General features: G+C 56.8%; 56 protein-coding genes, 2 tRNA genes and 3 pseudogenes (1 of these 61 only partly in view). 37 read left to right on the plus strand and 24 right to left on the minus strand.

Annotated features, from left to right (window positions below; translation table 11 throughout):
• A partial coding sequence (locus IV01_RS0124565; RefSeq protein ID WP_229636083.1) for a transposase occupies positions 1-781 on the minus strand: 781 nt, incomplete at its 3' end.
• A gap of 927 nt (positions 782-1,708) precedes the next feature.
• Here IV01_RS0124565 and IV01_RS21830 point away from each other — a divergent pair.
• From IV01_RS21830 to IV01_RS0124580, 14 genes and pseudogenes are all read left to right on the plus strand, one after another.
• Complete coding sequence (locus tag IV01_RS21830) at positions 1,709-2,224, plus strand: MaoC family dehydratase (protein WP_032625834.1); 516 nt, start codon at positions 1,709-1,711, stop codon at positions 2,222-2,224.
• Between the two features lie 108 nt (positions 2,225-2,332).
• Entirely contained in the window at positions 2,333-3,328 is a 996-nt protein-coding gene (dctP, locus tag IV01_RS21825) for a TRAP transporter substrate-binding protein DctP (protein WP_032625837.1), read from the plus strand.
• Complete coding sequence (locus IV01_RS21820; RefSeq protein WP_050507276.1) at positions 3,328-3,891, plus strand: TRAP transporter small permease; 564 nt, start codon at positions 3,328-3,330, stop codon at positions 3,889-3,891. The genes dctP and IV01_RS21820 overlap by 1 nt, the downstream gene beginning before the upstream one ends.
• Positions 3,892-3,900: 9 nt before the next feature.
• Complete coding sequence (locus IV01_RS21815; RefSeq protein WP_032625839.1) at positions 3,901-5,172, plus strand: TRAP transporter large permease; 1,272 nt, start codon at positions 3,901-3,903, stop codon at positions 5,170-5,172.
• A 13-nt stretch (positions 5,173-5,185) separates the two neighbouring features.
• A complete protein-coding gene (locus IV01_RS21810; protein ID WP_032625840.1) occupies positions 5,186-6,577 on the plus strand; it encodes an MmgE/PrpD family protein in 1,392 nt (463 codons plus the stop codon).
• Between the two features lie 44 nt (positions 6,578-6,621).
• Complete coding sequence (locus IV01_RS21805; protein WP_032625842.1) at positions 6,622-7,773, plus strand: acyl-CoA dehydrogenase family protein; 1,152 nt, start codon at positions 6,622-6,624, stop codon at positions 7,771-7,773.
• Complete coding sequence (locus IV01_RS21800) at positions 7,770-8,951, plus strand: CaiB/BaiF CoA transferase family protein (RefSeq protein ID WP_032625844.1); 1,182 nt, start codon at positions 7,770-7,772, stop codon at positions 8,949-8,951. The genes IV01_RS21805 and IV01_RS21800 overlap by 4 nt, the downstream gene beginning before the upstream one ends.
• The gene (locus IV01_RS21795; protein WP_032625846.1) at positions 8,952-9,722 is read left to right on the plus strand and encodes a GntR family transcriptional regulator; all 771 of its coding nucleotides are present in this window, start codon (positions 8,952-8,954) and stop codon (positions 9,720-9,722) included.
• Positions 9,715-10,914 (plus strand): MFS transporter, encoded by a 1,200-nt coding sequence (locus IV01_RS0124570; protein WP_032625849.1) that lies wholly within the window; start codon positions 9,715-9,717, stop codon positions 10,912-10,914. Before IV01_RS21795 ends, IV01_RS0124570 begins: the two co-directional genes overlap by 8 nt.
• A 54-nt stretch (positions 10,915-10,968) precedes the next feature.
• Positions 10,969-11,769 (plus strand): HpcH/HpaI aldolase/citrate lyase family protein, encoded by an 801-nt coding sequence (locus IV01_RS21790; protein WP_032625851.1) that lies wholly within the window; start codon positions 10,969-10,971, stop codon positions 11,767-11,769.
• Between the two features lie 29 nt (positions 11,770-11,798).
• Entirely contained in the window at positions 11,799-12,377 is a 579-nt protein-coding gene (locus IV01_RS25825; protein ID WP_050507277.1) for a TetR/AcrR family transcriptional regulator, read from the plus strand.
• Positions 12,378-12,454: 77 nt separating this feature from the next.
• A complete protein-coding gene (locus IV01_RS21785) occupies positions 12,455-13,696 on the plus strand; it encodes an OprD family porin (RefSeq protein WP_032625853.1) in 1,242 nt (413 codons plus the stop codon).
• A gap of 84 nt (positions 13,697-13,780) precedes the next feature.
• Positions 13,781-15,553 carry an acyl-CoA dehydrogenase C-terminal domain-containing protein gene (locus IV01_RS21780; protein WP_032625856.1) on the plus strand — a complete coding sequence of 591 codons (1,773 nt, stop codon included), beginning with the start codon at positions 13,781-13,783 and terminating at the stop codon, positions 15,551-15,553.
• A gap of 230 nt (positions 15,554-15,783) precedes the next feature.
• A pseudogene (locus tag IV01_RS0124580) lies at positions 15,784-16,717 on the plus strand (transposase); the annotation flags it as partial.
• Between the two features lie 232 nt (positions 16,718-16,949).
• On the opposite strand, the gene IV01_RS21775 reads toward IV01_RS0124580, so the two are convergent.
• Entirely contained in the window at positions 16,950-17,678 is a 729-nt protein-coding gene (locus IV01_RS21775) for an SOS response-associated peptidase family protein (protein WP_032625858.1), read from the minus strand.
• 99 nt (positions 17,679-17,777) lie between these two features.
• Between IV01_RS21775 and IV01_RS21770 the strand changes: the two genes are divergently transcribed.
• On the plus strand, positions 17,778-18,209 hold the full coding sequence (locus IV01_RS21770; protein ID WP_032625859.1) for a LexA family protein: 432 nt from the start codon (positions 17,778-17,780) through the stop codon (positions 18,207-18,209).
• Entirely contained in the window at positions 18,196-19,476 is a 1,281-nt protein-coding gene (gene umuC, locus IV01_RS21765; RefSeq protein ID WP_032625861.1) for a translesion error-prone DNA polymerase V subunit UmuC, read from the plus strand. The genes IV01_RS21770 and umuC overlap by 14 nt, the downstream gene beginning before the upstream one ends.
• A gap of 188 nt (positions 19,477-19,664) precedes the next feature.
• Here the strand turns inward: umuC and IV01_RS21760 are convergent, their stop codons facing one another.
• The 13 genes and pseudogenes from IV01_RS21760 to IV01_RS21715 all read right to left on the minus strand — a co-directional run bounded on the left by IV01_RS21760 (position 19,665) and on the right by IV01_RS21715 (position 30,444).
• Positions 19,665-20,654, minus strand: a complete 990-nt coding sequence (locus IV01_RS21760; protein WP_032625862.1) for an oligopeptide/dipeptide ABC transporter ATP-binding protein — start codon at positions 20,652-20,654, stop codon at positions 19,665-19,667.
• The gene (locus IV01_RS21755; RefSeq protein ID WP_032626061.1) at positions 20,651-21,685 is read right to left on the minus strand and encodes an ABC transporter ATP-binding protein; all 1,035 of its coding nucleotides are present in this window, start codon (positions 21,683-21,685) and stop codon (positions 20,651-20,653) included. The genes IV01_RS21760 and IV01_RS21755 overlap by 4 nt, the downstream gene beginning before the upstream one ends.
• A 2-nt stretch (positions 21,686-21,687) precedes the next feature.
• Positions 21,688-22,587 (minus strand): D,D-dipeptide ABC transporter permease, encoded by a 900-nt coding sequence (gene ddpC / locus IV01_RS21750; RefSeq protein ID WP_032625864.1) that lies wholly within the window; start codon positions 22,585-22,587, stop codon positions 21,688-21,690.
• 2 nt (positions 22,588-22,589) lie between these two features.
• Entirely contained in the window at positions 22,590-23,606 is a 1,017-nt protein-coding gene (locus IV01_RS21745) for an ABC transporter permease (RefSeq protein WP_032625865.1), read from the minus strand.
• A gap of 104 nt (positions 23,607-23,710) precedes the next feature.
• Entirely contained in the window at positions 23,711-25,267 is a 1,557-nt protein-coding gene (locus tag IV01_RS21740) for an ABC transporter substrate-binding protein (RefSeq protein ID WP_032625867.1), read from the minus strand.
• Positions 25,268-25,448: 181 nt separating this feature from the next.
• On the minus strand, positions 25,449-26,006 hold the full coding sequence (gene ddpX, locus IV01_RS21735) for a D-alanyl-D-alanine dipeptidase (protein WP_032625869.1): 558 nt from the start codon (positions 26,004-26,006) through the stop codon (positions 25,449-25,451).
• 43 nt (positions 26,007-26,049) lie between these two features.
• Positions 26,050-26,901 (minus strand): MurR/RpiR family transcriptional regulator, encoded by an 852-nt coding sequence (locus IV01_RS21730; protein WP_032625870.1) that lies wholly within the window; start codon positions 26,899-26,901, stop codon positions 26,050-26,052.
• Between the two features lie 271 nt (positions 26,902-27,172).
• On the minus strand, positions 27,173-27,439 hold the full coding sequence (locus tag IV01_RS25830; RefSeq protein WP_050507278.1) for an SNF2-related protein: 267 nt from the start codon (positions 27,437-27,439) through the stop codon (positions 27,173-27,175).
• Positions 27,440-27,457: 18 nt separating this feature from the next.
• The gene (locus tag IV01_RS0124585) at positions 27,458-28,351 is read right to left on the minus strand and encodes a hypothetical protein (RefSeq protein WP_050507279.1); all 894 of its coding nucleotides are present in this window, start codon (positions 28,349-28,351) and stop codon (positions 27,458-27,460) included.
• Between the two features lie 296 nt (positions 28,352-28,647).
• Positions 28,648-29,004 carry a single-stranded DNA-binding protein gene (locus tag IV01_RS27270; protein ID WP_418903507.1) on the minus strand — a complete coding sequence of 119 codons (357 nt, stop codon included), beginning with the start codon at positions 29,002-29,004 and terminating at the stop codon, positions 28,648-28,650.
• Positions 28,978-29,340 (minus strand): annotated as a pseudogene (locus tag IV01_RS27275) (DnaB-like helicase N-terminal domain-containing protein); the annotation flags it as partial. The gene IV01_RS27270 and the pseudogene IV01_RS27275, both read right to left, overlap by 27 nt.
• Positions 29,337-30,200: a ParA family protein gene (locus tag IV01_RS21720; protein ID WP_032625872.1), complete on the minus strand. Its 864-nt coding sequence runs from the start codon at positions 30,198-30,200 to the stop codon at positions 29,337-29,339. The pseudogene IV01_RS27275 and the gene IV01_RS21720, both read right to left, overlap by 4 nt.
• Positions 30,201-30,368: 168 nt before the next feature.
• A tRNA-Asn gene (locus IV01_RS21715) sits at positions 30,369-30,444 on the minus strand.
• Positions 30,445-30,603: 159 nt separating this feature from the next.
• On the opposite strand from IV01_RS21715, the gene IV01_RS21710 reads away from it, so the two are divergent.
• From IV01_RS21710 to IV01_RS21695, 4 genes are all read left to right on the plus strand, one after another.
• Complete coding sequence (locus IV01_RS21710) at positions 30,604-32,229, plus strand: NADP-dependent glyceraldehyde-3-phosphate dehydrogenase (RefSeq protein ID WP_032625874.1); 1,626 nt, start codon at positions 30,604-30,606, stop codon at positions 32,227-32,229.
• 200 nt (positions 32,230-32,429) lie between these two features.
• Entirely contained in the window at positions 32,430-33,083 is a 654-nt protein-coding gene (locus tag IV01_RS21705; RefSeq protein ID WP_032626066.1) for a biliverdin-producing heme oxygenase, read from the plus strand.
• Positions 33,084-33,222: 139 nt separating this feature from the next.
• Positions 33,223-34,107, plus strand: a complete 885-nt coding sequence (locus IV01_RS21700) for a DMT family transporter (protein ID WP_032625876.1) — start codon at positions 33,223-33,225, stop codon at positions 34,105-34,107.
• 133 nt (positions 34,108-34,240) lie between these two features.
• Entirely contained in the window at positions 34,241-35,674 is a 1,434-nt protein-coding gene (locus IV01_RS21695; protein ID WP_032625877.1) for an NAD-dependent succinate-semialdehyde dehydrogenase, read from the plus strand.
• A gap of 75 nt (positions 35,675-35,749) precedes the next feature.
• Here the strand turns inward: IV01_RS21695 and pbpG are convergent, their stop codons facing one another.
• The gene (gene pbpG, locus IV01_RS21690; protein WP_418903506.1) at positions 35,750-36,685 is read right to left on the minus strand and encodes a D-alanyl-D-alanine endopeptidase; all 936 of its coding nucleotides are present in this window, start codon (positions 36,683-36,685) and stop codon (positions 35,750-35,752) included.
• Positions 36,686-36,934: 249 nt separating this feature from the next.
• Here pbpG and IV01_RS21685 point away from each other — a divergent pair, with 249 nt between their 5' ends.
• The gene (locus tag IV01_RS21685) at positions 36,935-37,495 is read left to right on the plus strand and encodes a hypothetical protein (RefSeq protein ID WP_032625881.1); all 561 of its coding nucleotides are present in this window, start codon (positions 36,935-36,937) and stop codon (positions 37,493-37,495) included.
• 104 nt (positions 37,496-37,599) lie between these two features.
• Here IV01_RS21685 and IV01_RS26960 read toward each other — a convergent pair whose 3' ends face one another.
• The 4 genes from IV01_RS26960 to IV01_RS21665 form a co-directional block, all read right to left on the minus strand.
• Positions 37,600-37,794: a hypothetical protein gene (locus tag IV01_RS26960; protein ID WP_032625883.1), complete on the minus strand. Its 195-nt coding sequence runs from the start codon at positions 37,792-37,794 to the stop codon at positions 37,600-37,602.
• A 116-nt stretch (positions 37,795-37,910) separates the two neighbouring features.
• Positions 37,911-38,105: a hypothetical protein gene (locus IV01_RS21675; RefSeq protein ID WP_032625885.1), complete on the minus strand. Its 195-nt coding sequence runs from the start codon at positions 38,103-38,105 to the stop codon at positions 37,911-37,913.
• A gap of 103 nt (positions 38,106-38,208) precedes the next feature.
• Positions 38,209-38,571, minus strand: a complete 363-nt coding sequence (locus IV01_RS21670; RefSeq protein WP_032625886.1) for a hypothetical protein — start codon at positions 38,569-38,571, stop codon at positions 38,209-38,211.
• A gap of 417 nt (positions 38,572-38,988) precedes the next feature.
• Entirely contained in the window at positions 38,989-39,654 is a 666-nt protein-coding gene (locus tag IV01_RS21665) for a YceH family protein (protein ID WP_032625888.1), read from the minus strand.
• A gap of 141 nt (positions 39,655-39,795) precedes the next feature.
• On the opposite strand from IV01_RS21665, the gene IV01_RS21660 reads away from it, so the two are divergent.
• The gene (locus IV01_RS21660; protein WP_032625889.1) at positions 39,796-40,305 is read left to right on the plus strand and encodes a DUF1993 domain-containing protein; all 510 of its coding nucleotides are present in this window, start codon (positions 39,796-39,798) and stop codon (positions 40,303-40,305) included.
• 54 nt (positions 40,306-40,359) lie between these two features.
• Here IV01_RS21660 and nhaR read toward each other — a convergent pair whose 3' ends face one another.
• Positions 40,360-41,262, minus strand: a complete 903-nt coding sequence (gene nhaR / locus IV01_RS21655) for a transcriptional activator NhaR (protein WP_032625892.1) — start codon at positions 41,260-41,262, stop codon at positions 40,360-40,362.
• A 133-nt stretch (positions 41,263-41,395) separates the two neighbouring features.
• On the opposite strand from nhaR, the gene IV01_RS21650 reads away from it, so the two are divergent.
• On the plus strand, positions 41,396-41,632 hold the full coding sequence (locus IV01_RS21650) for a hypothetical protein (RefSeq protein WP_032625893.1): 237 nt from the start codon (positions 41,396-41,398) through the stop codon (positions 41,630-41,632).
• A 32-nt stretch (positions 41,633-41,664) separates the two neighbouring features.
• Positions 41,665-42,423, plus strand: coding sequence for a TerC family protein (locus tag IV01_RS21645; RefSeq protein WP_032625895.1), 759 nt, complete (start codon positions 41,665-41,667; stop codon positions 42,421-42,423).
• Positions 42,424-42,502: 79 nt separating this feature from the next.
• Here IV01_RS21645 and IV01_RS21640 read toward each other — a convergent pair whose 3' ends face one another.
• Positions 42,503-42,682, minus strand: coding sequence for a hypothetical protein (locus IV01_RS21640; protein ID WP_032625898.1), 180 nt, complete (start codon positions 42,680-42,682; stop codon positions 42,503-42,505).
• A 223-nt stretch (positions 42,683-42,905) separates the two neighbouring features.
• On the opposite strand from IV01_RS21640, the gene IV01_RS21635 reads away from it, so the two are divergent.
• Positions 42,906-43,592, plus strand: a complete 687-nt coding sequence (locus IV01_RS21635; protein WP_050507281.1) for a hypothetical protein — start codon at positions 42,906-42,908, stop codon at positions 43,590-43,592.
• A gap of 43 nt (positions 43,593-43,635) precedes the next feature.
• On the opposite strand, the gene IV01_RS21630 is transcribed toward IV01_RS21635, so the two are convergent.
• Positions 43,636-44,919 (minus strand): NAD(P)/FAD-dependent oxidoreductase, encoded by a 1,284-nt coding sequence (locus tag IV01_RS21630; protein WP_032625900.1) that lies wholly within the window; start codon positions 44,917-44,919, stop codon positions 43,636-43,638.
• 186 nt (positions 44,920-45,105) lie between these two features.
• Here IV01_RS21630 and IV01_RS21625 point away from each other — a divergent pair.
• The 10 genes and pseudogenes from IV01_RS21625 to ycaC all read left to right on the plus strand — a co-directional run bounded on the left by IV01_RS21625 (position 45,106) and on the right by ycaC (position 52,884).
• A tRNA-Val gene (locus tag IV01_RS21625) sits at positions 45,106-45,182 on the plus strand.
• Between the two features lie 247 nt (positions 45,183-45,429).
• Complete coding sequence (locus tag IV01_RS21620) at positions 45,430-46,167, plus strand: NUDIX hydrolase (protein WP_032625902.1); 738 nt, start codon at positions 45,430-45,432, stop codon at positions 46,165-46,167.
• Positions 46,168-46,340: 173 nt separating this feature from the next.
• A pseudogene (locus tag IV01_RS26820) lies at positions 46,341-46,511 on the plus strand (alkylhydroperoxidase); the annotation flags it as partial.
• 130 nt (positions 46,512-46,641) lie between these two features.
• A complete protein-coding gene (locus IV01_RS21615; RefSeq protein WP_032625903.1) occupies positions 46,642-47,154 on the plus strand; it encodes a chalcone isomerase family protein in 513 nt (170 codons plus the stop codon).
• Between the two features lie 25 nt (positions 47,155-47,179).
• Positions 47,180-47,701 carry a DUF3833 domain-containing protein gene (locus tag IV01_RS21610; RefSeq protein ID WP_032625905.1) on the plus strand — a complete coding sequence of 174 codons (522 nt, stop codon included), beginning with the start codon at positions 47,180-47,182 and terminating at the stop codon, positions 47,699-47,701.
• 291 nt (positions 47,702-47,992) lie between these two features.
• Positions 47,993-48,910 (plus strand): LysR substrate-binding domain-containing protein, encoded by a 918-nt coding sequence (locus IV01_RS21605; protein ID WP_032625907.1) that lies wholly within the window; start codon positions 47,993-47,995, stop codon positions 48,908-48,910.
• Positions 48,911-49,174: 264 nt separating this feature from the next.
• On the plus strand, positions 49,175-49,591 hold the full coding sequence (locus IV01_RS21600) for a DoxX family protein (protein ID WP_032625909.1): 417 nt from the start codon (positions 49,175-49,177) through the stop codon (positions 49,589-49,591).
• Positions 49,584-50,213 (plus strand): antibiotic biosynthesis monooxygenase, encoded by a 630-nt coding sequence (locus IV01_RS21595; RefSeq protein WP_050507282.1) that lies wholly within the window; start codon positions 49,584-49,586, stop codon positions 50,211-50,213. Before IV01_RS21600 ends, IV01_RS21595 begins: the two co-directional genes overlap by 8 nt.
• A 150-nt stretch (positions 50,214-50,363) precedes the next feature.
• A complete protein-coding gene (locus tag IV01_RS21590; RefSeq protein ID WP_032626073.1) occupies positions 50,364-52,202 on the plus strand; it encodes an amidohydrolase in 1,839 nt (612 codons plus the stop codon).
• A 52-nt stretch (positions 52,203-52,254) separates the two neighbouring features.
• The gene (gene ycaC, locus IV01_RS21585; protein WP_032625913.1) at positions 52,255-52,884 is read left to right on the plus strand and encodes an isochorismate family cysteine hydrolase YcaC; all 630 of its coding nucleotides are present in this window, start codon (positions 52,255-52,257) and stop codon (positions 52,882-52,884) included.
• Positions 52,885-53,173: 289 nt separating this feature from the next.
• On the opposite strand, the gene IV01_RS21580 is transcribed toward ycaC, so the two are convergent.
• Positions 53,174-54,394 carry a YbfB/YjiJ family MFS transporter gene (locus IV01_RS21580; protein ID WP_032626075.1) on the minus strand — a complete coding sequence of 407 codons (1,221 nt, stop codon included), beginning with the start codon at positions 54,392-54,394 and terminating at the stop codon, positions 53,174-53,176.
• A gap of 134 nt (positions 54,395-54,528) precedes the next feature.
• Between IV01_RS21580 and IV01_RS21575 the strand changes: the two genes are divergently transcribed.
• On the plus strand, positions 54,529-55,401 hold the full coding sequence (locus IV01_RS21575; protein WP_032625915.1) for a LysR family transcriptional regulator: 873 nt from the start codon (positions 54,529-54,531) through the stop codon (positions 55,399-55,401).
• Between the two features lie 231 nt (positions 55,402-55,632).
• A protein-coding gene (locus tag IV01_RS21570) for an STAS domain-containing protein (RefSeq protein ID WP_032625917.1) crosses the window boundary here: on the plus strand, positions 55,633-56,421 show its 5' portion. 63 nt of this gene lie beyond the right edge of the window; 789 of the gene's 852 nt are visible here — the first part of the coding sequence; its start codon is at positions 55,633-55,635; its stop codon lies beyond the right edge, outside the window.

Genomic DNA, 56,421 nt, shown 5'->3' on the forward strand with positions numbered 1-56,421 from the left:
CGGTATCGCCGATGAGCCGATCCGGCTTGATGTCGAACTGTTCTTCGACCCGCTCAATCATGGTCTTGGTGCTCTCGACCTCGGCAGTTCGATGCGCTGGGGTCGGCTCCACATCCATGGTCACGCCATGCTCGACATCAATCAGATAGTTCGTCGAGTAGGCGAAAAACGCCGGGCCTCCTGGCGCTGCGGTCCAACGAGAAAGTGGATCAGTTAGCGACAGGCGTTTGGGCAGTGCTTCGGCCAAAGCTTCTTCATCCAGCGCTTCAAGGTACTCACGCACGGCGCGAGTACTCAGCGACGGATCGCTCCAGTTGACCTCTTCGTTGCCGGGTACGCCTCTTTGCCGGCTGGCATCTGCCTTGATGACACTGGCGTCCACAGCAAAACCTTCGCCCTTGACCAGACCCGCGTCCATGCAGCGACGCAGCACCTCGTTGAACAGCCAGCGAAACAGCGAGCTGTCACGAAAACGGCCGTGGCGGTTCTTGGAAAACGTAGAGTGATTGGGGACTTCGTCTTCAAGACTCAAACGGCAGAACCAGCGATACGCCAGGTTCAAATGAGCCTCTTCGCACAACCAACGTTCGGAGCGAATGCCGTAGCAGTAGCCCACCACCAACAGGCGAATCATCAGTTCGGGATCAATCGATGGACGCCCGATTGGGCTATAAAAATCGGCGAGATAGTGGCGCAGATTGCTTAGATCGAGGCATCGATCAATGCTGCGCAGGAGGTGATTGGCTGGGATGTGATCTTCAATGTTGAACGAGTTAAACAGTCTCTATTGTCCGCTCGACAATTGTCCCATCATGCTGCGGATCCTCCCGCTGGCCGATGACCTGATTTTGCCGCATGCCAGGCAGGAGATTTACTTTTTCAACAGAATCGGCCGAAAGCAGCCTGTGGCAAGGCCTTCAGCCAGAGGGTAGAACCAGCGCTTCTACAAATGAGTGAAGGCTGAACATTAAGATGCCTGGATCCAACGTCTAGTCGCATTCGCACTATGGCTTACTAAACCTCGACTTTCGGATGCGGCAATATTACCGAATCTCATTTCGGATCAATGCGATTGGAGAAACGTACGGACTTTGTCTTACCTTCCGAACGTCGAGATCGGGCATGGGTGATTATAAAACGATGCATTGAGGGTGCTTCGGATCCTCTGACCCATTTTTGGATGGTTTCTCGAGAGCCCGGCACGCCTGGCTATCCGGTACAGCGAGAGCTTGTCGCGGAACTACATCCGCTAGATCTTTCCTAACATTTCCATGTTGATCACCCTGTGTGCTCCTGCTCGAAAAAGTGAGCAGAAGCTGTTGAACACCTGGGTCAGTTTTCGGCCAGCGGCAACAGGCCTGCGGGTAGCCTTCTTTAAGACCCAAGATAATAGACGCTCAAAGCGCTTCGCCCTTCTCCCCGAAACGGCGTTTCTGTCGCCTCTCTCCCGCACCGAAGCCGTATTGGCATCGAATAATAGGCAATCCGACAAACGGTCTACTACAGCCTAACCAGTTGAAAAAAACAGAATATTTATATTTCTGGCCGACGGGTTTCCGGATGCTTGCCTCAAACATTGCGACCAAGGCTCTTGGCGGAGACTATTTTTGTTATTAATGTGTTGTCCGGACAACATAACAACGTGCCGGCTCTCATCGGGCGCCGAGTACCTCAGGTCTGTTGAAAAACAAAAATAAGGAGCTCCTTCATGAGCGTTAAACAGATTGGTGAGCAGCGGTATCGCGGTCAGATCGGCCGGTATTTCGAAGACTTCGAGATCGGCGATATTTACGAGCACCGTCCGGGTCGTACCATCACAGAGACTGACAACATCCAGTTTTCACTGCTGACGATGAACCTGCATCCCATGCATTGCGATGCGGCTTACGCGGCCAAAAGCGAATTTGGCAAGCCCTTGGTCAACAGCGGCCTGACGGTGGCGATCGTCCTGGGTATGACGGTGCCTGACGTGAGTGGCAAAGCCATCGCTAACTTGGGCTGGACCGACATCAAGCTGACCGCGCCTGTATTTCCTGGCGACACCATCTACGCCGCTACCGAGGTGCTCAACAAGCGCGAATCCAAGTCACGCCCCAACCAAGGCATCATCACGGTCAAAACAATCGGCACCAAAGCCGATGGTACGCAGTTTATGAGCTTCGAGCGCAACGTGCTCATCCAGAAGCGCGAAGGCAACACGCTGGACGAAGCGGCCGGTTACTGAGTTCTAACGCCTCCACAAACTGGGGCTGCAGGGCAGCCACGATCTGTTCTGCACCTTTACGTCTGATCCAGATAATTCCTCTACAAAAATAAATACGAGGAAACACCCATGATCAAGTTGAAACGCTTAATCGTTGCAACCTTTACCTCTTGCACTCTGGCCGCTCTGACTATGCCGCTTCAGGCCGCTGAGTTGGTGCTGCCAAACGAGGTCGCTGCAAGCCACTGGAAGACTGGGTACATGAACGAGTTCGCCACCATGGTGGACAAGCGGACCAGTGGCAGCCTGGAGGTAAAGGTTTTCCCGTCATCCCAGCTGTACAACGACCAGGACGCCCTTGCAGCGCTCGGCACTGGCGCGGTGCAAATGGTCTGGCCCGTCTCCGTGCGCATCGAAACCATAGATCCGCGACTGGGTGCAATTAACCTTCCGTTTACCCTCACCGACGAGCTGATGAACAATCAGTGTTATGCCAAAGGTATTACTGAGCTGATGTCGTCTTATGTCGAACCGCGCAAGCTGAAAATTCTCGGACTGCTGAGGGCCGCAGATCTGTTTTTCATTATGAGCAAACATGATGTCAAGCAGATTGCGGACTTTAAAGGCACCAAAATTCGCGTGATTGGGGGGCGGGTATTCCTCGACACCATTCGTGGCCTGGGTGCGAGCCCGGTATCGATGGCCGCATCGGAGATGAGTACTGCGTTGGGGCAGGGTGCCATTGACGGCGTCTTCACTTCGGCGGGCGGTTGGGCCGAGATGATTGGACAGACCGGCAAACACGCTTACTACGTGCCCAATTTCTCGCTGACCACCTATGCAGTGGTTGTGGATAAAACCTGGTTTGACGAGCTGAGTAAGACCGAGCAGGACGCGATCACCAGCAGCATGGACGAAATCACTGCCAGGCAATGGAAGGAGGTGGTGGTAGAGGATCAGAAGCTGATCGACAAGATGGTTGCCGGTGGTGCGACCTTCACCCAGGCGACCGCACAGCAATCCGAAGCCTATGAGGCTCTCGCAGCGAAGAATAAGAAGATCTTCTCGAGCCTACATCCAGATGTCTTGCCGTCAATGGACGCCATCGAGAAGAGGTGCCTGTGATGTCCGTCCAGATGACTCCTGAAACTCTGCAGGAGACGCCTAAGGCGAGACGCAGTTTGTGGTTACTGTTTGAGCGCAAAGTATTGCTCAACGTGGCCACGGTGATGTTTCTCCTTTCGACCGCAATCATGCTGTTCGAGGGCGTCTCCCGTGCCGCGTTCGACAGCAGCGCGTTCTGGGCTGAAGAAAGCGTGCGTTACCTGATGGTGTGGTCGTTTTTCCTGACGCTTGGGGTTAGCGGGAACGCGGGCAATCACATCCGCACCGAACTGCTGCTGGAGCGTCTGGGGCCACTCGCGAGATCGGCGTGTCATGTGGCGTCCAGCCTAGTCGGCATAGCGTTTTGCGTCCTGCTGTTCTTCGCTTCGCTGCCGCAGGTTCATCGCTATTACACGATGGGCATGATGACCGAGTCAAACCTAGATTTGCCGTTGTGGTTTCTGTTCCTGGTCATGCCGATAGGCGCACTGCTATTTCTCGTCTACTACCTGCGTTGCCTGGTCATTGCCCTAAAAGGCAAGGATCCGTATGGCACCGGTCAAATCACCGGCTCACAGCTCTAGGAGGCTACCATGCTGATGCTTATCGCTCTGCTGGTGATGTTGGCGTTTCTTGCCATCGGTACTCACGTTGCGGTTGCCCTAGGGCTGGTCACCACGGGTTTGATCCTGTTCGTGGCCGGGGTGCCAACCACTGTAATTGCCCAGACCGCTTTTAAGTCGGTCAATAGCTATCCATTGATGGCCATTCCGATGTTCGTTTTGGCTGGCAACCTGATGATGCGCGGCAACATCGCCGAGTTGCTGATCCAACTGGTCGGCAGTGTTGTGCAAGCTGTGCGTGGTGGGCTGGCATTGACCGCGATGATCGCAAGCGTGTTTTTCGCCGCCGTTTCTGGCTCAAGTGTGGGTTCTGCAGCTGCCATCGGCGCGTCCACCGTGGGTGTGCTGACGAAGGAGAATTACCCTCCGCGGTTTTCCGCTGCCATTGTTGCCGTCGGCGGCACCCTAGGGCTGATGATCCCACCATCGCTAGGTTTCATCCTGATCGGTTCCATCGTCGGTTTGCCGGTAGACAAACTGTTTATCGCAGGCGTGTTGCCGGGCTTGATGGAGGCTTGCCTGCTGATGGCGGCCGTGGTTTTTTTCTCTCGTCGCAATAACTATGGCGCAAAGGTCAAGGGTGCCGACTGGGCAGGTTTCGGCCGTCGTCTGCCGGGTGCTGGCGCAGCGCTAATGATGCCGGTGCTTATTATCGGCAGCATCTACACCGGCTATTTGACGCCCACGGAGGTATCGGCTTTCGCTGCCGCTTACGCAGCCATTCTTTGCCTTTGGGTTTACCGCAGCGTGACCTTGGGCGGAGTTTGGGATGTGGCCCGTGATTCGCTGCTCCAAACAACCATGATTTTCGCTGTGGTTATGGGCGGCAGTCTGGTGGGCTTCGCCCTTGCCCGCATGGGTGTATCAGCCAGCCTGGTTTCGACTGTCAGCGCCATGGAACTCAGTGCATGGCAGTTCCTGATTCTGGCCAACATCGTACTGCTGATACTCGGTATGTTTCTCGATGGTATCGCGTTGATCGTGCTCACCGCACCGTTGCTTTTCCCTATCGCGACTCACCTGGGAATCAACCCCGTTCATTTCGCCGTAATCATGGTCGCCAACGTTGAAATTGCGACGTTGACGCCACCTATCGGGCTCAACCTGTTCGTCATGGCCGGTATTTCCAAACAGCCGGTGCATGAAGTAGCGCGTGGAGTACTGCCTTTTTATGGCGTGCGCATGCTCGGCTTGGCCTTGATCACGTTCGTCCCCGCAATTTCTCTGTCACTTGTCAGCTGAGAGGAAAACAACAATGTATGCCTCTACCCATAAACCGATCGCCGAATCCCTCGCCGCTTTTGCTGAACAGATTGGTTTTGATTCGATACCCGAGCCGGTTCGCATGCGCGCCAAGCTGCTGATCCTAGATGCCGTGGGCATCGCACTGGCGTCGACTCGCTACGAATTTGCCCATCGCACGCTTTCTGCAGCGCGTGAACTGGGTGAAGGTACAAGCGATGTCATTGGCTTCAGCGCCAAGCTCTCCCTGCGCGATGCCATTCTGCTCAACGGAGTGCTGGTCCACGGCCTGGATTTTGACGATACCCACGGTCGCGGCGTTATCCATGCGACCGCCAGTTGTTTCCCGGCAGCATTGGGGATCGCCTCAAAGTACGACGCGAGCGGTCGTGATTTCCTGACAGCCTATGTGCTGGGAATGGAAGTCGCGACGCGCCTGGCGTCGGTGGCCAAGGGTGGCTTCCATCAGGTCGGCTTTCACCCCACGGGGCTGATTGGTGCGTTTGGTTGCGCACTGATCGCCGGCAAGTTGCAGGGCCAGACCGCCGAGCAATTAGCGATGACTCAGGGTGTCGCGCTAAGCACGGCATCCGGCAGCCTAGAGTTTCTCGAAGACGGTGCTTGGACCAAGCGCATGCATCCGGGTTGGGCAGGTGTTGCCGGGCTCACTGCAGCGACATTGGCACGCCATGGTTTCATTGGACCGAAGGCCGTTTATGAGGGGCGGTTTGGTCTGTTCAAGAGCCACCTGGGTGAGCGCGAAACGGAGTGTGACTATGCCTTGGCTACCGAAAATCTGGGCAGTGCGTGGGAAGTCGGGGAGGTATCCGTTAAGCCGGTACCGGCGTGCCACTTCACTCATGCGGTCGCCGACTCGGCGGTAGTTCTTCACGAGCAGGGCATTCGTATCGAAGACATCGCTCGTATCACCGCTCTGGTGCCTAAAGAAACCATCGGCATCGTCTGCGAGCCCGAAGCCAGCAAGCGCAAGCCGTCCAACAGTTACGAGGCGCAGTTCAGCGTTCCGTACGCCGTCGCCAGCGGCCTGCTTCGTGGGCGCTTTGGCCTGGCCGATCTCGAACCAGAAGCCTATTCAGATCCGGCGGCCCTCGCGCTGATGGAGAAGATTGACTATCAGGAGGACCCTCAGTCGGGGTTCCCACGTCACTACTCCGGTGAGGTGGTTGTCAGGCTGCATGACGGACGCCAATTGCGTCACCGCGAGCCAATCAACCGTGGTGCAGCGGACCGACCTCTCTCAGCCGACGACATCATCGCCAAGTATCACGAAAACGCTCAAACCGCCGTTGCTCCACAAGCCGTCCAGCGGATCCTCGACGCCGTACTGAACCTCGATGCTGGAAGCACCCGAGAGCTTTCCCGCGTACTTACGGCATGTGCCTGAATCTTTAAGAACGAACATGACAAGAACAATCTGGAGAGACAAAGATGAGTGAATACGACGAACAGGAAAGCATGATTCTGGATGCCCTGGATCGCTTTCTTGAAACCGAAGCCAAGCCGTTTGTGCACGAGTTGGAAAAGAACGACACCTACCCTGAAGAAATGGTCGAGAAAATGAAGGCCATGGGGCTGTTCGGCTGCATCATCGATCCGGAGTACGGCGGGTTGGGTCTGTCTACTTCCACTTATGCGAAGATCGTCGAGCGTATTTCTTGCACATGGATGTCGCTGTCCGGAATCATCAATTCACACCTAATCATGGCGTCAGCTATCCAGCGTCATGGCACGCAGGAACAAAAGCAGAAGTTCTTACCACGCATGGCCACCGGTGAGCTGCGCGGTGCCGTAGGTTTCACTGAGCCCGATACCGGCACCGATTTGCAGGCGATCCGAACCACCGCCCGCCGCGAAGGCGATCACTACGTGGTCAACGGTGCCAAAACCTGGATCACCAACAGCCTGCACGGTAGCCTTCTTGCGTTGTTGGTGAAAACCGACCCGACCGCCGAACCTCGCCACAAAGGCATGAGTTGGTTGATTGCCGAGAAAGGCCCGGGCTTCAAGGTTGCACGCAAACTGGAGAAGCTTGGCTATCGCGGAATCGACACCTGCGAGCTGGTGTTCGAAGACTACAAGGTACCGGTTGACTGCCTGATTGGCGGTGTCGAGGGCGTGGGCCTCAAGCAGGTGCTTTCCGGTCTGGAGCTGGGACGTATCAACGTCGCTGCCCGCGGCGTTGGCGTGGCCCGTGCAGCACTGAACGAAGCCGTCAATTACTCCCAAGTACGCAAGACCTTTGGCAAGCCTATCTGCGAGCACCAGGCGATACAACTCAAGCTCGGCGAGATGGCGACACGTGTTGAGGCCGCGCGCCTGCTCACCGAGTCCGCCGCCAAGGCGTACGATAAAGGTGAGCGCTGCGACATGGAGGCGGGCATGGCCAAGTTCTACGCCTCGGAGGCAGCCCTTTCAAATGCCACCGACTGCATGCGCATCCATGGCGGCTACGGCTATTCCAAGGAGTACAACGTAGAGCGTCTGTTCCGCGATGCGCCACTGTTGACCATAGGTGAAGGCACCAACGAGATGCAGCGCATTATCATCGCCAAGCAACTGGTACAGAGGAATCCGGCATGACCCTCCCTCTTGAAGGCGTGCGCATCGTCGCCGTCGAGCAGTATGGCGCGGGGCCATTCGGTACCCAGCATCTGGCTGACCTTGGCGCTGAGGTAATCAAGATCGAAAACCCTAATGAAGGCGGTGAAATCGGTCGTCATGTGGGTCCCTATTTCTTTGAGGAAGGCGATAGTCATTTCTATCAGTCCTTCAACCGAAACAAGAAAAGTGTGGTGCTCAACCTCAAGAATCCTGAAGAAAAGGCGCAACTGATTGAGCTGCTGAAGAGCGCTGATGCGCTCTACGACAACCTGCGCGGCGATCTCCCGGAAAAACTTGGCTTGACCTACGAAGCGCTCAAGGAGCACAACCCGGCCCTGGTCTGCTGTCACTTGTCGGCATACGGTCGCGAGGGCGCTCGCAAGGCTTGGCCGGGCTACGACTACCTGATGCAGGCCGAGGCCGGATACTGCTCGCTGACGGGCGAGCCGGGCGGTCCTCCGGCGCGTTTCGGCCTGTCCATCATCGACATGATGACTGGCACCACCGCCGCTCTGGCACTGGTCTCGGCATTGGTCGGCGCTCGCGCGTCGGGGGTTGGTCGTGATATCGACGTCAGCCTTTACGATGTGGCGATGCACAACGTTAACTACCTGGGCACCTGGTATCTCAACGAAGGTGTGAAAACCGAGCGCACGCCCCGTTCCGCGCATCCGTCTCTGACCCCGAGCCAGCTCTACAAGACGCAGGATGGCTGGATGTTCATCATGTGCAACAAGGAAAAGTTCTGGGCTGTGCTGGCCGGGTTGATCGGCAAGCCAGAATGGGCCCGCAACGATCTCTACGGCAGCTTCAAGGCGCGCCTGGAAAACCGTGACCAGCTCACTGAAGACCTCGATGCGGTGCTGATGCAACAACCCACTGCATATTGGTTGAAACAATTTGGCGGCCAGGTGCCGGCGGCGCCCGTCAACGACATTGGTCAAGCACTCGATAACCCGTTTGCCAAGGAGCAGGGGCTGATCTTTGAGGTTGAACACCCGGTTCGAGGTAAGATCAAGACCCTTGCCTGCCCGATTCGTTGCCCGGGCGAACAACTACCCAATCAGCCTGCCCCCCGTCTTGGCGCACACCAGTCAATACTGGCCGCGCTGACGCGTGGATCAGATGCTGTGAAAAACCCTGCTGGAGTCAGCTGAATGACCAACGAATTGCCTTCCCTACTGTCTGGCGGACAGCCTCGCTATCTGGTTCTTGCGCAGGCGCTGATCGATGCGATCAAGTCTGGGCGGTATCCAGTCGGTAGCCTGCTGCCAACTGAACATGAGCTGTGCAAGCAGTTCAATGTCAGTCGGCACACGGTCCGGGAAGCGATTCGCCGACTCAACGAGTTGGGTCTGATCAGCAAACAGCATGGTATCGGCACGCGGGTCAAGGCAGTCCATCCCGCGTCACGCTACGTGCAGGCCAGTGAAGGGATCTCCGACTTACACCAATACGTGCGCGACGTACGCATGGAACTGGGCAGTTCACAGGAAATCAGCGCCGATGAGGAGTTGATCGAGCTGCTTGAATGCAAACCAGGTCAAGCCTGGGTGTGCGCCGTAGGCCTGCGTCATCGCGAGGGTGACAGCGCACCACTGGCGCGTACTCAGGTCTATGTGCCAAGTGCTTACCGCGCCGCTCTGGATGCGTTCGGCGATGGACGCACGCCGATCTATGAGCTGCTGCAACGACGCTTCGGCCTGCAGATGACCGAAGTACGTCAGACCCTCAGCGCGGTGAATCTTGGTGAGGACGACGCACGTGCCTTGCAAGTAGAGCCGGGGTCGCCGGGACTGCACATCGTTCGCAAGTATTACGGCAGTAACGATGAGCTGCTGGAGGTTGCGGTCAACATCCACCCGGGTGAGCGCTTCAGCTACTCGATCACCCAAAGACTGGTCTGGCAGGGCGCTAACGGTGAATAACAGCTACTCGACTCTGGCGGTCACCCTGGCCATTCAGGCCCTGGTGTCCATGGCGACTTTCACCGTACCCGTGTTGGCGCCTGTCGCTCTGCGTGAGCTCGGTGGCAGCGTCAGCCTGGTGGGTTTGTTCGTTGCATTGATTTACCTGGGAGCAATGATTTCCAGCCTGCTCAGCGGTAGCTGGATTTTGCGTTTCGGTGCGATCCGCGTCAGTCAGGTCTGTCTGTTGTCATGTGCTGCTGGCCTGGCTATGGCTGCCGGTGGTCATAGCTGGTGCCTGCTGCTCAGTGCCTTGGCCCTTGGCGCGGGTTACGGCCCGGTAACGCCGGCGAGCTCGCATATCCTGGCGCGCACGACGCCGACGCATTTGATGGGGTTGATGTTTTCTCTCAAGCAGACGGGCGTGCCAATAGGTGGTGTGCTCGCCGGTATGCTGATTCCTAGTCTGGTCGCTGTCATCGGTTGGCGCGGGGCGTTGCTGCTGACCGCGCTTGGTTGCGTGGTCATGGCGTCTATCGCCCAAGTAGCAAGGCGCAAACTAGATGATGATCGCGACCCGTCGACCCGCCGCTCAGGCAGGAGCTTGCTTGAGCCGCTGGGAATGATTTTTGCCATGCCTCGCATGCGCAACCTAGCGTTGTGCTCGATCTTCTTCGGTGCCATGCAGTTATGCCTGACCACCTATCTGGTGAGTTATCTGACCCACGATTACGGCCTGGCACTGGTCACTGCCGGGGTCATCCTCGCCCTAACCCAAGGTGCAGGCGTCGCCGGGCGCCTGCTCTGGGGCTGGGTCGCCGACCGCTGGTTGGAGCCCAATCGGCTTCTGCCATTACTGGCGCTGCTGATGGCGATCGCTTCGCTGCTCACTGCCGCCTTCACCCAGTACTGGCCGCTTCCGCTGGTGGCTGCGGTGAGTATGTTGTTCGGTGCCAGCGCTATTGGCTGGAATGGCGTTTATCTGGCCGAAGTAGCTCGTCTCGCGCCGGTCGGCACCGCCGGTCAATACACAGGGGGGACGTTATTCTTTACCTATTTCGGGGTGGTGGCCGGGCCCCCCCTGTTTGCCGGGCTGACACAGCTTGGCGATTCCCTTGCCACGGGTTACGCGTGGTTCGGCGGCTTGATGCTGCTGATCGCGCTTGCACTGGTGCGCTTGAACATTAGTAGCATGTGCGCGGACTCCAGCTAACGCGCCTTCGTTTCACCCCTCACTTTTCTATCCAACCCAACGTGGAGAAATGCCATGGCAGCCCGCTCGTACCTGTTCGTCCCGGGGGATCGTCCGGAGCGTTTTGATAAAGCCTGCGCCGCTGGCGCTGATGTCGTCATTCTCGATCTTGAAGATGCCGTGACCCCTGAGCACAAGGACCAGGCCCGCGAAGCCATTCGCGACTGGCTGAAGACTGGCGGCAAGGCCTGGGTGCGTTTCAATGCAAGCGACACTCGATGGCACGCAGATGATTGCAGCCTGATCGATGTCCCGGGTTTGCTCGGGGTGTCTCTACCCAAGGCGGAAAGCGCCGCACAGATCAGCGTTCTGGCACAGCGGATGGCCGAGTCTTTGCGCATTCTCCCGATCGTCGAAACCGCCCGCGGTATTTTTAATGCCGAAGAAATCGCCAGCGCACCCAAGGTCCAGTGCCTGGCCTTCGGCTCGGTGGATTTTCAGGTCGACACCGGAATTCTCGGTGATGGAGAGGAGCTGCTGTTCGCCCGTTCGCGTCTGGTGCTTGCCTCGGCGCTCGCCCGTATCGGCGCGCCGGTAGATGGCGTGACGACCAACCTGGACGACCTCGATCTGCTGGCCAGCGATGTATACCGCGCCCGCCAACAGGGTTTCGCCGGTAAGTTGTGCGTGCACCCCAAGCAGGTTGCACCGATCAATAACGGGTTTCTTCCAGCCGAGCACGAAGTGCAGTGGGCGCAGGCAGTAATGGACGCGGTGGCGAAGGATCAGGGCGTAGGGGCGATCAGCCTAAATGGCAAACTGATCGATTTGCCTGTGATCCTGCGTGCGCAACGCATTTTGGAAAACATCGCCTGAGGACAAACGAACAGATCCAGGAGCGGACCATGACAGCAGTAATCAAACGCGTACCGGGTGAGCCATGCGGGCGTCAGCGCGTACTCGACAGTGCACGCCAGCTATTTGCCGAGCGCGGTTTTCACGCTGTCAGTCTGCGTGAGCTGGGTCAGGTGGTTGGCATGCATGCAGGTTCGTTGTACGCGCACATCGAGAGCAAGGAAGCCCTATTGCAGGAGCTGATCGAAGACGGCTACGAGCGGCTGATGGACAGCAGCCTGGCGCGTCTGAAGAAGGCACCGTCGAGTAAAGCGCTCAGCATGTTCCTGCACAATCACCTGGACTTTCAGATAGTCAATCCGCACTGGTATGCGCTTGCCTTGATCGAATCCCGACATTTGGGCGACGAGGCACAAGAAGAGTTACGCAGCCTCAAAACGGACTATGCGGTGCTGCTTGAACGGCTCCTGCAGAAGCGAATGGGCCAACGCGCCGATGCCTGGAGGATTTCGACGATGGCGCGACAGGCATTGCGCTTACTCGACGGTCCGCCACAGGGCGATGGTGTCGCGCTGGATGACTGCGTTGAGGACGTGGAGCACCTGATCCTCAATCGCCTGAATCGTTAGTCGTGAGCTATTGGCTTCTGTACCGAGGCGGGCATTGGCTTCACAAGGCAACACCACAATAAGAAATGGGAAAAAAAATGCACAAACACCCTAGAACCAAAACGATATCCCTGGCTGTCCTGGCCGCGGGTTCGAGCTTGCCACTTTGGGCACAGGCGGATTTCATCAAGGACAGCAAAGCCAGCCTTACTATTAATAACTACTATTTCAACAGCGACTATCGCCAGCCCGGTGCCACTCAGTCCAAGCGGGAGGAGTGGGCTCAGGGCTTTATGCTCAACTACGAGTCGGGCTTCACCAACGGTGCTGTGGGTTTTGGTCTGGATGCCATCGGCATGCTCGGCATCAAACTCGATTCAAGCCGGGACCATATCAACACTGGACTGCTATCGGCGGATAACGATGGCAATCCGCAGGACAACTACAGCGAACTCGGTTTGACGGCAAAGGCGCGGGTGTCAAAAAGCACCCTGCGCGTTGGGACGCTGCTCCCGAAGATGCCAACAGTCTTGTCCAATGAATCGCGACTGATGCCGCAGACCTTTCGAGGTGCGCATCTGGTGTCGCAGGAGTTTGCAGGTTTGACCCTTGATGGCGGACGCCTCACTCAAAACAGCCTGCGTAACGACAGCAGCAGCGAAGACATGATTGCCAACGGTCGCGCCATTACCGGAGGGCAGTTTACCGACAAGTTCAACTTTGGAGGCGCGCGCTACCAGTGGAACAGGAACCTGATGACCTCGTACAACTACGGTCATCTGGACAACAACTATAAGCAGCACATCGTCAATCTGGTGCACTCTTTGCCTATTGGCCACGGCTCACTGAAAAGTGACCTGCGCTACGCGCGCTCCACCAATGACGGCAACACCAACGTTGATAACACCGCGTTGGGTGCCATGTTCACCTACAGCGTGATCGGCCACGGGATTAGCCTGGCGTACCAGAAAATGAAGGGCGACACAGGTTTCCCTTACATCAATGGCACGGATGAGTTCCTGGTCAACTACGCCATGCTGTCGCCTGACTACGCCAACCCCGACGAAAAATCCTGGCAGGCCCGTTACAACTACGACTTCGCGGCTCTGGGTATTCCCGGTCTGACATTCATGACCCGTTACGTCGCTGGAGACGGCTTCGAACGCGGCGACCGTGGAGCCAAAGAATGGGAGCGCAACAGTGAAGTCGCTTATGCCTTCCAGCAAGGATCGCTGAAGAATTTATCTGTCAAATGGCGCAACGGTACTTACCGCAGCGCCGGTAGCAGTGACATAGACCAGAACCGTTTGATCCTCAGCTACACATTGCCGCTGTTGTAAGCGTCGCGATGAGGGCCGAACCCAAAGCTCGGGTTCGGCTCTCTGTCTTCCACTCGCTGTGCGAGACCCATACGAGTAGCAACTATGCCTGTATACAATGCCCCTCTCCGCGATTTTCGCTTTGTCCTGCACGAAGTGTTCGCCGGTCCGACCATGTGGGCACGCACGCCGGCCCTGGCCGACGTGATCGATGCTGATACGGCCGATGCCATCCTAGAAGAAGCCGCTAAGGTGATCGGGAGCCTTATTGCCCCGATCAACCGCAGTGGCGATGAGGAGGGTGCGCAGTGGCTCGACGGTGATGTGTTTACGCCAGCGGGGTTTGGCGATGCTTACGCTACCTATACAGAGGGCGGCTGGGTCGGGCTGTCCGGCAATCCCGCCTACGGCGGCATGGGCATGCCCAAGATGCTCTGCGTTGCCTTCGAGGAAATGCTGTACGCTGCCGGGTCCAGTTTTGCCCTATATTCGGCACTGAGCTCCGGAGCGTGCCTGGCGATCGATGCTCACGCTAGCGAAGCTCTCAAGCGCACTTATCTACCGCCGATGTACGAAGGCCGATGGGCCGGCTCCATGTGTCTGACCGAGGCCCACGCGGGCACTGATCTGGGGCTGATTCGTACACGCGCCCAGCCAGATGCCGGCGGCAGCTACGCCATCACTGGCAGCAAAGTCTTCATCACTGGGGGCGAACATGATCTGACCGAGAACATCATCCATCTGGTGCTAGCCAGGCTCCCGGATGCTCCAGCTGGAGTAAGCGGGATCTCGCTGTTTCTGGTGCCAAAAATCAACGTCGAAGCTGACGCCAGCCTCGGCACACGAAACGCCGTAAGCTGTGGCTCGATCGAACACAAGATGGGTATCAAGGCTTCTGCCACCTGTGTGATGAATTTCGAAGGTGCTACAGGTTTCTTGATCGGTGAGCCCAACAAGGGCCTTTCCGCTATGTTCACCATGATGAACTATGAGCGCCTATCCATCGGAATCCAGGGTCTGGGTTGCAGCGAAGCCTCCTACCAAACCGCACGCGGTTATGCCGCCGAGCGTCTGCAAAGCCGCGCAGCTACTGGGCCGCAGGAGAAGGACAAAGTCGCGGACCCCATTCTTGTACACGCCGATGTGCGACGAATGCTGTTAACCATCAAAGCCTTGACCGAAGGTGGCCGCGCGTTCGCATCCTATGTCGGCCTGCAACTGGATCTTAGCAAATTCAGTCCTGACGCCAGCGAGCGACAGAGTGCGGAAATCCTGGCGGCCTTGTTGACGCCGGTGACCAAGGCATTTTTCACTGACACAGGCCTTGAAAGCTGCGTGCATGGGCAGCAGGTATTGGGCGGCCATGGTTATATACGTGAATGGGGTCAGGAGCAGCTCGTGCGCGACGTTCGTATCGCACAGATTTACGAAGGCACGAACGGCATTCAGGCACTCGACCTGCTTGGTCGTAAGATCATCGCCAACGGCGGTCTGGCGCTGCGTCAGTTCACCGGCGAAATCCGGCGGTTTGCCGATCAGCATGAAAACCCGCACGCCACGGTTCTGCTCGATGCGGTAGAGCGCCTGGAACGCATCAGCAGTTGGGTGCAGGAACGCGCCGCCAAAAATGCTCACGAAATAGGTGCTGCCTCGGTGGAATACCTACACCTGTTTGGCTACACCGCTTATGCTTGGATGTGGGCGCGGATGGCCGCAGTGGCTCAAGCACGATATGTAGAGGATGAGGCGTTCTACGGCGGCAAACTGGCGACGGCGCAATTTTTCTTTGATCGCTTGCTCCCCCGCACGTTGAGCCTGGAGGCTAGCATCTGCGCCGGAAGCGATTCTTTATATGGCATACGCGACGATCAATTCTAACCACTTTAGCGCTGTTAGCGTGGCTGCAAAAACCTTCTACCCATCTGCGCGACGGCCCGGAGTCGTCGCGCTCGTTGATGAGTCTCAAGCCACCTTGCCGGCACTAACTTCACGCGCCTCGACGAGCTTTACAACTTTGTCGGCGCACGGATTGCGCACGATGTGAGACTGGATCGGCTAAAGCCCATACATAGAGCTAGGGTTGGGTGTTTGAGATGTTGATAGGCTGCTTAAGCCTCGAAGACGAAGTCCCCAAACACTCTACGTTTTCCAAGAACCGCCACGGTCGTTTTCGCGACAGCTCGCTTCTCCGCTGGCTGTTCAACAAGGTGCTGCGTCGCTGCATGGACGCAGGTCTGGTCAAGGGCGAAGGGTTTGCGGTCGACGCCAGCGTCATCAAGGCAGATGCCAGTCGGCAACGTGGCGTACCTGGCGATGATGAAATCAACTGGCGCGATCCGTCGCTCAGTACTCGCGCCGTGCGTGAGTACCTTGAAGCGCTGGATGCAGAGGCGTTGGCCGAAGCACTGCCCAAGCGCCTGTCACTGACTGATCCACTTTCTCGTTGGACAGCAGCACCAGGAGGCCCGGCGTTTTTCGCTTACTCGACGAACTACCTGATTGATGTCGAACATGGTGTGATCATGGATGTGGGGCCGACCCCAGCGCATCGAACCGCCGAGGTCGCGAGCGCCAAGACCATGGTCGAGCGGGTCGAAGAACAGTTCGACATCCAGCCTGATCGGCTCATCGGCGATACCGCTTATGGAACCGCATCTGCGTAGCGAATGGCGGGCCTTCAAGAACCAACGCTCACATATCACGAAAGCCGACACCATCATCTTCCGATCCCGACTGCGCTACTTGCTCAATGAAAGAGCAATGCTGCCCAATACCTCGTTCCGGAAAATCGCCCGTAGCATCCATGAGAGCGCGCGCGAAGTTGCGCGGCGCATCGCCAAGACACCTCAATACCAGTGTTCTCGCAATGAGCGCAAGAAGGTCGAAATGTTGTTCGCTCATCTCAAGCGAATCCTGAAACTGGATCGGTTGCGACTACGAGGAATGACCGGTGCGAACGACGAATTCACCTTGGCGGCTGCGGTACAGAATCTAAGAAGACTGGCGAAACTGACCTCTCAAGGGCCACCGACTACGGGCTAGTTGCGCCTGGGATCAGCAAAAACCTTCAAATCAACCTACTAACCAAGCTGCAACGATCAACGCAGAACCGGAAAGCCACGCAACGTGGTGAATAGGTTCTGAAGAGATGATCAACTTCAAAATCTTCCAGTTTGAAAATCCGACTTTTTCAACAGAATCGGCCGAAAGCGGGCAGCGAAACGAATTCTGGGTTCGGGCATTCACGGGTGGCGCTGGTATGAGAGGATTTGGGTTACATCGGAGCCTTAAGCTGGAACAGGTCAGCCGGGTCCTGGTCGACTGGCTCGATGATCTCAGCCCCCTGATTCCTCACATTCCCCACCGCCTTTCCCACCCGATACCACTCAAAATCCTCCACCGGCCTGCAGCACTCCTTGGCGATTTCCTCGGCGCGTTTCGCGCTCGTAGCGGGATCAAGCCATTCGTTGGCCAACTCCGGCGTCAACACCAACGGCCGCCGATCGTGAATATCCACCATCCCCTGATCACTCGCCGCCGTGATGATCACAAACCCATCATCCTCGCGGGGCTCCAGTCCTGGCGTCACCTGAGCCAACGCGCCATAAAACATCGGCGCCTGGCTTTTCAGCCTGATGTAATACGGCTGCTTCTTCTTCGGATCAGCCGGATCCTTGACCCACTCGAACCACCCATTAGCGGGCGCAATCGCGCGGCCATTGGGCCACAGCTGCTTGAAAAACTTCCCCGTCGTCACCGTCTCGACCCGAGCATTGATCGGATCCGGTCGTTTGCCTTTCGCCCAGAACGGCGACCATCCCCAGCGCACCTTATCCACGCTCAGGCCCTGTTCAGTGCTACGGATTATCTGGACGCGAGTGGAGGGCGCGACGTTGTAGCGCTGGATCGGCCAGAGGTCGTATCCGTTGATCACCAGCTGCTTTGGGGCCAGTTCCCGCAGGTAGTGGTCCATGGATTCGTAGATCGAATAGCGTCCACACATGCTGTCACCCGTCGAAATTTCCTACAGAGGAGATTGACCGAAACCGGCCTTCGTCGTTAACTGTATATACATACAGCAATCAATCGCAAGGTTCGCATCATGAGTGTCACTATCCCTGGCCCGTTGTCGGCAGGGGGCGAAAAGCTCCCACTTTATTCCTTCCAGGTACCGGCCGGTTTCCCGTCCCCGGCGGCGGACCACATCGAAAAGCACATCTCCCTGGATGAGCTGTTCGACATCCGCGCGCCGCACGTGTACCTGGTGAAGATCGAAGGCGACAGCATGGTAGGGGCCGGGATCTACTCGGGTGACCTGGTGGTTGTGGACCGCAGCCTGTACGCCGAGCACGGCGATATTGTCATCGCGGCGCTCAATTCCGAGCCGGTCTGCAAGCGCCTGCACATGCGCAACAACGTGTTCATCCTGCAATCCGAAAACCCGAAATACCCGCCGCGTTATGTGATGGAGGGTGACGACCTGGTGATCTGGGGCGTGGTGAAATACAGCGTGCGCGATCATGGCAAAGCCTGATCCGGTCTTCGCCCTGGTCGACTGCAACAGCTTCTACGCCAGCTGCGAACGGGTGTTCCGCCCCGACCTGGCCAAGACGCCGATTGTGGTGCTGAGCAATAACGATGGCTGCGTGATTGCCCGCAGCTACGATGCCAAGCCTTTCGTGAAAATGGGCGCGCCGTACTTCCAGATCAAAGACGCGCTGCGCCAGAACGGCGTGGTGGCGTTCAGCGGCAACTATGCGCTGTACGGCGACATGAGCGAACGGGTGATGACCATCATCGAATCCATGGTGCCCGCCGTGGAGATCTACAGCATCGACGAAGCCTTCGCCGACCTGACCGGTATTCCCAGCGACCTCACCGCCTTCGGCCGCACCATCCGCGCCGCCGTCCATAAATGCACCGGCATCCCCGTCGGCGTCGGTATCGCTCACACCAAAACCCTAGCGAAACTCGCCAACCACACCGCCAAACGCCTACAGGCTGAGACGGGCGGCGTGGTGGACATCTGCGACCCGTTCAAACGCGACTGGGTGCTGCGCAACACCGAGGTCGGCGAAGTCTGGGGCGTCGGCCGCCGCATGAAAGCCCACCTCAATGCGATGAACATCACCACCGCCATGGACCTGGCCAAAGCCGATCCCACCATGCTCGGGCAGAAATTCAGCGTCGTCATCGAAAAGACCGCCCGCGAACTGGCCGGCACTTCCTGCCTGGAACTGGGCGAAGCCGAACCGCCCAAGCAAGAGATCTGCAGCAGCCGCATGTTCGGCAAACGCCTGACCACCATCGAACCCATCAAAGAAGCAGTGGCCACCTACGTGCAGCGCGCCGCCGAAAAACTCCGCGCCCAGAACTCATTGTGCAAAAAGATCCGCGTCAGCATCCGCACCGGCATGTTCAACCCCGAAGAAGCCAAATACGCCAACGGCGCCCTGGTCGAACTGCCATACCCCACCAATGACGTGCGCCTGATGACCAAGGCCGCGACCGAAGCGGTCAATCGGCTGTTTCGGCCAGGCTTCAAATACAGCAAGGCTGAGGTGTTGTTGCTGGATCTGCGGCAGCCAGGGGAGTTTACGGATGATTTGTTTGCCGAGGGGCAACCGGTCGCGGCGGAGAAGGTGATGGGGGTGTTGGATGAGATTAATGAGAGGTGGGGTAGGGGGACGTTGCGGAGTGGGAGTGTGCCCGCCGACCCGGGATGGGCGATGCGGCGGGAGATGATGAGTGGGAGTTTTACGACGAAGGTAAATGAGCTTTGGACGGTTCGCTGTAAGTAGCGGAGGCATTGGCAGGTGACTGCTATCGACCCAAAGCGGACGGTCGCGACTCACAGCTACGGGGCTTTAAATGCCTGCCTACGGATAAGCTTCGAAGCTTCACCCGCTGCGTCGACTAGACGCGACGGTTAGCGTGAAGATCGAGAGCAACCACAGTCGGCCCATCTCAATCATGATGCCGACAAGGGTTATGCGACTGACTCCAAATGGCATCTGACCCGCTCACCGCCACCGGCTGTTTTGGTCGGTAACAAGGCCTGGGGCCGTTCACAGCCCGAGGTCGCCTTCGGGCAACGATCACGGAAAAAACAGCCTGCTGGCAGGTTACGATTGCCGGGCAACTCAGTAGGCGCCGAGGCATGAGCATCATCTACGCTGACATCCAGTCGGGGAACGGCTTCGAGCAGCAATTGGGTATAGGGATGGCGCGGATGCTCCAGCACCTGCGACGCCAAACCCAGCTCCACAATCTGCCCCAGATACATGACGGCCACTCGGTCAGCCATGTGGCGCACGACGGACACGTTGTGGGAAATGAGGATGTAGGTAAGCTCCCTAGTTCGTTGCAACTCGCTCAACAGATTGAGAATTTGCGCCTGCACGGAGATATCCAAGGCAGAGGTCGGCTCATCAAGGACAATAATGTCCGGGTTTGACGACAGAGCACGAGCAATCGCGATCCGTTGGCGTTGTCCGCCCGAAAACTGGTGAGGATAGCGGTCAAGGTACTCGGTACGAATGCCCACCTGAGCCGCTATTTTCGCGGCGATGTCGCGCATATCCCGGCGGGGGGCAGAGTGCTGAACGAAGAGCGGTTCAGTGATGATCTTCCAGATTGGCAGACGTGGGTCCAAGGAGGACTGAGGGTCCTGAAACACGATCTGGACATTGCTACTGCGCTCATTGTCTGTGTTGTAGACCCAATCCAGCTTCCCGGAAGTGGGTTTGATCAAGCCCATCAATAATTGCGCCAGGGTGCTCTTTCCGCACCCTGACTCTCCTACGATCCCCAGGGTTTCACCGGCATGCACATCGAGATCAATACCATTGAGCGCATGTGCCACCGCTTTGGGTCTACCCAGCCAGTCAGTGCCCATCGGATAGTGAACCCTGACATCTTGCAACCCCAGGATGGCGGGGCTGGTGGCAAGGTAAGGTTGCGCGGTTATGTGGTTCATGACTGCAACTCCCAGGATGAAGTACGAGACGGCTCGGCCAGCCAGCAAGCGCTTTTGCGGCCTGTCTCGGCGTCGATGGTCAACATCGGCGGCCGCTCGGCACATTGCGCCATTGCATAGCCACAGCGATCACGAAAAGTGCAGCCATCAGGCAATGCGGAAAGATTGGGGACCTGACCGGGGATGGTCATCAAGTCCTGACCAGGTTCGACCTGCTCTGGCAGGCCACTGAGCAAGCCCTTTGTGTAGGGGTGACGTGGGTCAGCCATCACCTGAGCTGTAATGCCTTGCTCAACCACCGCACCGGTATACATCACGTAAACCCGGTCACAAAACTGCGACACCAAGGCCATGTCATGGGTAATGAGCAGAATCGCCGTGCCCCGTTGGCGAGCCTTTTCGCGTAGCAGCAACAGCACTTGACGTTGCACTGTTACGTCTAAGGCCGTGGTGGGCTCGTCGGCGATCAACAACTGCGGATCGCAGGAGAACGCCAGGGCGATCATGACCCGCTGACGCATTCCGCCTGACAGTTCGAAGGGATAGCTGTTCATGACCTGCTCGGGGTCAGCAATGTGCATGTCCCGCAGCAGGGCAATGGCTTTCGCTCGGGCATCAGACTTGCTCAGCTTCTGGTGATGAATGATCACATCCAGCATCTGGCGACCAATACGCCGGGTTGGGTTGAGCGCAGTCATTGGTTCCTGAAAAATCATCGCGACGTCTTTACCGCGAACCTTGAGCAGATCCTTTTCTTCAGCGGCCAACATGTCACGTCCCATAATATGCAGCGCCCCGCTTTTGACCTCGTAGGCGCGTTCAGGCAGCAGACGCATGCTGAGCATCGCCGTCACCGATTTGCCCGAGCCGGACTCACCGATTACGCCGACAATTTCGCCAGATTTGACGTCAATCGACACGCCATTGAGTGCTTTTACGGTGCTGCGGTAGGCCGGGAATTCAATCCGCAGATTATCGATGGACAGCACGGAATCACTGGAGAATGTCGCTGGTTGCGCTTGAGTCTTCATGCTCATTTCCCCTGCTGACGAGGGTCGAGAAGGTCGCGTACGCCATCGCCCAATAGATTGAAGCCCGTTGCGGTAATAAGGATGGCAACGCCTGGGAAGGTGGAATACCACCACTGGTCAAGAATGTAGTTGCGTCCGGTCGCGACCATGGCACCCCATTCAGCGGTCGGTTGTTGAGCGCCCAGACCGATGAAACCCAATGCGGAGGCCATCAATATCGCGCTGCCAATATCCAGGCTCAATTGCACCAGCAGGGGAGGCATGGCATTGCGAGCTACATGCCAGATCACCATATGCCAGCGTCCCGCGCCGAAGGTCTCAGCGGCTTTTACATAGCCCATCTGCCTGATGCTCAGGGCTTGGCCGCGAGCAAGCCGGACATAGAACGGAATTCGTACCAGGGTAATGGCCAGCATCGCATTGAACAGGCTGGGGCCTAATGCGGCAGCCAGAGCCATGATCAGCACCAGTGAAGGTACCGACAGCATGATGTCCATCAGGCGCATGGTCAGGCTATCAAAGCGTCCCCCAATGATCCCGGACATACAGCCGAGCAAGCCACCGGCCAAGCACGACGTAAAGGCCACGAACAGGCCTACGCCCACCGACTGCTGACTGCCATACAAGACACGGCTGAACAGGTCACGACCGACTTCATCGGTGCCGAACCAATACTCTGCCGATGGCGCCGCCAGCCGCTGAGTCAGGTTCAATGCGTTGGGGTCATGCGGCGCCAACCAGGGTGCAAAAATCATCACCAGCAATACCACCAGCGTGATCAGCAGGCCTGCCATGGTCAGAGGGCTGCGCCGTAGTTGGTGGCCCAGATAAGCGAGCTTGTCCTGCCAGCCGTTCACTCTCGGCAACGGCGTAACCGCAGGCGCAATAATGGAATCAGACATTTTCAGTTGACCTCGCCAATGCGTGGGTCGATCAAGCGATACAGCAGATCGATAGTCATATTGAGCAGCACGTAAATGAACGACACCAGAATGGCGAAGCCCATGACGGCCGGGAAATCCAGCGATTGGATCGATTTCACGACGTAGGCGCCCATGCCCGGCCAGGCGAACACGGTTTCAGTCAAAACGGCGCCATACAGCAGGTCACCCAGTGTCAGGCCCAGCACGGTGATTGAAGGAATCAGTGCATTAGGCAGCGCATGGCGAAGAATCACGGTCCACTTCGACAAGCCGTAGGCGCGTGCTGTGCGTATGTAGTCCTCGCCAAGCTGATCAAGCATCGCCGAGCGGATCTGCCGGGCTATTACCCCCAGATTGACGAAACCCAGGGTTATTGCAGGGAGGATCAAATGCTTGAGCGCGTTGAAAAAAAGCTCCGAGTCACCGGCAATCAACGAATCAATCAGGTAGAAGCCTGTGAACTTCTGGGGTGGGGTCAAGCCTTCATCGAGTCGTCCGCTTCCGGGTAGCCAGTTCAAATGGCCGTAGAAAACCACGATCAAACCCAGACCCAGCCAGAATGCAGGCGTGGAGATGCCGGTGACGGCTAGGGTTCGCGCGATCTGGTCGATTAGACGGTTGTGATAGACCGCCGACAATACGCCCAGTGGTACGCCCACCAGGATCGACAACGTGAGTGCCGCGAAAGCCAGCTCCAGGGTTGCCGGGAAGAACGCCTGCAAGTCTTCAAGTACTGGTCGGCTGGTTCTGATCGACGTTCCCAGGTCGCCATGAATCAAGTCGAGCATGTAACGCCCGTATTGCTGATACAGCGGCAGGTCCAGACCCAATTGATGTCGAATATTATCGACAATCGCATCAGTGGCCCGATCACCCGCTATCAGGCGCGCCGGATCGCCAGGGATCAGATGTGAAATCGAAAAGGTGATCAGCGAAACCCCGAATACCACCAAGAGGAGGCCTCCGAGGCGTTTTCGCAGTATGTTCAGGAAGGCCATATGGCACCTCGGTCACTCTATAAATGGGCAGAGCAAAGCTTCTTGCGGGCATGGCGTTGCAGCGGCCCCGCGGGTGCTGCGGGGCCGCTGAGACTGGCTGTGCCTTACTTGGTGATCGTGCCGATATTGAATACTTGTTCAAGCATCGGGTTGAACACATAACCTTTCACCTTATCGCTCATCGGTAAGGTATAGGCCTTCTGATAGAGGTAGGCGTAGACGCTGTCATTCAGCACAATCTTCTGCGCCTGTTGGTACAGTTCGACACGCTTGGCCATATCGTTGGTGGTAGCCGATTCACGAATCAGCTTGTCGACTGCCGGGTTTTCATACATGGACCGGTTGCCCGCCAGGCCCTTGAGCTTGGAGTCAAAAAAGAAGTTCATGAACATGTAGGGGTCGGCAAAGTCCGGGCTCCATGAGCCGATGGCGACGTCGAAGTCACCTGTACCCAAGCGTTCGCGCATACTGGCGTTGGCCAGCTTTTCCATCTTCAGATTGACGCCAATGGATTGCAGCCCGGCTTGCAAGGTCAACCCGATGGGTTCCCAATTCGGGTCTTTGTCGGAATACATGAATGTCAGGTTGCTGACTTTCGGCGAGACCTTGGCCAGATCGGTTTTGGCTTTGGCCAGATCCTGCTTTAGAACGGGGAGCTTTTCATCATGAGCCCACATGCCTTGAGGAATAGGGCCATTCAACGGTTTTGCCTTGCCGCCCAGGATGCCCTGGATGATGCCGTTGTAATCAAGCGACTCGATAATTGCGCGACGGGCATCCGGGTTGCTCATCGGTGCTTTCTGAGTGTTCAGATAGAGCATCGTGACTCGCAGCGATGGGTAATCACCTACAACAATTCCGGACTTTTTAGCCAAGGCCTTGAGTTGGTCTTCAGGCATGTCTTCGATGATGTCCAGGTCGCCGTGTTCCAGTTGCAGGCGGCGTACCGAGGCCTCACCAATGATCTTCACGACCACCTTGTTAAGGGTTGGCTTTGGCCCTGCGTAGTAGCTGTTCTGCTCCATGGTCAACGTCTGGCCTTTCTGCCAGTTGACCAGTTTGAAAGCACCCGAACCGGCAGTGTGCGTCGACAGATAAGTCTCGGCACCTTCAGGTTTTTTGGCGATGGCCGGGTTCACGATAGCGGCACCATTGTGCGCGAGCGTCGACAGAAATGGCGCGTATGGCGCTTTCAGGGTGAAGCGCACGGTCATTGGATCAACAGTGCTGACCTGCATATCCTCGGGGAATGCACCGGAAGGCCCTTGTTTGAGTTTCATCACTCGATCAAAGGAGAACTTGACGGCTTCGGCGTTCACCTCGGTTCCGTCATCGAACTTATTGCCTGCCTTGAGCTTGAAGTCCCAGATCAAATTATCGGGGGACGTCGACCAGCCAGTGGCGAGTTCGCCTTGGACTTCGGTGCTGCCTTTCCCGTCCTCGACTTTGTAGGTCACCAGGCGCTGATAGGCAGGGTAGGTTATTGCCCAGTCGTTGTTGTCGATGGTCACTGCCGGGTCAAGGGTTTGGGGATCGGAAGGTTTGCCGATCATCAAGGTATCCTGAGGCACGGCGGCACTTGCCGATTGCCAGGTGCCCAGGCCCATCGCAGTGAAGAAAACAGCCATCGCCAGATGACGAGGTTCAACGATTGATTTCATGCCGGTTCCTTTATCGTTCGATGTTTGGAATTTCTTCAGGTTTATTATTGGTGCTTTACCGGGCAGTTAAACTGGACGCATCAGGGCATCCACGTAGCGCCATTCGCATAACCCCACGAGCTGGCAGCCTGTTCTAAGCCGGGATTCATTAATGTCCCGGTCGGGTGTCACGGTCATTGAGTCAATGTGCGGGGGCGACTGACTGATCATCAATCAGTGGGTATGCTTCAGCATCAGGCAGCTCGTAATGCCACCACTCGCTGTCTATGTAGGTAAATCCCGAGGCAAGCATGATGCCTAACAACATGAGCCGGTTCTGTTGCACGTGAGGGGGTAGATCTATGTGGAACTGGTGAGATTTTTCTCTCATGTCATCAAAACCTGTTCCCATATCCAAAGCGTTACCTTTGGCGTCGATCAGCGTGAGATCGACTGCCACGCCGCGACTATGATGCGAACCCAGGGCAGGGTCACGAACATATTCCGCGTTGGGTAACGCGGCCCACAAAAGATATTGGGCATAGGGCGGCCGGTATGCGTCGAGAATCCGAAGGGTCAAGCCCGCCTGCTGTGCCAGTTGACTGGCCTTGCGCAAGCAGACTTCCGCGTCCGGATGCAACAGGCACCTTGGGTCTTGGTAGATCTGTTTGCCGGCCAGGTTATCTGCGCCGGCGTACACCAGATCGATCTCGACTCTCAATGCTTTAGCATCGATTTCGATGAGTGGGGTGTTATTCACTTCAAAGCTCCAACACTGGCGTTAAATTGTGCGCTGCTGTTTATTAATCAAACTGGCCAAACAACTTCTGTAGCTCGCGATTTCTGGTCAGCCGCTCATCAAGGCCGTCTCCGAGTTTTTCAGCTACAGAGGAAACGATAAGGTTAAGAAGGCAAGAAAGCGGTGCCAGCGAGTCCCAGAACTGTCCCACGTCCGAATCCAGTTGAAGCAGATCATGCGGATAGTCACGTGCCCATGGGCATTGAAAATCGGTAATGAATGCCAACGGCAATTTTTGTTGATTAGCCACATCGCAGAAGGTCCGAGCCACAGCTGAATACATGCGGAAGTCTGCAATGACAGCGTAGGGATTTGCGAACTGGGAGTTCAATGACTCTGCGTAGGTGCCTGACAAACCGTCAACGTAATAGACCTTGGGCCTGATGTATTCCAAGTGGCTGAAGAAGGCGTTCATAATGCCGCGAGTTGACTGAATCCCTACAATAAAAACAGCATCTGCGGCGCAAAGTCTTTCGATGATCCGAGAGAACGTAGCGCCACGAGCCAGCGCATAAACTCGCTGGATGGCTTCAACTTCTCGTTTCATTGACCTCTCAAGCGTGTCGCCATGGATCTTTTCCTCGCGGAACGCTCCCAATCTGTCCGTGATCACCCAGGCGCTGCCGTCATCGTCACGCAAGCTTTTTTTCACATCATCGATATTGCGATAGCCCAGCGAACGCAGGAAACGCCCGACTGAGATTCCGGTTGTTTCAGTCTGCTGCGCGATACTATCCGCTGTCTCGAATGGCAGTTTCTGCGGGTTAGCCAGCAGGTAACCGGCAATCCGTTTGCCTGTCGGAGTGAGGTCGGCAAACCTCTGGTCCAGCATTTCCAGGAAGCCTATTTTGTCCATAAGAGATCCGTAGCAGTATCAGAAAACGGAATCATGAATGTTATCCTGGCGTCATTTTCCGCTGTGTTGTTACCAACATAACACGGCACAAATCTTATGTACTATCGTTTTTTTACGCCTTCAATCTCTCTTTTTTTGTTCTGCCTCACGCCAGTGCATGGGTGTTTGAAATGTTCATATAGGGTGCGAAAAGCAAACGTCTGCTTTTGGCCGAAAGCTGTCGTAGGTGGTGCACCCTTATGGCGAGGGACTTTTGTGTACCTACCCCGGATCAGCTGACTAGACGATGCAGTGCAGTTTCGCGGTTGAGCACCGGGGTTCCGGTGAGCAGGTAGCGGTAGGGCACTTGGGCGGCGATGTCGAAGGCGTTGCGGGTCCAGAGGGCGGTGGGTTCTTTGAGGCGGTGGGCTTCGTCGATCACCAGTACGGCGAAGCGGCTGGCGGTCTGCAGGAAGTCGCCCAGTCTTTCGTAGTTGACCAGCACCCACTGTGCGTCGGCTTCAAAATGTTGGCGGCAGATCCTGGCGTCTGGATCCACGGCGCGGATCTCGCGCTCTCAGTTGATGATCAGGCTCACCAGGCAGACGATCATGATCGGTTTGCCCGCAACCTGGACTTTTGCGGCGACGATTGCCTCGCGGGTTTTGCCCAGGCCCATGTCGTCAGCCAGCAGTGCGCTGTTGCGTCGCAGTAGGTGGCGGACACCTGCGGGCAGGTAGTCGTAGAGTGAATAGCCTTGCAGCGCTTCGTTGATGGCTTCATCGGTCCAGGCGGTGCGCTCAATGCCTGCGATGCAGGCCAGGAAGATGTCTTTGCAATCTTTGTCTTCTGTTCGTTCTGGACCAGGCTCCGGAAAGTCACCGCTGATGCAGATGCCATCGGAGGTGCTAACAGGTGTGACAGAGCCATCGCTGTGCAGCTCCTGCAGCGTGGCGAGAATTTCGAATTGCTCGTCGGCCAGGCCGAGCTCTTCAACCAGGTTGAGTTTGGTCAGCTCGGCGGTGCCGGGTAGCTGCCAGGCGCGCATCTGCGACAGGTAACGGCCCTGCATGCGCTTGTAGACGGCCACAACGCCAGGATGATAATCGCCGCTGGCGAGCACGCCGCCACCGGCGAGTGGTGCCAGGCGAATACGCATGCCCCAGATGAAGGCATCACGCGTGCAGTGACTTCGGGCCTGATCCAGTTTGGCGAGGAAGCTGCTCAAGGTCTCGTTGAGCTTCATCGGAGCCAGTTCAATGAGGTGTCGAAACAACGCCGCAGGGTCTTCATGGATCCGCGCTTTGGGGATGCGCCAGGCTCGATGCTGTGGATGATCTGTGCGGCGGATGAAGTAACCTTGACGATCCAGCAGCAGGCGATTGCTGCCCTCGATGAAGGTCAGGAGCAGACCGTAGTCGTAGCCGTCGAACACGGCTCGTCTGAGCAGCGGAGGGCGCTTCTGCTTCATGATCGAGATTTTTGGTTTCGCGGCAGGTTGAGAGGCGTCTCAAGCGCTGCGGCCTGTGGTTGCTGTTCAAGAATAGTCTCACGGGCTTCGCGATTTTTTGGTCCTGCGCCGGGTAATTGGTGGCTCATTGCCACGGTGATTCCAGTGGAATCACCGTGGCCAGTTGCTAGTATGATGCCAGTGGCATCACCTTTCTGAAGCTCATTCTCACGGTGCTTGAACGGTTACCGCAGTCCCCCGAGGTGAAGCTTCCAGCCTGCAGAAGCTCCACGTGGAGGGCGATTTTTGTGCCAGCTTTAAGGCTCGGGATCTGAGCCGGCATGGTCTGGTGCCGCCAGCACGATGCTGTCGATGCGATGCGGCAGGATCCCGATGCGGCTGGCCTGGACTTTCATGGCGCTGTTTTCGTCGCCGTCGTCGTCCTCCCATTTGTCCATCTGCATCCGTCCCTGCACCAGCACTCGAACGCCCTTGGCATACAGTCGGGAGTAACGCTCGGCGTCTTTGTGCCAGAGTTCGACGTTGGCCCAGAAGCCTCCGCGGTCTTCGTACTTGCCGTCACCGCGGGGGATGGAGTTATCGAAGTAGACGTTCAGTCGCAGCAGTCGTCGCGGTTCTTCGTTGCCGCTGGCTTCGTGGCCGAGCAGGATCAGCTGACGCAGGTGCGCCCGTTCGCGGACGATGTCGGCGTAGGCGCTGATGTTGGCCACCGAGGGCGTGTTCTTGGCTAGATCGGCCAGATAGCCTAAGCCTCCGGCCTGTGAAATCTCAGGGATGGAGTTGGCCAGGGTCACCACGTCGAACGGTTGGTCGACAATCGCCAGGCTTTGAATGGCCTGGAAGATCACCCGATGGTCACGCCGGAAGAAGTCCTGCGCAGACAGCGTGTCGGCCAGCAGATCCCAGGTGCTGTTATCCAGCATCAACCCGCCGAGTACGCCTTGTTCCGCTTCGATGGAATGCGGAGGTACCAGATCGAGCAGGTTCATGAGGCCAACTCCTCATCCACTGGGGTGCCCAGGGTGTCGTGGGCCAGCTTGTTGAAGAGCGCACGCCATTCCGGGAACAGCTCCGAGGCCAAATCTTTCATCACGGCAAAGGCGGCGGGTGAACGGCGGTTATGGGGCTGGCGGTATTCGAGGCGATGGGCCGGCACACCTTCGGTGGCGGCTCGCCGAAAGCTCACGGCGGCCGGGATGGTGGTCTGCAGCAGGTTAATCTGCGGATGGTCGGCCAGGGTTTCTACCAGCGACTGGTAGATCAGGTTGGCGTCGTTGGTGGCGTCGAGCTTGTTGATCACGATGTTCAGCGGCGGCGTGTACACGCCCAACGAAGCCAACGGCGCCAGGTCTTTCAGCAATTGCTGGGTACCGCGGTAAAACTCCCGGGCGGCGAGCATGTCCGGGGTGATGGGGGAAATCGCCAGATCCGAACAGAGCAGCGCGGTCTCAAGCGTCACCGAGCGCGCGCCTTGGGTATCAATCAGCACCAGGTCATAATCCTGGGCAAATTCCGACATCAAATTTTTCAGGCGCAGACGTCCATCAGCTGCGTAGAGCAGCATGTTGCTCAACTGGTTGTGGGGATCGTTGGAAAGGATCAGCGACAGATTGGGGATGCAAGTGCGGGAAACGACCAGATCAGGGATGGTTTCGTTCTGGGAAATCAGCTGGTAGGTGCCGCCAGGAGCTTCGCTGTCCAGACGATAGAACGAGGACAACGAGGGTTGCGTATCGAGGTCGATGAGCAGGGTACGGAGATTGGCGTCGGCGCAGAAAGCGCCCAGGTTTGCGGTTACCGTGGTCTTGCCAGGGCCGCCTTTGGTCGAGAGGACCGATGCGATTTTCATGGTGCTTGCCTCTAAATCGATTGATTAGAGACAGCGCTTTGACTCGCATACTGAAGTGTTACAGAAGGTAAGCTGTAGTGGAGTGAGCGGATTTGGGTGATTTTCAGCGTTGCTGAGAACCTTTCGACAAAACCCGCTCAAACCCTTGAATCTACAGCTTCCTGAAGGTGGCTCCACGACCTGGACTCGAACCAGGGACCCAGTGATTAACAGTCACTTGCTCTACCAACTGAGCTATCGCGGAATGAGCGCTATGTTACTGATTAAATTAGAGTAGTCAAGCATTGGGCTGAAATATTTTTACGATTCCCCCGGTATCGCGCCGGGTCGTTTCCACTACAGCGGGCCATGGCGTAATGTGTCTGGCGTATCTTTTGTTGACTACCCAAGAGAGGTGAACCCAGTGAGTGTCAGCAACCGCTTTGAAACACTGTTCCCTTCCTTCGAGCAGATTCCGGAACAGTATCGTCCAGGTGAAGCTATCGAGCAGCGCGAGTATCTGGTTGGCGGTACTTTGCAGCTGTGGCATGGGCCGTTGGCGCCGGTGCGCAGTCCAGTCTGCCTCACAGCACCGGAAGGCATCCGTTCCGTGATACTCGGTGGCACGCCGTTGATGGATGCGCCGACTGCGATGACTGCGCTTGATGCCGCAGTGACGGCTTATGACCGGGGGCAGGGCGCATGGCCGACCATGCGGGTTGTCGAGCGGATTCAGCATGTCGAAAGTTTTCTCAAGCGCATGCGCGAACAGCGGGACGCAGTGGTCAAGCTGTTGATGTGGGAAATCGGCAAGAATCTCAAGGATTCAGAAAAGGAGTTTGACCGCACCTGCGATTACATCGTCGACACGATCAACGCCCTCAAGGAACTGGACCGCCGCTCCAGCCGTTTTGAGCTGGAGCAGGACACGCTGGGGCAGATTCGGCGCGTGCCACTGGGCGTGACTTTGTGCATGGGGCCTTATAACTATCCACTTAATGAAACCTTCACCACGCTGATCCCGGCGTTGATCATGGGCAATACCGTGGTGTTCAAACCTGCCAAATTTGGTGTGCTGCTGATCCGGCCTTTGCTGGAGGCCTTCCGTGACAGCTTCCCGGCAGGCGTGATCAACGTGATCTACGGCAGTGGTCGGGAAACGGTGAGTGCTTTGATGGCGAGCGGCAGGATTGATGTGTTCGCCTTCATCGGGACTAACAAAGCAGCCAGTGACCTGAAGAAACTGCATCCGAAGCCGCACCGCCTTAGGGCCGCCTTGGGGCTGGATGCAAAAAATCCCGGCATCGTGCTGCCTGACGTTGATCTGGACAATGCTGTGAATGAAGCGGTGACGGGTTCTCTGTCCTTCAATGGTCAGCGTTGCACCGCGCTCAAGATTCTGTTTGTGCATGAAAGTGTGGTTGACAGCTTCCTGGACAAATTCAAGGAAAAACTGGGTCAACTGAAACCCGGTATGCCCTGGGAAGCTGGCGTGTCATTGACGCCATTGCCGGAGCCAGGCAAAGCGCAATATCTCAAAGGGTTGGTTGAAGATGCCGTCGATAAGGGTGCCAGCGTCGTCAATGAAGGCGGGGCAGAAATCATTGAGACATTCTTTTACCCAGCGTTGCTCTACCCTGTGAACTCAACGATGCGTGTCTATCACGAAGAGCAATTCGGGCCTGTGATACCGGTAGTCGCTTACAGCGATCTTGAGACGGTGATCGATTACGTCCTGGATTCGGATTTCGGGCAGCAATTGAGCATCTTTGGCAATGACTCCCGCGAAGTCGGACGTCTGGTCGACGCCTTCGCCAATCAGGTGGGGCGCATCAATATCAATGCCCAGTGCCAACGTGGGCCGGACCAGTTTCCGTTCAACGGGCGCAAAAACTCCGCCGAGGGGACGCTTTCTGTTCACGATGCTTTGCGCGTGTTCTCGATCCGGACATTAGTCGCGACCAAGTTTCAGGAAGCGAATAAAACCCTGGTCAGCGATATTATTCGTAACCGCGAGTCTGGTTTCCTGACTACCGATTACATTTTCTGATCTATCCCGGGACACAAGGAAGTTGCCCTGGCACACTGCCCCCGGGGTAACTTCAGCACGCAGGTATTCCGCCGCATCATGCAGTTCCTGTAAGGTGTCGGTCTCTCAAAGTCAACCAATGCCCATGATCGAGCCCACCCGATCACGCACTGAATTCCTCATGCCCCTGGACTCGGGTGCTCAGTAAAGGGACACATACCTTGCTTGATGAAAAGTCTCCACCGCAGCAGGAAAAAACTGCGCCTGGTCATGTCTCGTTAGTACTTCAGGAACTGCGACAAGCCACTGCCGAGAATCACAGAGGACTTGAACGACGACTGCCATTTACCTCGCCAGAACTTGATCTGAGCGTGTACACGCGGCTTATCAAGGCGTACTACGGTTTTTATATTCCGCTGGAAAAGGTTCTGGATCGGTTCGAGGGGGGGCACGTGACAAGCAGCGATCGCTACAAAGCGTCGGCACTTGAGGATGATTTGCTCGCGTTAGGCATGACTACTGACGAGATCCAGATGCTTGCCCAGTGCCCGGACTTGCCGGATATCCAGACCCATGCACAGTTGATGGGTGTCTTATATGTAATTGAAGGTGCCACACTAGGCGGGCAAGTTCTGCGCCGGATTGCCCGCGATAAGCTCGCTATTGATGAAGCGACGGGGGGCAAGTTCCTGGATGTATATGGCAGCGCCACCGGGCGGATGTGGAAAGCGTATCTGGCACAGTTGGCACAAGTCGTTGCGCCCGCCGAAAGACATCAGGTGGTCTCGTCCGCGCTTGGCATTTTCGTCTGTTTCGAGCGGTGGTTGGAGCATTCCGGTGTTTTGCTGCTGAAGGCCGACTGCCCGGTCATTTAATTGCGCCAACGCGCTGGCTTTGTTTGGAATACAGCCGGAGCTTCTATATTCTGGGTTCATCCACCAGTCAGGGACGTCGGGCACGCTGCCGTTCGGCATCTTAACCTGTGCCTGTTTTCTGCCTCGCCAAGGAAACTCGATGAGCACCGCCAGCACGCCATTGTCAGGCGTTAACCAGCCATTGAAGGGCATCGCGCTCATTGTGCTGGCGACGTTTCTGTTCTCAAGTCACGACACTATCTCCAAGTATCTTTCCGGTTTTTACCCCATTTTCATGGTGGTATGGGTGCGCTATGTGGTGCATACGCTGCTAATGGCGGGGATTTTCATGCCGTCAGCAGGCCTGCGTGTATTGCGCACCAAGCGGTTGAAGTTGCAGATATTGAGGGCGCTGTGTCTGTTGGGTACCAGCCTGTTCTTCACTACTGGCCTGATGTATATCCCGCTGGCGGAGGCTACGGCAGTCAATTTTCTTGCCCCCTTGCTCATCACTGCGATGTCGGTGCCGTTACTGGGGGAACACGTCACTCGTAAGCAATGGGCTGCTGTGCTGGTGGGATTCGTGGGGGTATTGATCATCGTGCACCCTGGCGGCGAACTGTTTACGCCCGCGAGTCTGCTGCCCCTGTGTTCTGCCATGCTGTTTGCTTCTTATCAACTGCTCACCCGGATGGTCAGTGCCCATGACAGCCCGACCACGAGCAACTTTTTCGCGGGCTTGTTCAATACCCTGGTCATGACCGCATTATTGCCGTTTTTCTGGACCATGCCTGAGCTCAAGCATCTTCCGTTCATGCTCGCGCTGGGCACCTGCGGTATGGTCGCGCACTTGCTGCTGACTCAGGCATTTCGCTTCGCGGCCCCGGCGATGCTGGCGCCGTTCAGTTATTGTCAGATCGTGTTTGCAGGGCTGTTGGGTTACCTGGTATTCGGACATGCGCCTTCGCTGACCGCCCAGTTTGGCATCGTGGTGATATGCCTCAGCGGCCTTGCCGCCGCATGGCAGCAGCGCACCAGGGCCTGATATATCGTCGCGAACCATCGATCTCTAAGGTTGGAGCGATATAGCGCCTTGATATATACCCCAGCGCCCCCATTGAACTCGTGCACCTTTGAAAGAACATTATTTGTCCTTGCGAATGCAATTGGAGATCGCTATGTATCCTGAAGTACAGCTGTTCATCGACGGTCAGTGGCGCGCTGGTCGCGATGGTCGCACCATCGCTGTGATCGACCCCGCTACCGGCGAGAAACTGGGCACTGTTGCCCATGCAAGCATTGCCGATCTTGACGAAGCCCTTGCGGCTGCCGAGCGCGGCTTTGCCGTCTGGCGCAAGACTTCAGCCTATGACCGCTACAAGACCATGCAAAAAGCGGCTCAATTGCTGCGCGAGCGAGCCGATTCCATTGCCCGGATCATGACTCAGGAGCAGGGCAAGCCGCTGGCAGAGGCACGCATGGAAGTGCTCTCCGGCGCGGATGTGATTGACTGGCTTGCCGAAGAGGGGCGTCGCAGCTACGGCCGTCTTGTGCCTTCACGCGGCAGCGATATTGAGCAAAAGGTGATCAAAGAACCTGTAGGCCCCGTTGCCGCCTTCACCCCTTGGAACTTCCCGATCAACCAGGTTGTGCGCAAGCTTTCCTCGGCGCTGGCGGCCGGTTGCTCGATCATCATCAAGGCACCGGAAGAAACCCCGGCTTCGCCGGCAGAGCTGATCCGCGCGTTTGCCGATGCAGGCGTACCGGCAGGGGTGATCGGCCTGGTTTATGGCGACCCTGCAGAGGTCTCTTCGTATCTGATTCCTCATCCGGTCATTCGTAAAGTGACCTTCACCGGCTCGACGCCAGTGGGTAAGCAGCTCGCTGCGCTGGCCGGTCAGCACATGAAGCGCGCAACTATGGAGTTGGGCGGCCATGCCCCTGCGCTGGTCTTCGACGACGCTGACATTGATCTCGCTGCACGGGTATTGGCGACGGCCAAGTTCCGCAACGCGGGACAGGTTTGCGTGTCGCCGACCCGAATCCTGGTGCAACGCGGAGTGTTTGATGCGTTCCTCGACAAGTTCGTCGGTCTGACTCGGGAAATCAAGGTCGGCAGCGGCCTGGATGCCAGCACCACCATGGGCCCGGTCGCGAATGATCGTCGGATCCCGGCGCTGACAGCGTTGGTGGATGACGCCCGCGCGGCCGGCGCGACCGTTAATGCGGGGGGCAAGGCAATCGACGGTCCAGGCTATTTCTTCGAGCCTACCGTACTCAGTGGGTTGACTCGGGAAATGCGCATCATGAACGAAGAACCCTTCGGTCCTGTCGCGCTGTTGGTGCCTTTCGATACGCTGGAAGAGGCGATTGCTGAATCCAACCGTGTGCCGTTCGGTCTGGCATCCTACGCGTTTACCACTTCGATGAAGACAGCCCACGCTTTGGGCACCTATATCGAGGCTGGGATGTTGTCGATCAACCATCAAGGCATCGGCTTGCCTGAGGTTCCATTTGGCGGCATCAAGGATTCCGGCTACGGCTCCGAAGGTGGTATCGAAGCCATCGAGGCGTACCTGAATACCAAACTGGTGACCCAGTTCAATCGCTGATCGATGCATAGCAAAAGGCCGCTGATCCTTAGGGACAGCGGCCTTTTTTGCTTTCTAAAGATCAGACTTGGCCTATTACTCTTTGGCTTGCAATCCGTTCTGTTTCATCACCAGATTCTTTTCCTTCTTGTACTGCAAGGCGACCGCCGGAGCCGGGCTGCTCTTGCCGGTCTCTACCCATTGACGCAGACGGCTGGCGTCGGCGAAGTGAGTGTATTTGCCGAATGCATCGAGGATCACCACCGACACCGGCCGGTTTGCCATGCTGGTGAGCAGCACCAGGCAATGCCCGGCCTGATTGGTGAAGCCGGTTTTTGTCAGTTTGATATCCCAGTTGTCCTTGCGCACCAAGTGGTCGGTGTTGCTAAAGCCCAGACTGTAAGTGGGCTTGCGGAAGGTTACGGTTTTTTCGGCGGTGGTACTTAGCTCGCTGAGCATTGGATACTTGCGGGCCGCCAGCACCAGCTTTGTCAGGTCGCGAGCGGTTGAAACGTTATAGATGGATAGTCCGGTAGGCTCGACATAGACCGTATGTTTCATACCGAGCGCCTTGGCCTTGGCGTTCATTGCCAGGATGAACGCAGCGTAACCACCTGGATAGCTGTGCGCGAGGCTTGCTGCCGCACGGTTCTCCGAGGACATCAAAGTAATCAGCAGCATCTCCCGGCGCGGTAGTTCGCTGCCGAGCTTCACGCGGGAAAACACACCTTTCATTTCCGGCGTCTGGGAAATATTGACCGGAATGACTTCGTCCATGGACTGTTTGGCGTCAAGTACCACCATGCCGGTCATTAGCTTGGTCACCGATGCAATCGGCACCACCACATCCGGGTTGCTGGAATACAGCACTTTGTCGGTCTGCAGGTCGACAACCATGGCGCTGCCGGAAGCCAGATGGAGTTGCGAGGGATCACGGTTCAGCGCAGGCGTTTCGTTTGCGAGGGTACTGGTGGAGAGTGCCGGGCCCGTAAGTACAAATAAAAGGCCCAAAAATGGAAGACGAATGTTCAAGAGCAACGCTCACTAATAAATGGAATGCGTGTTAGCGCACGGGGACATAAGCACCGCTGCATTTTATGAGTAGCATTGAACACTGTCGATGGTTGTTGTGAGCCTTCGCCATAATAAAAATTAAATAAACATCTTGCCTGGGCGTGGCCAATCCTCATTGCCAGCAAGAATAGTCATGGTATCCAGCGGGCGCAGCGATTAGCATCCTTGGCATTGATGCCAGCCGCCACAGACTGAAGGAGACACGCAATGCCCAAGGGGTTTGTCAGCAAGGATTACGTTGTACTAGTGATAGTTGCCGGTGCAGTAGCCGTTCTGTTGATGGGGGCGGGTTTTTTCTCCAAACCTGCGGATTGGGCAGGTTGGGTGCAGGCAACCGGACTGATCGTTGGCATGATGGTGGCAGTGGCTGTTCCCGGCATTCAACGCAGTCAGGAGGCCGCCACCGGGCATAAGGTAATGCGTGAACGGGAAGTCGGTTATGCTCGGCGGATGCAGTACTTGTGCGGTGAACTGGGGGAGTTGCTGGGCAAGATCAGCCTGAGCCTGAATCATTTGCGCGCCACTGATAGGCACCGTTTGCAGAATACCTTGCAGGATTACCTGCATCGTCTGTTCGAATCGCACCGTCAGGACCTGAACGAGGACCGGATTGTCATTGCTTATGAGTTGCGTCAGGTCGCCAATGATCTGATTGATGAGTTGGAAAGCGGTCGAACGGATCGGGTGGTTTTCATGAGCCTGGAGAAGCGTCTGCAAAGGCTGACCCATCGTTGCCAGGTCAATGCTGCCATGGCAGAAAAGCTCTGATTGTTGATCGCGCCAGCACGCCTTAAGCAAAAAAAAGCCCGCATCTGGGGCGGATGCGGGCAAGGGAGTGTGCGGAGCAACGCACGAGTGCAGTGATGCGGAATTCAGTTGAAGCGAAGGCTGTCAGCTCGCGCCTGTTCCAGTTGCTGCGAAGTCGTCTGAGCCGCAGTCAGTGAAGCGAATGGCCCGCTGACCGGTTCACCGTCATTCACAAGGTACCAGCAGGCCAAAAGGCCGCGCTCTCTGAGCGATTGGGGGACAGCGCTGCCAACAACCGACATAATCTTGAGTGAGTTCATGAGTACCTCCAGCAATCTATGGCGCTACTTTAGGGCGTCATTGAGTGGAGCAAAAATCACTGCTCTCGATAGTGGACATTGATGATCACGAGTGCCCGTCGAGAACCGGGCAGGAATCAGTCGACGACTTGATCCAGTATGGCAACCACTTCCTGCTCTGACATCACACCTTTCTCAACAAGGCTTTGCGCCATAAGTGCAACAAACTTGGCGGTGCGATGACCTTCCAGACTCTTGAGTTCAGTCAAGGCACTGTAAACCTTGCTAGAGGTGCAAAGTCCGACGACGCGGTGGGGATGCTGTGTCGGCATGGGGCTTCCTTGTTTTTAGGGCGGACGATGAACTCACTATAGCCGTGCAGGGCTTTCTAATGGGCCAAAAAAAACCCGCCGGGTGAGGGCGGGGCCATTAGCATTACCAGCGACCGCGCTCGTAGTAACCGGGCGGTGGGCCGTAATAGCCACGAGGCGGGCCGTAATAGCGCGGACGATAAATCGGCGGCGGAGCTATCACCTGATAGGCAGGTTGGTAATAGACGGGTTGAGGTGGGGCCTGAACATAAACCGGCTGTTGAACATAGACTGGGGGCTGTTCAACGTAGACGGTGCGGTCACGTCCGGATGAAACAGCTGAGCCAACTACGCCACCAACAATTGCACCCACAACCGCGGGGCCAACCCAGCCGCCACCGCCACCGCCGCCACCGTGAGCGTTCGCCTGGCCTGCCAGCGCCAGCGCACCTAATAACAAGGCAATTCTGGGGATTTGACGAATCATGACTATTCCTCGGCTTTCAACCCGTTGTCGCGAGCCTGCATCACTCTCAAGCACTGCCACGGGATAACTTATATGACCACGCTTTGCGGAGAAACTGCGAAGCCGTTAAGTAAATTTTGTGTAAGGTATCGGCGCCGTCCCATTGCACCGCAGTTACAGCAACCGGCGCATATTAGGCCTGTTGCAGCGGTTTGTTCTAATACCGTTCCTTAGAAAAATCAGCCAGTGGGTAATTCTATGTTTGCCTGCATTATTGATACTTCGCAGGAGCGGCTTAAGCCGGTTCCACAGATTTAATTGGTTCTGTGGGAGCGAGCTTGCTCGCAAAGAGGCAATGCAGGCCAGAACATGATTTGCGAGCCAGACATCGCCTTCGCAAGCAAGCTTGCTCAGAACTGGAACATGCTGATTCTGGCCTTACTCCAGCCTGGACAAGCGTTCCTCCAGAGCCGCAATCCGGGCTTCCAGTTCATCCAGGCGCTCGGCCGAGGGCGAGTGACTTGTAGAGGGGCGATCCGTTGTGGTTTGCCGGGTCGCGAGGATGTGCTCCAGATCTTGAGAGCTGCCCAAGGCGTGCATGTAGCGATCCTCGCGCTGCCCCGACTGACGCGGCAACAAAGTCGCAAAACCTCGGGCGATCAGCCGGTCCAGCTGGTGAACCACTTGCTCGGCATCTTCAAAGTCGTGCATGCGATTGCTGCGTGTCAGTAGCTCATTGACCGTCTGAGGGCCACGTAGCAGTAGTAAGCCGGTGAGGATGACCTGGGCGGGCACCAGTTCCAGATTTTTGTCGACACGATGTTCCCAGCGATCGGCGCGGCTACCCATCACCAGCTTTGCCAGGCCGCGGCCTTCGAGGCCCCGCAGGCTCTGACCGACCGCTCCTGGATTAAGATTCATCACCGGATCACGGCTGGTTTTCTGATTACAGGCTGTGACCAGAGCGTTCAGCGTCAGCGGATAGGTTTCCGGACTGGTTGCCTGCTTTTCGATGAGGCATCCAAGGATGCGGACTTCGGTGCTGCTGAGGTTCAGCCCGGAAGTTTCGTCAGCAAGCGTCGTCGAGGACGGGTCAGTGGTCATGGCGCTTTCCGTAGGCGATGGCGGGCAGTCAGCCTAGGGCGTGCTGGCAAATAATTCCAGCAGCAAATGACTTCGTGAAACAGGCGCAACCTTGAGGCTTGCCCATGGCTATAATCAGCCACTTTTCAAAAAGGACCTGTCATGACTATCTCCATGTATGCCGCATCTGTTCCGGTTTTCCAGCAAATGCTCAACGCTTTGAGCGCTATCCTGACCAAAGCCGAAGCCCACGCTACGCATAAAAACATCCAGCCAGAAGCGCTGCTACAGGCCCGACTGTTTCCGGACATGCTGAACTTTACCCGCCAGGTACAGATTGCGGTGAATTTTGCCAAAGGTGCATCAGCGCGTCTGGCTCAGGTAGAAATGCCGAAATACGATGACACCGAGACCACCTTCGCTGAGTTGCAGGCGTTATTGGCCAAGACACTGGAATTCATTGGCAGCATCAAGCCGGAGCAGATCGACGGCAGCGAAGCGCTTGAAATCATCCTGCGCCCAGGTACACCGAAAGAAAAACGCTTTACCGGTCAAAGCTACCTGCTGACTTACAGCCTTCCGCAGTTTTTCTTCCACGTGACCACAGCTTATGACCTGCTGCGTCACAACGGCGTGGAAGTCGGCAAACGCGATTTCATGGGTACCGTTTAAATCGCAACCCTTTACCGCTGAGCCCTTTAGTTCTGGATTTGTCTGGATGGGGTCTCAGGGTGAGTCAGTAAAGAGCTTGCGTCGGGCACCTTCGGTGATGGCGACTATGCCGGGGTGCTTGATCTTGCGCTCGACGGAGATGGCGTAAAACGACTCGGTCACGGCGTCTGTCTGGCCGAGAAGCACGACACCATATTGCGCCTGGACCTCGTCGGCGATCACGCTGGGCGCGACGAAAATCCCGCTCCCTGACTTGCCAAATGCTTTCATCAAGGCGCTGTCATCGAACTCGCCTATGATACGGGGCTGCACTTTCAGCTCGGCAAACCAGCGCATCAATCGGCTACGAACTACTGTCTCTTGCCCTGGAATCAGCAAGGGTGCCCCTTGCATGCCAAACGGAAAATTTTGCCCGTAGCGTTCGAAGAGCTCTGCTGTAGCAAAAAAACTGATCCCGCATTCCCCCAGCTTTTGGCTGTAGCCCTTGATGTCCAGGTGTGAAGGCATAGGGCTATCGGAAATCACCAGATCCAGGCGTTGAATGGCCAGGTCAGCCAGCAATCGTTCCAGTTTGTCTTCTCGACAGGTAATCCGCACCGGCTCGCTCAATTCCATAGTGGGCGCTATGAGCCTGTACACAATGGATTTAGGCACTACATCAGCCACTCCCACCCGAAACAGGATTTGCTGCTCATCGGGCTGCGCGCGGATGACGGCCTCCAGCTCATTTCCGATCTGAAACATTTGTTCGGCGTAGGGTAGGGCAAGGCGTCCGGCTTCGGTCAGCTCGAGTTGTCTGCCGACCCGCTGGAACAGATCGACTCCAAGTGACTGCTCAAGCAGACTGATCTGGCCGCTAATGGTTTGGGCGGTGAGGTTCAACTGATCGCAGGCGCGCACAATGCTGCCGGTTTTGGCGACGACCCAGAAGTAATGAAGCTGACGATAGTTGAGCATGACGGGTCCCGATTCGGTATTGCCGAAGTATATCGTTAATAAATACGAATTTTCCTGATTATCACATCTCTCTAAGATGCTGGCCTATCGCCGGAGCATCCTTAGCCTCCGGCTTCATGTACTGAGGCACTTTATGATTAAACCCATCTTCGCTGCGCTGATTGCGTTGCCGCTTCTGGCTCTGTCCGGCTGTGACCAGATTGAAACCTCTTCAAAGCAACTATTGAGCACTGCTGCGGATTCTGCGAAAAAGGCCATCGACGACACGCATAAAGCTGCAACCGATGCGCTGGATGATGCAAGGCAGGATCTTTCGATGGCTCAGCCTGAGTCTGAAAAGAAAGCAGACAAAGCCAGCCAAGAAATTTAACGTCATCTCAATACTGAATCAGGGCATCGCACATGGAATATCTGTTAGAACTCGCTACAAGTCCTGCCGCCTGGGTTGCTTTGGCAACGCTGGTCGTCATGGAAGTGGTATTAGGCATCGATAACCTGATCTTCATCTCGATCCTGACCAATAAATTACCAGCACATCAGCAGCAAAAGGCTCGCCGTCTGGGTATCGGTATGGCGTTGTTCCTGCGTCTGGGCTTGTTGAGTACTGTCGCGTGGATCGTGCAGTTGACTGAGCCGGTGATTGATATTCTGGGTCAGGTGTTTTCCTGGAAGGACATGATCCTGATTGCCGGTGGTCTGTTCCTGGTCTGGAAAGCAACCACAGAGATACACCACAGCGTTGATGTGAAAACCGAGGCCGAGAAGAAAATCGAATCGACAGTAACGCTCAGCATGGCTGCAGCGATTGGTCAGATTCTGGTACTCGACCTGGTGTTCTCGATCGACAGTATCATTACGGCAGTCGGCATGACTGAACACTTGCCGATCATGATCATCGCTGTGGTCTCGGCTGTTGTGGTGATGCTGGTTGCTGCCGAACCTCTGGCGAAGTTCATCAATGACAATCCGTCAGTAGTGATGCTGGCGCTGGGCTTTTTGATCATGATCGGCATGACGCTGATTGCCGAAGGCTTCGGTGCCCATGTGCCTAAAGGCTACATCTACGCAGCCATGGCGTTCTCGGCCTTGATCGAGGTGCTGAACCTTTGGTCACGCAAAGCGAGGCTCAAACGAGAAGCAAGTCAGGCATCTGATGCCTGACAGCAAGGCTGAAGACTAAGTCGCAAGAATAAAAGGTCGGCGCGGTTAATACCGCCCGACCTTTTTTATTGAGCCCTGGTCAATGGGCCGGTATGTGCTGCCGGCTTTTGGATGGCTTCTCGGCTTTGCCGGCTGAAGGTTTTACCTGACGGTAAGGGTGATGATGACGACGAGAAATTCGCATCACGCCCCAGAGCATCGCGCTGGCCACGGCCAGCCATGCGGCGATCAGCATCACGATTGTCATTTCCAGGCTCATACGTCCTCCGCGGACCATGCTTTCTTTATGCAGTCCTATGAATCGACAGTCTAGCCCTGCGGATGTTTCCGTAAGTTGACCAGTGGTCACCCACTCAGGACTGATTAGATCTATTAGCTGCTCATGACTGGGTGTTGAGGCTATACCCGGCTCCCGCCGCGACCTATGATCAACCCTCAAGCCGGGCCGCAGGTTGTCTGGCGTTTTGCGGAAGTGAGTGAACATGTCACCGGTTTTTTTTCGATCCTGTGCCGCAGGAGTCAGGCCACTGCGGCTCGTGCTGGCTTTCGCCTTGGTGCTGACGGGGTGCGCCTCGACCGTTACACCTGAAATCAAACGTTTGCCGGATCGCGTAGAGCTCAATAACGTACCGTTTTTTCGGGGCAATGCTTATCAAAGTGGCCCCGGCGCGTTGGCCAGTATGTTGTCGTATCAACGGGTGCAAATAACCCCTGGCTTGCTGGATAAACCGCTGCAACTGCCGGGTGGCGAGTCCAGGCTTGAACAAAGCCTGCCGCAAGTGGCGCGTCAATACGGGTTCATGGTTTATCCGCTGGACAAGGGCCTGCCTTCATTGCTCACCCAGGTCTCCGCTGGTTATCCAGTGATGTTGCGTTTTGCTGAAGGCACGGTTTTCACTGAACCGCGTTATGCAGTACTGGTGGGTTATAACCGTAATAAGCAGACCGTTCTGCTGCATTCGGGGATGAACCGCCATTTACTGATGAGCTTCAGCAGCTTCAGTTCGGCATGGGAAAGCGCCGGTAGCTGGGCTGTTTTGATCCAGAGCCCACGTCAGTTGCCGGCCAATCTGGACGAGCAGCGCTGGATCAAGGCGGCCAATGATTTGGCGCAAGCGGGGCAGGAACAGGCTGCGGGCGAGGCGTTGAAGACCTTGAAGGCACGCTGAAATGAATACGGCGCCCATGAGCGCCGTTTCATAACACGACTTTCTAGAAACCCAGCTTGTCCCTGAGGCTGTAGTACCAGGCGCCTAACGCCGTCAGCGGCGTACGCAAAAGTTGGCCGCCGGGGAAAGGGTAATGGGGCAGCCCGGCGAATGCATCAAATCGCTCGGCTTGTCCGCGCAATGCTTCGGCGAGCACCTTGCCTGCCAAGTGGGTATAAGTCACACCATGCCCGCTGCATCCCTGGGAGTAATAGATGTTATCGCCTAGGCGCCCGACCTGAGGCAGGCGCGACAGAGTGAGCAGAAAATTCCCCGTCCAGGCATAGTCGATCTTCACATCCTTGAGCTGCGGGAAGGCTTTCAGCATGTTGGGCCGGATAATTGCCTCGATATTGGCAGGGTCTCGCGCTCCGTACACCACGCCGCCGCCGAAGATCAGGCGCTTGTCAGCGGACAGACGATAGTAATCCAGCAAATAATTGCAGTCCTCGACGCAGTAATCCTGAGGCAGCAGGCTGTGAGCCAGCTCGTCGCTCAAGGGTTCGGTGGTGATGACTTGAGTACCGCAAGGCATCGACTTGGCCGCCAACTCCGGCACCAGATTGCCCAGGTAAGCGTTACCGGCAACGATCACAAAGCGCGCCCGGACCTTACCGTGTTCAGTATGCACCACGGGGTTGGCGCCACGCTCTATCCGCACGGCTGCTGATTGTTCGTAGATGATGCCGCCCAGAGACTCAACCGCAGCGGCTTCGCCCAGTGCCAGGTTCAACGGATGAATATGTCCACCCGTCATATCTAGCATTCCGCCGATATAATTCTCACACGCAACGACTTCGCGGATCCGACGCTGATCCATCAACTCAAGTTGAGTATGGCCGTAGCGCTCCCACAAGCGCTGCTGGGCTTCCAGATGACCCATCTGTTTACTGGTCAGCGCGGCGAACACGCCGCCATCCTTCAAGTCGCACTGGATCTGGTATTTGGCCACTCGCTCGCGAATGATCCCCGCGCCTTCAAACGCCATCTGCCCTAGAAGCTGGGCTTGTTGTGGGCCGACAGTGCGCTCGATGACGTCGATGTCGCGGCTGTAACTATTAACGATCTGCCCGCCATTACGTCCGGACGCACCGAAGCCGACCTTGGCAGCTTCCAGTACCGTTACGCGAAAACCGTGCTCGAGCAAAAATAGGGCGCTGGACAGCCCCGTATAACCTGCGCCGATCACACAAACGTCAGTTTCCACATCGTCTAGCAGCTGAGCACGTGGCGGGGCGGCGTTAGCCGAAGCTGCGTAGTAAGACTGCGGATAAGGAGTGTTCGCCATCCTTCAACCTCCGTTTAATATATTTTACGAATGGTCAGATCCTACCGGAGATCAAAAATCTCCACCAGCCGGGCACGAAACAAAGCGGCAAATCGCCACAAACGAAAAATTTCGCATATTCATAGAGTTAGCGCGAAAAAAGGTGTTGACACACATTTGAATATCCGTAGAATGCCGACCCACAGCAGGCGCGTAGCTCAGTTGGTTAGAGCACCACCTTGACATGGTGGGGGTCGCTGGTTCGAGTCCAGTCGCGCCTACCAAACTAAATCCGGTCCTGCTGCCGGTACTAGAAGGGCCAACCGAAAGGTTGGCCCTTTTTTGTTGCGCGGAGGAAAAGACGATATACACAACTTTCGCGAAATCTTGGCTTGGAACACCGGATCAGTCTCTATTCCTCGATTAGTAGCGAGAAGCGCTCCATGACGATTAGATCGAAAGTTGACCAGGTTTCGAAGCGGCGCCCACCGCACTACAATCTCGACATTTCGATCAGTCCAAAGGTGCACCGTGCATTTCAAACGGGACAGATTCAACGGCATCATTATCGATCCCGCTTCGCTGCCGGACGGCCCGCAGGCTGTGCGTAGCGCGGTGGATGCGCTAGTCGTCCGCATCCAGCATAAGCGTCTGGCTCTGGCCTGGATCACACTGCCGATCAGCAATGCTCAAAGTATTCCAGTCTTCACTGCCGCAGGTTTTTCCTTTCATAGCTGTCTGGCCGAGCAACTGACTCTGGTGCGCCGCCCATCCGAGCAGGCGTTCGTCCCATTCGTACCCACACATACAGTCGGGGCGGGGGCGATTGTGATTAACGACGCAGGGGAGTTGCTCGTCATAAGGGAGAGAGGCACCACCGGGTTCAAGCTCCCAAGGGGGCATGTAGATCCTGCTGAGCGAATTCAGGATTCGATCGAGCGCGAGGTGCTTGAGGAAACCGGGATTGAGTCGAGGTGCGAATCCATCGTGGCGTTCACCACCAGGCACCCGTATCAATTTGGCAAATCTAATATTCACTTCATCTGCCGAATGACGGCCCTGACCCAGCGTATCAACGTACTGGACACCGACGAGATCGAAGAGGCGAAATGGGTTGCACTGCAAACCTATCTGGCAGACCCCGGTAATAGCCTGTGGAACCGACAGTTGGTCAGCAATGTGGCGTTTAGCCAAGGGCTCGTTTGCACTGAGTATTCCGCCAACATCGGGCCTCACAGAAAGCAGGAGATTTTCACGGCGGTTGGCTGATCAGACTCTCTTCTGAATACCGTCATCCGCCTTACTTGCTCCGACAGATGGACAGGTGAGTTCGGCCGCAGGTCTGGAAGGTCTGGTTGCCGACCATCAGTCTCGATGGAGGGACCCCGGAGCAGATCGCGGTGCTGTAGGAGAGTCATCCTTAGGCCAGGGTCTCCGGCTATGACCTGACCCTGGCCCCGGCCTCATTCACAGCCGAGCACATTCAGCCTTTGCGGGCTCAAGGTCTGGATGACGCTCAAATATTGGACCTGACCCATGCGATTTCGATTTTTGCCTGGGCTAATCGCTTGATGCTGAATCTGGGTGAACCTGTCTTCAAGGCGAACCTGTAATTGCCCCGCGTATTAGATCAGTCGTTTGAATAAAATCGACCATTTGTTGTACAAGGTCGTCATCTGCGTATAACTTTATCTGAGGGTTCGACAGTAAACCTGTCGGCATTTAGCGTGAAGGAATTACGCGATGCGGCATTTGTGGTTGATGGTTCTGTTATTGGTGAGCGGTCCGGCTCTGGCTCGCTGGCAAGAGGTACTGCCTGGCGCCCACTTGCTCGGCGGCGGAGATCTACGGGTCTTCGGCTTTCGGGTCTACACAGCCCGTCTGTGGAGCACGGACACGCCGTTGAGCGGGGATATACCGTTCGCTCTGGAGCTGACCTACCATCGCGATATCACCCGCGAGGAGTTGGTCGAGGCCAGTATCGACGAGATAAAACGCACTTCGCCGCGCCCCGTTAGCGAAGAACAGCTCGTCAAATGGCAAGCGCAGATGGCTCAGGCATTCGTCGATGTGCGGGCCGGTTCGAAAATCACCGGTGTCTATCTTCCGGGCCGCGAAGCGCGATTTTATGTGGGTGAAAAGCTACAGCATGTTGTACAGGATCCACAATTCGCTAAAGCCTTCTTTGATATCTGGTTGAGCCCGAAAACCCGTAATCCCGAGCTGCGCGAGCAATTGCTGGGCAGTGTGAAATGAATAGCTTCAGTGGGGGACTCAATACATGTTCAAAACGATTCTGATAGCGGCCTGCATCGGGCTGGCGGGTTGCAGTGGGGTACAGGTCAGTCAGTACAGCCAGGAAACGCCGAAGCTGGATTTACGCGAATACTTCAATGGCCGGGTGCTGGCCGACGGTATATTTCAAAAGCGTTCGGGCGAAGTGACCAAACGCATGCATGTGGTCATCGATGGCAAAAGCCAAGGCGATGCGCTGATCCTGCAGGAGGCGTTCACCTACAGTGACGGCAAAAAGGAAAGCCGTGTCTGGACCTTGCTCCCCGACGGACCGGGGCGCTGGAAAGGCACCGCTGCCGACGTTGACGGTGAAGCATTCGGCGAGGTTTCAGGAAATGCCTTCCATTGGCGTTATGTGCTTAACCTCAAAGTGGATGACTCGACCTACAAAGTCTCTTTTGACGACTGGATGTATCTGCTTGACGACAAGACCCTGGCGAACCGCTCATACATGAGCAAGCTGGGTGTGGAGTTGGGGCAGGTCACGCTGTTTTTCCGTAAGCAGTGATTGTCAGCCGATTTGTTCGCCAACGGGACTGGCGCGAGGCCGTGGGACCGGCTTTAGCCGGCAAGCCTGCATTTCAGGCGCCTTACTTCTGAGGCTATTCCGGCCTCTTCCCGGCTGAAGCCGGTCCCACGACAAGCCTACGCCTTCTCCAGAGGCGCATGCCTCCACGCAGAATCACTACCCCAAGTATGTAAAAGCACAAACATACAAGTCACTACGCCGATAACAGTGCCTACTTGACCCGCAGACGAGCCTCGCGGCGTTTTCAGTCCTCAGTCTCTGGAATCTTAGATGAATCGTAATGACTTGCGCCGTGTCGACTTGAACCTGTTGGTCATCTTTGAGGCGTTGATGTTTGAACGCAACCTGACCCGGGTCGCGGAAAAACTGTTCATGGGGCAGCCTGCGGTGAGTGCGGCGCTGGCGCGACTCAGGGACCTGTTCGACGATCCGCTGCTGTTACGCAACGGGCGTGGAATGGAGCCGACGGCACGGGCGCTGGACATCCTCAAGGAGATTCAGCCAGCACTGGACACTATTTCCGGTGCCGTCAGCCGGGCGAAAGATTTCGACCCCTCCACCAGTTGCGACGTCTTTCGCATCGGGCTGTCCGACGATGCCGAATTTGGCCTGTTGCCACCTTTGCTCCATCAGTTGCGTGAAGAAGCCCCTGGCATCATCGTTGTCGTCAGGCGTGCCAATTATCTGTTGATGCCAGCGCTGCTGGCCTCCGGGGAAATTTCCGTGGGTGTCAGCTACACCACTGAGTTACCCGCCAACGCGAAGCGCAAGAAGCTCCGGGATATTGATTGCAAGGTGCTGCGTGGCGACTCGCGCCCGGGAGCATTGACCCTCGATGAATACTGCGAGCGACCCCATGCGATGGTGTCTTTTTCAGGCGATCTGAGTGGCAACATCGACATGGATCTGGCCAAGGTCGGCCGCAGCCGCAAGGTGGTTCTGGGCGTCCCTCAGTTCAATGGTTTGCGTGCCTTGCTGGCGGGCACCGAATTGATTGCCACAGTGCCCGATTATGCCGCGTGTGCCCTGGTGGAAGGCTGTGCGTTACGTGCCGACGACCCACCGTTCCCGATTGTCGCCGCAGAGCTGTCAATGGTCTGGAGCGGTGTGCATGACAACGATCCTGCCGAGCGCTGGCTGCGTTCGCGGATTATCCAGCATATGTCCAAGACGCCTGACGTCGGCTGATCAATACCCGCACACATCCCCTGTAGAAGCACACGGAAGACCAGTGGGAGCGAGCAAGCTCGCTCCCACAGAGTTATGCATACTGCCATCTCCCGCACGCAGCGCCGCATAGATTCCCTCAAACCCAGGTTTGCGCACACGTAGCCCTAAGAAAGCACAAGCATTCAATTATCATTTCGCACTCACCGCGCATTATCGAATCCAGAGTTGGCCCTTACAGGCAAGTCCCTGTTCTGGTCATTCCTATGATTGCGGGTGTGCCAAATGAATCGTTCAACGCTGGAAAACAATGCACTTGACCTCGGCCTGCTGTTCCTCAGGCTCAGCGGCGCCGCCTTTCTCCTGGTCGTCCACGGCCTCCCCAAACTGCTGGATTTCCAGCATCAACTGACGCTTATCGAAGACCCTTTCCACATGGGGGCGCAGTTGACCCTGATCCTCGCAATATTTGCCGAAGTTATCTGCCCGCTGCTGATAGCGGCGGGGATGTTCGTGCGTCTTTGCTGCGTGCCCATCGTGTTTCTGTTGCTGGTCGCGCTGGTGGTAGTCCATCCGCAATGGAGCCTGGAAGAAGGCCAGTTCGGCTGGTTGCTGCTGATCATTTTTACCACTGTGCTGATTGCCGGGCCGGGACGGCTTGCCCTAAGCGCACGATTCAACGGAGCGGTACGGTATGCCTGACACAAATTCCCGATTGTCCGAAGCAGCAGTGATCAGTCAGCCAGCCTTCAGCGAGGTTGTCACTCTGGTGATCAAGCACCGGATCCGCGCTGGTCTGGAGACTGACTACGAGGCCTGGTTGCGCCGCATTGTTTCTATTGCTGGCAGCCATCCCGGGCATTTGGGTGTGGACGTGATCCGTAGCAAATCCGGTGGTCTGCATCTGTTCACCTGTGTATTGCGCTTCCATTCCACTGAAGCGATGCAGAGCTGGCTGGACTCGGACCAGCGTCGCGATCTGGTGGAGGAGGCCAGGCCGATGCTGGCGGACGGCGATCAGACCGAGGTCAACCCCCATAACGAATTCTGGTTTACACCGACCTCGGAAGCCTCCGCGTCTCCGCCGCCGCGCTGGAAGCAGGCCTGCGTGACGTTCCTGGTCATCTGCCCGCTGACCTTGCTGATTCCGGTGTTGTGGAGGCCGGTGTTTGCGTTGAGCCCACTGCTGGCCAACTACGTGGTCAGCACCGCGCTGGTCACGGTCACCATCGTTCTGTTGGTGTGTTACGTGATGATGCCTGCCGCGACCCGTCTGTTCGCGCCATGGCTGAACGCAGCGCAGAACCATGATCCCGTGGAGTGAGCCATGAGTGATGACGATCAGAACACCGATCAGCAACGACGCCGTTTTCTTGCCAAGGGAACGCTGCTCAGTGCCGCGGCGGCGATCCTTCCTTCTTTTCCCTTCGCTGGCTATGCCGGTGCCTCTCAATACTCTGTCGAAGGAACTACGATGAATGTCGAACTGATTCTTTACAACGGCCAGCTTCACACTGTCGATCGTGAAAAGCCCCAGGCCAGTGCCGTGGCTATCAGTGGCGGGCGGTTTGTTGCCGTGGGTACCGATGCTGAGGTCATGGCGCTGCGCGGCAGTGCTACCCAGGTCATCGACCTGAAAAAGCGTACGGTAATCCCTGGCCTCAACGACTCTCACTTGCATCTGATTCGTGGCGGGCTCAATTACAACCTTGAATTGCGCTGGGAAGGCGTGCCGTCATTGGCGGACGCGCTGCGTATGCTCAAGGAACAAGCCGACCGCACGCCGACGCCACAGTGGGTGCGCGTGGTCGGGGGCTGGAACGAGTTCCAGTTCGCCGAAAAGCGCATGCCAACCCTTGAAGAGCTCAACCAGGCCGCGCCAGATACTCCGGTGTTCGTTTTGCACTTGTATGACCGCGCCTTGCTCAACCGCGCCGCCTTGCGTGTCGCCGGTTACACGCGCAACACGCCGAACCCGCCGGGTGGCGAAATCGTCCGTGATTCCAACGGCGACCCAACCGGCATGCTGGTGGCTAAACCCAATGCGATGATTCTCTACTCGACCCTGGCCAAGGGGCCGAAGCTGCCACTTGAGTACCAAGTCAACTCCACGCGCCAGTTCATGCGTGAACTGAACCGACTGGGCGTTACCAGTGCCATCGACGCCGGCGGCGGCTTCCAGAACTACCCGGACGACTACGCGGTGATCGAACAACTGGCCCGCGAAAAGCAACTCACCGTTCGGATTGCCTACAACCTGTTCACCCAGAAACCCAAGGAAGAACTGGAGGACTTCAAGAACTGGACGAACACCGTCAAGTTGCATCAGGGCGATGACTTTCTGCGCCACAACGGCGCCGGGGAAATGCTGGCGTTTTCCGCAGCCGACTTTGAAGACTTCCTGGAGCCACGTCCGGACCTGCCTGCGGGCATGGAACAGGATCTGGAACCGGTGGTGCGTCATCTCGTGGAGCATCGCTGGCCATTCCGTCTACATGCGACTTATGACGAGTCGATCACGCGGATGCTGGATGTATTCGAGAAGGTCAATCGCGAGATTCCGTTCAACGGTTTGCCATGGTTCTTCGATCACTGCGAAACCATCACCCCCAAAAACATCGAGCGAGTCCGGGCCCTTGGTGGCGGTATCGCGATTCAGGACCGGATGGCGTTTCAGGGCGAATACTTCGTCGAGCGTTACGGCGCCAAAGCGGCCGAATATACGCCGCCGATCAAACGTATGTTGGCCGAAGGTGTGCCGGTAGGCGCAGGCACTGACGCGACTCGCGTGTCCAGTTACAACCCCTGGACCTCGCTGTACTGGATGGTCAGCGGCCGTACCGTCGGCGGTCTGGAGCTCTATCCGGAAGGCTTGTCCCGTAACGTGGCGCTGGAGCTGTTTACCCACGGCAGCGCCTGGTTCTCATCGGAGCAGGGCAAGAAAGGCATGATCAAGGTTGGCCAGCTTGCCGATCTGGTGGCGCTCTCGGCGGATTACTTCAGTGTTGACGAAGAGTCCATCAAGTGGATCGAGTCAGTCCTCACCGTCGTGGACGGCAAGGTGGTTTACGGCAGCGGCGACTTTGAAACCCTCGCCCCACCTCAGGTACCGGTTCTGCCGGACTGGTCGCCGGTGGTGAAGGTGCCGGGTCACTGGCGTCCGAACTCGCCGTTGGTTGCCCAGGTTCACCAGTGCGCCGGGCCTTGCACGGTTCACTCCCACAGCCATGAGCGGGCCCGGCTTTCCAATGTGCCAGTCAGCGACTTCCAGGGCTTCTGGGGCGCGTTTGGCTGTTCGTGTTTCGCATTCTGATGATTTGCCATGCGGCAATGTTGACATTCTGAAAACCTGAAGGAGTTATCCCATGAGTACTGCTACCCCTTGGAAACGCTTGAACAAAGATGACGCGGTTGTACTGCTGGTGGATCACCAGACAGGTCTGATCTCGCTGGTACAGGATTTCCAGCCGAACGAGTTCAAGAACAACGTTTTGGCCTTGGCTGATCTGGCCAAGTTCTTCAAGCTGCCAACTATTCTGACCACCAGCTTTGAAAACGGTCCGAACGGCCCGATGGTTCCCGAGCTCAAGGAAATGTTCCCGGACGCGCCGTACATCCCGCGCCCAGGCCAGATCAATGCCTGGGATAACGAAGACTTCGTCAAGGCCGTCAAAGCAACCGGCCGCAAGCAACTGATCATCGCTGGCGTTGTGACCGATGTCTGCGTGACATTCCCGACGCTGTCGGCACTGGCTGAAGGCTTCGAAGTGTTCGTGGTGACGGATGCTTCCGGCACCTTCAACGAAACCGTGCAACAGGCCGCATGGGCTCGCATGAGCGCCGCCGGTGCGCAACTGGTCAACTGGTTCGCTGTTGCCTGCGAGCTGCAAGTTGACTGGCGCAATGACATGGAAGGCCTCGCGAACCTGCTGTCGCCGCGCATTCCTAACTACCGCAATCTGATGACCAGCTACTCGGCACTGACTGCCAAGTAAGTTCTACCGCAAGTAAAAACGGCGCTCCACTTAGGTGGGGCGCCGTTTTTTTTGCCTGTGATTAGCGCTAAGACGGTATGCCTGTAAAACCGAGGTGCTTGCATCGCGGGCAAGCACCGCTCCCACACGTTATGTGATCTGTAGGAGCGAGCTAGCTCGCGATGAGCGATAAAGCGGTGGGTCTGACTAACCGCATATGATGCTTCGCGGGCAAGCCTTGCTCCAACAGGGGCGTGCGGCGGGGAACCGAGATCCTTCACAGGATGCACCTGCCAGCCGAAAACCATTCCTACGGATTCACCCGGTGATTATGGGCAACCAACCCCGCGACAAAGTCAGCCAACAGGGCAACCGCAATAGCGGCTGCGGCAATGACAAACAACATCACGTGATGGCCCCCGCTGGCGTTGAATATTGTCGAGTAGGCATAACCGCCCAGGGCCTGGAAAGTCGCGAAGGACACTGTCGCTCGGCTCCACGCCACTTGTTGCTGGTGATGGCTGGGCACCAGTTCGTGGATGCGCGCCAGGGCCAACGGCACGATGCCCGGTGGAAAAGAACCGATGATGATTGCCAGTACCGCCAGCAGCGCAAAGTTGCTGGTGCTGCACAGTACCGCAACCGCTACGGCCTGGACCGCCAGCACCAGGCGAATAGAGGTGCGGGCACCCATTCGGTCAGCCAGAAGGCCGTATATTACTGGGCCGAATATGGCGCCGACGCCATACATGATCCAGATCACAGCACCGACGTGGGTGCTCAGGCCCAGGCCACGGGTGACGTAGTCCACCAGAAAGACCATCGCTGGTACCAGTCCTACCGCCATCAGCGCATATTGGCCGAACAGTAGGTAAACCCCTGAATTGAGCGGCGCAGCCTGTTCAGGTTGATCGACGGCCGGTGCAGTAACAGCGGCGCTAGCGCTTGCCGATGGCCAGCCGAACCAGCTGATCAGGGTGAGTAGCAGCGAGACGATGCCCAGACCTATCCATGCATCTTGCAGTCCCAGAGACAGCAGGAACGGCACCAGGGTCCCGGATCCGGCAATGCCCACGCCAACGCCAAGAAAGATCGCACCACTGGCCAGCCCTTTGCGAGCTGCTGGCACATGGGGTATGACGGTCGAAGCCACCAGCACCATGATCGCGCCCCCGGCAATCCCCGACAGCAAACGCCAACTGAAGAACCAGCTGATGGACAACGGATAGGCACAAGCGAAGAACGATGCCGTCGCTACCAACATCATCAAGCGCAGGGTGTGACCGTTGGACAGCCGGGTCGCGATAGGCCGGCCTGCCAGGGCGCCGATCAGATAGCCAATCAAGTTGGCCGCGCTCAGATAAATCACATCCGAGGCCGAAAACCAGTGGGCCTGAATCAACGAAGGGATCAGGGGTGTATAGGCAAAGCGCGCGAGGCCGATGCTCACCAGGCTGGCGCATAGGCCTGCCAGAATGTGCAGCCAGACCCCTGAGCGCTGGGTAGAAACCGTGTCGGTTGTCGTGAGCATGATGGAATCCCCGGACATAATCGAATAAGCACCACAAAGTGCTTGGCTGAATCCATGGTAACGAGGATGATCGATGCAATCCTGCAGATATTTCTCACTGCTCATATGCAAAAATGCATCACCTTGGAGGCCCTGTGAATTGGGATGACACGCGGATATTTCTGGCCGTCTGCCGCAAGGCCACCTTGCGTGGCGCTGCGCGGGTGTTGAATGTCGATCAGGCGACTGTGGGGCGCCGGATCGCTGCTCTGGAAAAAGCCCTGGGTACCACGCTGTTTTTGCGAACCTCCGAGGGCTATGTTTTGACGGTGGCAGGGGAGGCCGCGCTCAAGTCTGCCGAGAAAATGGAACGCTCGGCGCTGGAGCTACAACGCCAGATACAAGGTCTCGATGACCGGCTGACCGGCGAAGTGCGCATCACCACCACCGACACCCTGGCGACCGACTTCCTGATCCCGGCCATTGCCAGCCTGCATCTAGAGCATCCCGATGTGAAAGTCCGGCTCGATACCTCCATCCAGATGTTGAGCCTGTCCAAGCGCGAAGCCGATATCGCCGTGAGAAACGTCAAGCCGGAGAATCCTGATCTGATCACCCGCTGTATCGCCCGCTGGCCGGTCGGGTTGTTCGCATCAGCGGACTACGCCCAGCGCAGAGGCGAGCCGGTGCCCGGATCGGGTTTCGCCGGGCATGACCTGATCATGTACCAGCCTTATCTGGAGAATGGCCGAGAAGCGACTATCGTTTCCGAATCGATCACCCACGGCCGGCTGGTGGCAACGATGAACACCGGCTTGATGATGCGTCGATCCATTGCTGCTGGCATCGGTATCGGGGAAGTGCCGGTATGCCTCGGCGAGGCTGACGGTTTGACGCGGCTATGGCCTGACCGGGAACGGCAGGGCACCTACGACATCTGGCTAGTTACCCATGAGGATCTGCGCCATACGGCACGTGTCAGGGCAGTGATTGAAAAAATTGTTGAAATGTTCGCCGTCGTGAGCTAAGGCAGGTTATCGTATGGATAGAGTCGCATCCGTTTGAATGGTTATAGCCCTCTAATGGTGCTCTATAACCCTTGACTGCCAGCCTTCGGCACTTTGCTGGCAGTGGCTGCTTGCATTTCGATTTAAAGCGTAGAGAATCGCGCCATAGCTACGCTCGTCCCCCCCCGTGTATGTCGATATTGCGCCCCTGATTGATCAGCGGCGCCGAAATTGTTCAGGAGTTAAAACAACATGGCAGCAGTGCAGCAAAAAACCGTGGACGCAATGAAATCGTCCCAGCAGGAACTGACTACCGCCTGGCTTTCGGCGCTGGAGGCCAGCGGCGCCACTCGCAATATCAAAGAAGACGACCTCAAACAGCAGGCAGCCGACTTCCTGCGTCTGGTGATTGCTGTGGCTGAAAAAGGCCGTCATCAGTCCCTGGCAGGCAGCGATTGGGACGAAATTCGCCAGTTTCTCGAAAAGCTTTCCCAAAGCCGTGCATTGATCGGTCAGGACTCCCAGCAGACCGCCAGCTTCGTGTTCTCGCTCAAAGGCCCGGTGTTCCGCTTGCTGCAACGCGAATATGAAGCTGAACCGGCTGTGTACGCCGAACAACTGCTGGAGCTTTCGGAACTGCTCGACGCTCTGGCGATGCACACCATCCGGACCTTCCAGAAGTCTCGCGAAAGCGTGATCAAGCGCCAGCAGGAAGAATTGCTGGAACTGTCCACGCCCGTGGTCAAACTCTGGGACGGCGTGCTGGCCCTGCCTATGATCGGCACGCTGGATTCCCAGCGTACCCAAGTGGTGATGGAGTCTCTGTTACAGCGCATCGTCGACACGGGGTCGGAGATCGCGATCATCGATATCACCGGCGTTCCGACTGTAGACACCCTGGTTGCTCAGCACTTGCTCAAGACGGTGACCGCCATCCGCCTGATGGGTGCCGACTGCATCATCAGTGGTGTGCGTCCGCAAATCGCCCAAACCATCGTGCACCTGGGGCTCGACCTGCAGGGTGTGGTCACCAAGGCTAAT

The organism is Pseudomonas syringae (assembly GCF_000737245.1).
In the GTDB taxonomy this organism is placed as follows: Bacteria; Pseudomonadota; Gammaproteobacteria; order Pseudomonadales; family Pseudomonadaceae; genus Aquipseudomonas; species Aquipseudomonas syringae_J.

Excerpts from the sequence above, each read along its gene's own strand:
- IV01_RS21830 (WP_032625834.1), top strand. The coding sequence starts at position 1,709 with ATGAGCGTTAAACAGATTGGTGAGCAGCGGTATCGCGGTCAGATCGGC.
- dctP (WP_032625837.1), top strand. The coding sequence starts at position 2,333 with ATGATCAAGTTGAAACGCTTAATCGTTGCAACCTTTACCTCTTGCACT.
- IV01_RS21820 (WP_050507276.1), top strand. The coding sequence starts at position 3,328 with ATGTCCGTCCAGATGACTCCTGAAACTCTGCAGGAGACGCCTAAGGCG.
- IV01_RS21815 (WP_032625839.1), top strand. The coding sequence starts at position 3,901 with ATGCTGATGCTTATCGCTCTGCTGGTGATGTTGGCGTTTCTTGCCATC.
- IV01_RS21810 (WP_032625840.1), top strand. The coding sequence starts at position 5,186 with ATGTATGCCTCTACCCATAAACCGATCGCCGAATCCCTCGCCGCTTTT.
- IV01_RS21805 (WP_032625842.1), top strand. The coding sequence starts at position 6,622 with ATGAGTGAATACGACGAACAGGAAAGCATGATTCTGGATGCCCTGGAT.
- IV01_RS21800 (WP_032625844.1), top strand. The coding sequence starts at position 7,770 with ATGACCCTCCCTCTTGAAGGCGTGCGCATCGTCGCCGTCGAGCAGTAT.
- IV01_RS21795 (WP_032625846.1), top strand. The coding sequence starts at position 8,952 with ATGACCAACGAATTGCCTTCCCTACTGTCTGGCGGACAGCCTCGCTAT.
- IV01_RS21790 (WP_032625851.1), top strand. The coding sequence starts at position 10,969 with ATGGCAGCCCGCTCGTACCTGTTCGTCCCGGGGGATCGTCCGGAGCGT.
- IV01_RS25825 (WP_050507277.1), top strand. The coding sequence starts at position 11,799 with ATGACAGCAGTAATCAAACGCGTACCGGGTGAGCCATGCGGGCGTCAG.
- IV01_RS21785 (WP_032625853.1), top strand. The coding sequence starts at position 12,455 with ATGCACAAACACCCTAGAACCAAAACGATATCCCTGGCTGTCCTGGCC.
- IV01_RS21780 (WP_032625856.1), top strand. The coding sequence starts at position 13,781 with ATGCCTGTATACAATGCCCCTCTCCGCGATTTTCGCTTTGTCCTGCAC.
- IV01_RS21775 (WP_032625858.1), bottom strand. The coding sequence starts at position 17,678 with ATGTGTGGACGCTATTCGATCTACGAATCCATGGACCACTACCTGCGG.
- IV01_RS21770 (WP_032625859.1), top strand. The coding sequence starts at position 17,778 with ATGAGTGTCACTATCCCTGGCCCGTTGTCGGCAGGGGGCGAAAAGCTC.
- umuC (WP_032625861.1), top strand. The coding sequence starts at position 18,196 with ATGGCAAAGCCTGATCCGGTCTTCGCCCTGGTCGACTGCAACAGCTTC.
- IV01_RS21760 (WP_032625862.1), bottom strand. The coding sequence starts at position 20,654 with ATGAACCACATAACCGCGCAACCTTACCTTGCCACCAGCCCCGCCATC.
- IV01_RS21755 (WP_032626061.1), bottom strand. The coding sequence starts at position 21,685 with ATGAAGACTCAAGCGCAACCAGCGACATTCTCCAGTGATTCCGTGCTG.
- ddpC (WP_032625864.1), bottom strand. The coding sequence starts at position 22,587 with ATGTCTGATTCCATTATTGCGCCTGCGGTTACGCCGTTGCCGAGAGTG.
- IV01_RS21745 (WP_032625865.1), bottom strand. The coding sequence starts at position 23,606 with ATGGCCTTCCTGAACATACTGCGAAAACGCCTCGGAGGCCTCCTCTTG.
- IV01_RS21740 (WP_032625867.1), bottom strand. The coding sequence starts at position 25,267 with ATGAAATCAATCGTTGAACCTCGTCATCTGGCGATGGCTGTTTTCTTC.
- IV01_RS21730 (WP_032625870.1), bottom strand. The coding sequence starts at position 26,901 with ATGGACAAAATAGGCTTCCTGGAAATGCTGGACCAGAGGTTTGCCGAC.
- IV01_RS0124585 (WP_050507279.1), bottom strand. The coding sequence starts at position 28,351 with ATGAAGCAGAAGCGCCCTCCGCTGCTCAGACGAGCCGTGTTCGACGGC.
- IV01_RS21720 (WP_032625872.1), bottom strand. The coding sequence starts at position 30,200 with ATGAAAATCGCATCGGTCCTCTCGACCAAAGGCGGCCCTGGCAAGACC.
- IV01_RS21700 (WP_032625876.1), top strand. The coding sequence starts at position 33,223 with ATGAGCACCGCCAGCACGCCATTGTCAGGCGTTAACCAGCCATTGAAG.
- IV01_RS21695 (WP_032625877.1), top strand. The coding sequence starts at position 34,241 with ATGTATCCTGAAGTACAGCTGTTCATCGACGGTCAGTGGCGCGCTGGT.
- IV01_RS21685 (WP_032625881.1), top strand. The coding sequence starts at position 36,935 with ATGCCCAAGGGGTTTGTCAGCAAGGATTACGTTGTACTAGTGATAGTT.
- IV01_RS26960 (WP_032625883.1), bottom strand. The coding sequence starts at position 37,794 with ATGAACTCACTCAAGATTATGTCGGTTGTTGGCAGCGCTGTCCCCCAA.
- IV01_RS21675 (WP_032625885.1), bottom strand. The coding sequence starts at position 38,105 with ATGCCGACACAGCATCCCCACCGCGTCGTCGGACTTTGCACCTCTAGC.
- IV01_RS21670 (WP_032625886.1), bottom strand. The coding sequence starts at position 38,571 with ATGATTCGTCAAATCCCCAGAATTGCCTTGTTATTAGGTGCGCTGGCG.
- IV01_RS21665 (WP_032625888.1), bottom strand. The coding sequence starts at position 39,654 with ATGACCACTGACCCGTCCTCGACGACGCTTGCTGACGAAACTTCCGGG.
- IV01_RS21660 (WP_032625889.1), top strand. The coding sequence starts at position 39,796 with ATGACTATCTCCATGTATGCCGCATCTGTTCCGGTTTTCCAGCAAATG.
- nhaR (WP_032625892.1), bottom strand. The coding sequence starts at position 41,262 with ATGCTCAACTATCGTCAGCTTCATTACTTCTGGGTCGTCGCCAAAACC.
- IV01_RS21650 (WP_032625893.1), top strand. The coding sequence starts at position 41,396 with ATGATTAAACCCATCTTCGCTGCGCTGATTGCGTTGCCGCTTCTGGCT.
- IV01_RS21645 (WP_032625895.1), top strand. The coding sequence starts at position 41,665 with ATGGAATATCTGTTAGAACTCGCTACAAGTCCTGCCGCCTGGGTTGCT.
- IV01_RS21640 (WP_032625898.1), bottom strand. The coding sequence starts at position 42,682 with ATGAGCCTGGAAATGACAATCGTGATGCTGATCGCCGCATGGCTGGCC.
- IV01_RS21635 (WP_050507281.1), top strand. The coding sequence starts at position 42,906 with ATGTCACCGGTTTTTTTTCGATCCTGTGCCGCAGGAGTCAGGCCACTG.
- IV01_RS21630 (WP_032625900.1), bottom strand. The coding sequence starts at position 44,919 with ATGGCGAACACTCCTTATCCGCAGTCTTACTACGCAGCTTCGGCTAAC.
- IV01_RS21615 (WP_032625903.1), top strand. The coding sequence starts at position 46,642 with ATGCGGCATTTGTGGTTGATGGTTCTGTTATTGGTGAGCGGTCCGGCT.
- IV01_RS21610 (WP_032625905.1), top strand. The coding sequence starts at position 47,180 with ATGTTCAAAACGATTCTGATAGCGGCCTGCATCGGGCTGGCGGGTTGC.
- IV01_RS21605 (WP_032625907.1), top strand. The coding sequence starts at position 47,993 with ATGAATCGTAATGACTTGCGCCGTGTCGACTTGAACCTGTTGGTCATC.
- IV01_RS21600 (WP_032625909.1), top strand. The coding sequence starts at position 49,175 with ATGAATCGTTCAACGCTGGAAAACAATGCACTTGACCTCGGCCTGCTG.
- IV01_RS21595 (WP_050507282.1), top strand. The coding sequence starts at position 49,584 with ATGCCTGACACAAATTCCCGATTGTCCGAAGCAGCAGTGATCAGTCAG.
- IV01_RS21590 (WP_032626073.1), top strand. The coding sequence starts at position 50,364 with ATGAATGTCGAACTGATTCTTTACAACGGCCAGCTTCACACTGTCGAT.
- ycaC (WP_032625913.1), top strand. The coding sequence starts at position 52,255 with ATGAGTACTGCTACCCCTTGGAAACGCTTGAACAAAGATGACGCGGTT.
- IV01_RS21580 (WP_032626075.1), bottom strand. The coding sequence starts at position 54,394 with ATGCTCACGACAACCGACACGGTTTCTACCCAGCGCTCAGGGGTCTGG.